Origin of the sequence: Pseudomonas sp. GV071, assembly GCF_003050835.1 — a bacterium.
In the GTDB taxonomy this organism is placed as follows: Bacteria; Pseudomonadota; Gammaproteobacteria; order Pseudomonadales; family Pseudomonadaceae; genus Aquipseudomonas.
Genome location: NZ_QAOJ01000002.1, coordinates 452,673 through 509,875, shown reverse-complemented (window position 1 = coordinate 509,875; position 57,203 = coordinate 452,673). Strand labels below are relative to the sequence as shown.

The window sequence follows — 57,203 nt, the reverse complement described above, 5'->3', positions numbered from 1 at the left end:
CGCGTAGGCCGGTCTGACGCCAGCTTGAGCGGTGAATCTCAGGACGCTTGCTCGGCCTCCAGTTCGGCCCACAGTTCTTCGGCCCAGCGCTTGATGGTCAGCGCCTCCTGCCAGCGGTCCGAGAGCTCCAGGCCATCGGCACCGGTAATAGCGTAGGGCGGTGGGCCGAGTTCGCAGAGAAACACACAGGTGGCATCCGCTGCATTGCGCGCCCGCCAGTTGGCCATGCCTTGTTTCCACCAGACTTTGAACTGCTCCACCCAGGCCTGGTGCTGGGGGAAACCGATCTGGATTTGCACCTGCTCGGCCGTGGCAATGCGCCCCTGCAAACAGTCGGTGCGCTCGTGAATACGCTGGATAAATGCCTGGTCGCGGGCGCTGATCGGCAGGGGAAATTCACGGTCGACGACGAAGTGCGAAAGGTCAGCGGTCAGCTGCAATTGGGGAATCGCATCGAGCACTTCGAGGGTGTAGTACAGGTCGTTGAGAATGCCGTTGCGGTGGGTTTCGAAGAGCAGCTCGAAGCCATTTTCGCGCGCCTGCTCAAGCCAGCGGTTGATCAACGGAATGGCGCCCGCGACGCTCACCGGCATCACCTGGGCGATGGTATTGACCTTCGCCGCATGCACCTCGCGGGCAAAATCCAGCAGCGGCTGCATCTCGTCCATACGCCGCGGGAACAGGTTGACCATGCTTTTCAGCCCGTACTTGGCAAACAGCGGCACGGTCTCGCGGTAATACGGCAACTCGTCGGTATTGGGGTCCAGGCAGATGCCGGCAAACCCGGCATCGGCGGCCATGGCGAAGTTCTCTTCGTGGCTGCGCTCGGGCTTGGTGGGGTGCTTGAGCTCCATGCCCCACAGCGATTGAAACACTTCCAGTTTTTGCATGGGGCCGCTACTCGATCAAAAGGACGTCAGGAACGAAGCGGCGTTGCCGCCACTGATATGCCCGCTTTGCAGCAGCGGCAAGTAGTCCGCCGACTCCGCCGACGGACCTTCCATCATCACCACCCGCGACACCCGGAAGCGGTGGAAGCTTTTCAGCTGCGCCAAGAACGGAATCAGCATCTGCCGCTGCTCGCCATACAGCTCGCGGTGCAGCGCCGGCAGGCGATACCAGGGCGTGGTCGGCTTGGCGTGGTGGGCATTGTGGAAACCGAAATTCAGCACCAGCACGTTCACCCACGGGTGCGTTACTGACAGCGGATTGCTGAAGGTATGCGCCTGCTCATAACCGCGGTCGCCTTTGTAGGGCGCCGGGGCCTTTTCGAACAGGGTCGGCGTGCCGCCGTAGTCATGCTGCGGCGCGTCCATAAAGCGCAGCACCGTCATCATCAACAGATAGGCCACCGCGTAGAGCAACGCCGCAAACGGGAAGAACCACAGCAAGGCGGCAAACAGACTACCGCGCAGCACAATGAAACTCAGGTTACGCAGGCGCTGACTGCGGCGCTGGGGAATGATGAAGGCACCGAACACCATCACCCCGTGCATCAACACGTCGTGGGCGGGGATATAGAACCATTCGAGCACCTGGATGGTTTTCAGCACCCACGGGTGGCGGGCGAACCATTTGTCGTACTCGAACCAGATGATGTCGGCGTTATCCACGTGGTGGCGAAAGTGCTTGAAGCGGATGTCTTCGTACGTGCCGTAGCAGCTGCCAGTCACCCAGGTCAGCAACTTGCCCAGGCGGGCATTGTGTTCGTTGCTTTTGAACACCGTGTTGTGCGCGCACTCGTGCAGCAGGTAGCCGCCAATGATCATGGCGTGGGCCAGCCAGAGCATGGCCAGCAGGTTGATTGCCAAGTGCGAGCTGAACAACCCGGCAATACCCAGGCCATAACCCGTCAGCGCATAAGCCAGGGCCAGACCGTGATAAAGCGCCCCGCGCGTTTCCTTGAACAGCTTTAACACCCCGTTATCCTCCTGATCGCGCCCGCTGGCGGGCATCTGCATACGGCTCAGAGTGGCAAAAAGCCCACGCCTGGGGATATCAAAAAAAGGGTATGCCTGGTATGACTAGCACGCATACCAGACATTGCGCCGAGCCACGCCATGACCCGCTTTCCGTCCCTCGATGCGTTGCGCACCTTTATGTTGGCGGCCACCTACCTCAACGTCAGCCGCACCGCCGAAGAACTGTGCCTTACCCAGTCGGCCGTCAGCCGCCAGATCAAGCAGCTGGAAGCGCAACTCGGCGTGCAGCTGTTCCACCGCACCAACCGCGGTTTGGCGCTCACCGACAGCGGGCAGAACTACCTGCTGCAGATCCACAAACCGCTGCAGCAGATCCAGCGCGCCACCGCCGAGTTGCTGCCGAGCGCCAGCACCCTGAGCCTGTTCGTCGACGGCGCCTTCGCCCATACCTGGCTGGTCAAACGCCTGCCGCAGTTTCGCGCGCAGTACCCGGATATCGAACTGGAGCTCAAGCTCGGCGCCTCGATGTTCACCCTCACCGGCAGCCAACTGGGCAATAGCAGCGACGTGCAGATCATCTTCGGCAGCCCGCCCTGGCCGGGCTTTCACGCGCAACCGTTGCTGCGCATGGAGGAGTTCCCGGTGTGCAGCCCGGCGCTGCTCAGCGGCAGCGTGGCCCTCAAGAGCCCGGCGGATCTGCTCAACCACACCCTGATCCATGAAGGCGACCGCAGCACCTGGCGACGTTGGCTGGCCAGCGCCAACGCCCTGGCTTACGAAAGCCCGCGCGCCACCACCGCCCACGACTCGCTCACCTGCCTGAGCATGGCCATCGACGGCCAGGGCATTGCCATCGGCGACCCACTGACCTGCGCCGATTACCTGGCTGCCGGTCTGCTGGTGCAACCCTGCGAGCACCAGGTGGTGTTAGCGGAAACGTTCTGCCTGGTGGTCGCCGACAACCAGCGCAGCAACCCCTCTGTGCAGGTGTTTTGCCAGTGGTTGCAGGGCCTGTTCGCGCCGCTGGGCTAGCTGCAGCCCGTCGCCGAGTTGCCCGACAGCAACGCAAAATCTCCAACTTTCTGCGCGCGCCGCGATCCACAGGCAACCAAGGGCCGCGCCGTTTGACACTCGCCTGCATCCGGTCGCAAACACGGCAAAAAAACTCGCTGACCGCAGTGGCCAGCCGCCGTTTTTAGGGCTTTAGTTTCAGGTGATCTCTGTATGTGGAGGCTCATGGAATGACTGCCGCGCAACTCGCTGACCTTATCGCGCTAAGGCCGCAAGGTATCTCGGATTCCAGCTACATCGACCGCGTGATCAAAGCCCTGCGCACGCACTTGGGGCTGGACGTGGCGTTTATCGCGCAGTTTCGCGTTGAAGACCGGGTGTTCACCCATGTCGACGCCGAGGGCCCCGCCCCCATCAACCCCGGTGACACCCTGCCGCCCGACGCTGGCTACTGCCAGCGCGTGGTCGATGGCCTGCTGCCGGAATTGATCGCCGACACCTCCCTGTGTCCGCTGGCCATGGAGCTGCCGGAGACCACCGCGCTGCCCATCGGCTCCCACCTGAGTGTGCCCATCTGGCTCGGCGATGGTCGCCTCTACGGCACCCTTTGCTGCTTCGGCTACACCGCCGATCCCAGCCTCAGTGAGCGCGATATCAGCGTGATGCGCGTGTTCGCCGAGCTGATCGCCGACCAACTCGACAGCGAACTCAAGCGCGTGCGCGACCGCGTGCAAAAACACCGGCGCATCTCCGAGGTACTGGCCAGCGACCAGCCAACCATCGTCTACCAACCGATTCTGGCCGCGCAGAGCCTGGAGCTGTGCGGCTGGGAATGCCTGGCGCGGTTCAGCACCCAACCGCAGCGCAGCCCTGACCAATGGTTTCTCGAAGCCGCCGAAGCCGGCCTGGGCGTAGACCTGGAACTGCGCGCCATCCAGCTGGCCGTCAAAGCCCTGCGCGAACTGCCGGGCCACACCTACCTGGCGCTCAACTGCTCGCCGCAATTGGTTTACAGCGGCCGCCTGACTGCGTTTTTGCAAGACCTGCCGCCGCGCCGCCTGGTGCTGGAAATCACCGAACACGCCGCCGTCGCCGACTACGTGCGCCTCGAGCAGGCCCTGGCACCGCTGCGCCAACGCGGGGTGCGGCTGTCCATCGACGACACCGGCGCCGGCTACGCCAGCATGCGCCACATCCTCGAACTGAGCCCCGACATCATCAAGCTCGACATGAGCATCACCCAAGGCATCGACCACGACTTCAAACGCCGGGCATTGGCGTCTTCATTGATCGCCTTTGCCCGGGAAACCGGCAGCAGCGTAGTGGCCGAAGGGGTGGAAACCCAGCAGGAACTCGAAGCGCTGCGGGCGTTGGGCGTGCACAAGATTCAAGGCTACTTGCTGGGGCGGCCGCAGCCGTTGGCTGAGGCGCTGGGGGCGATGCGCTCGAAAGTCGGCTAGGCCCGCTCGCCCACCGCGGGAAAAAGTTTCTCGCCCCTGCATCCATTCGCGCCGGCCCGGTGTAGTACCTCCAGCAGCCAATCACGCTGCACGCTGATTTCCTACTGGAGAGAACCGCATGAACAGCAAAACACTGCTTGGCCTCACCTGTACGTCACTGCTTGCCGGCAGCCTGCTGGCGCCGCTGGCCCAGGCCGCGACGGACCTGCCCGCTAGCGTGCAGGTGCCCGACGGCCACAAGGTGGCCCTGGAGACGGTGGGCAAGGGTGAAATCACCTACGAATGCCGTGACAAGGCCGACACCGCCGGCCAGACCGAATGGTTTTTTGTCGGCCCCAAAGCCGTGCTGACCGACCGCAGCGGCAAACAGGTGGGTACCTATTTTGGCCCGCCTGCCACCTGGCAGGCCCAGGACGGCTCCAAAGTCACCGGCGCACAGGTGGCCGTGGCGCCATCCGGTGCCGGCAACCTGCCGTACCAGTTGGTCAAGGCCAACCCGGTTGAAGGCAAAGGCGCCATGAGCGGTGTGACCTACATCCAGCGCGTGGCACTCAAAGGCGGGGTGGCCCCCAGCGCCGCGTGCACGGCCGCCAACAAGGGTAAACAGGAAGTGGTGAGTTACCAGGCCGATTACATTTTCTGGGCCGCCAAATAACTGGAAACGTTCGTGCCACGTGGGCCTGTGCAAAGTCGTCTAGGCTGCTTTGCGCATGCCCATTCACTCCCTGCGACGGCTCCGCTCTTGCCCGAACTCACCTTTGATTACGATGCCACCCTGCTCGCCTGCGCACGCGGCGAGCGCCAGGCACTGCAGCGTTTATATGAGCAGGAAGGCGCTCGTTTGCTGGGTGTCGCCCGGCAGTTGGTGCGTGACACCGGCCTGGCCGAAGACATTGTGCATGACGCCTTTATCAAGATCTGGACCGGCGCCGGCAGCTTCGATCCGCACAGAGGCTCGGCACGTGGCTGGATGTTCAGTGTTACCCGCCACCTCGCCTTGAACTACCTGCGCAGCCAGGGGCGTGAAGTGCAGGTAGAAGATAGCCAGGCTCTCGACGCCCTGGCCGCCCTCGGCAGCACACACGAAGACGCCGATGGCTGGGAGGGCGTGATGCACGCGGAGCGCATTCACCTGTGCCTTGAGCAACTCGAGCCGGAACGCCGCCGCTGCGTCATTCACGCCTACGTCGACGGTTATTCCCATGCTGAAATCTCACAGAAACTGGCGACGCCGCTGGGCACCGTCAAAGCCTGGATCAAACGCAGCCTGGTGGCCTTGCGGGGGTGCATGGGATGACCACACGCCAAGCGGACGATAACCCCGACGCGCTGATCGAGCTGGCCGGCGAATACGTGCTGGGCACCCTGCCCGCCGAGCAGCGTGCCACGGTGCAACAACGCCTGCCCTTCGAGCCGGCGTTACGCGCTGCCGTGGACGACTGGGAACAACGCCTGCACCCTCTGACCGCCCTGGCCAAACCGCAGGCTCCGTCCTCCCTGCTGTGGACGCGGATCGAGCGCAGCCTGAACGCGAACCGCCGTACACCGCCCTCACCAACGCCCTGGTGGAACGTGCTGGCGCTATGGCGAGGACTCAGCGCCATTGGCCTCGCAGCCTCGCTGGTATTGGCCGTGCTGTTGGTGACCCGCGCCGTTCCAATAGGCTCACCCACCTATCTGGTGGTGCTGGTGGCGCCACAAAGCAATGCCCCTGGTTGGGTCGTCCAAGCCAGCGACCCGCGCGAAATTCAACTGATTCCCTTGGGCATGGCCGAAGTGCCGGCAGACAAGGCGCTGGAGTTCTGGACCAAGGCCGATGGCTGGCAAGGACCCGTGTCGTTGGGCCTGGTCAAACCGGGGGAAACCCTGCACGTACCGCTGGATAAACTGCCGCCGCTGCAAAATAACCAGCTGTTCGAACTGACCCTGGAACAGAAAACCGGCTCGCCGATCGGCAAGCCGACCGGGCCGGTGCAGTTTATCGGGCGAGCGGTGAAAGTGATTTAAGCAGACGGTTTGGCTGGGATCGCGGCGAAGCTGCTGGTGCAAGTTGCTGCGTTAACGTCTGACGGCCCGAGGAGCAGTGTTTTTCTTAACGGCTTTGACCGACGTTCCCCCATCCTGCTCCCGCGGCGGTTCAACGGTGTAGCGGACGCGCCCCTCCCCTACCTCCCCCTGCCCCTGAATCACCTCCCATCCCTTGCACGCCAGGGCGATGTGATAGGGGATGGGATTGGGCCCGGTGCTGTAGGCGGTAATGGTGCGACGCGTCAGGTGCAACGCTTCGGCGGCACCGGTCAGAGACAAACCATGGCGTTGCATCCACTCCTTGAATGCCCCCTTGGGCATGGCTTCACCCGCTTGTTCCATGGCCAACCGATAAAGCGTGGTGGCGGCCAGCTCGATGTCACCCGGCCAGACCAAATCTAAACCCCACTCACCCACCTGCACCTGCTTGAACAGTGCAGCGTCCTGCAACGGCGCCAGCACACGAAAACTGTGCACCAGCTCGGCCAGATTTACATGGAGTGTGCGGCTATCACTCCAAGTGATGTGCAAGCCCTGCCGGGAAGCCGGCTCGACGGCGGTGATGCGTAGTTTGCTGTTCATGGTGCTGTCCTGCTGTTCTGTTCGTGCCACGCGCGAATAAGGGTGGCGTGGTTGTGCCTGGCCCCAACCTGTGCGTCTTTGAGCGCCCGCTTGTTTGCCCCACTCCGGGTTTCCTGCAAGGTGGCGATGACCACCAGCGATTCACCGTCAGCCGTCTGCACATGAAAGTGAGGCGGCCCATGGTCGTCTGGATATATTTTGATCTTCCACGTGCCGGTGCTTTTCAGAGTAGCCATTACGTCCCTACTAGGGAAATTTTTTCCCTATTAGAGAGGCATAATTGCCATGCATCAATCCACGGTGAGCCAGCACACTGCGAAGCCGATGGGAAAAATTGCTGTGGGAAATAGGGTGCTGGCCGAACCACGCGTTGCATTGGGATTGGCGGCTCCCTGTCGGCTCCCGGCCTCCGCATGAGCGGCTTCAGCCGCGATGCTGTTGATCTACCGCTTTTGATCTTGATCCACCCGCCCCGTTAGCGCAGGCCGAGTGGAGTCGTTGTGGAGGGGGTTGAGCGGCAGGGAGCCGCGAAAGGCGTGAAGGGCCATGGATGGCCCGTCTCGCCGGCCCCCGGAACAACGACGGTGCGAGGGGACCTGGAGCGCAGCGCAAGGCCAAGGTTGGGGCAAGCGCTTTTGGTTACTTTTGTCGCGACTGACAAAAGTGACTCGCGCGTAAGGCGCGAAACCAAACGTGAAGTTGATGCGCTAAAACAGAAATACATTGAGCAGATTTTGTATGGGTGCTGTTCTTCTTTACCGCGTTGGCTGGGCATTTTGTTTCGCGCCTTACGCGCGAGTTTCTTTTGGCAGTCGCCCCAAAAGAAACCAAAAAGTCTTGCCCCAACCTTGGGTCTCCGCTGCGCTGCGACTTCCCTCGCTCCGTCGTTGCTCCAGGGGCCGGCGAGACGGGCCATCCATGGCCCTTCACGCCTCTCGCGGCTCCCGGCCGCTCGACCCCTTACGCAACGACTCCACTCGGCCTGCGCCCATGGGGCGGGCAGATCACAAGCCAGATCAAGATCAAGAGCCGAACCGCGTCTAGCTGAAAAACAGCGCCGGCTTTGAGAATAAATACTGTGGGAAAAGTTGCACGCAGCTACCCTTGGGTTGCTAGCGTTCCGAGGGCAACCCATATTCCTAACGTCACTGCACATCAGTGATCGGGAGTGGAATCCCGAACGTTAGGCGCACAAGCGCCACCAAACCAAGCAGGCGCTTTTTTATGCCTGTTGCGTTATGGCGGCTGTGCGCGGGGATACCTTCGGGTATGCCGGGTCCTAACGTCCGGTCTTCCACACCCGCGTACAGTCGCCACCCATCATGTGGAAGTGATCTGGCGATTCCTTACTCGTTAGGAGATCCATCATGACTACAACCGAAAGCACTAAACCCGTCACCATCGCAGTCTCGTTCTGCAAGAACGATGGCAAGGCCCTGTTCGGCGTCAAAGCGGGGATGCCAGTGGGCTATGCCCTCGAGCAAGCATCCATTCTCATGAAGTGCGTGGAATGGCTAATGCTCAACGGCACCGGCAAAAGCGTCGAAACCGATACCGCGCAGTACCTCAACGACATGGCCCGCGCCTTGGTAGATGCCTGCCATCCCGCGGTGTAAACGAGGGGTAAATAAAAAACGGGGCCTTTGAGGCCCCGTTTTTTATTGGCAAAAGTGGCGCCTAGGCGCTGTGAATCTGCTTCGGGTCGTTCTCTACCAACCAGGTGCTGAGCGCCAGGTTGATGCGCTGTTGCCAGTCCCCGCCCGCGGCGCGGAACGCTCTGAGCACTTCCGGGTCGAGTTGCAGTTGCACGTCTTCATGGCGTCGCGCAGGCTGCGTAAGCCGCGCCCGCGCTGCTGCCGCAGCGGCCTTAGGGTCACCAAACAGCTCTTCGAGCAGCTCATCGGTGCTTTGTAATTCAGTCATGCGTTGCCCTCTGCGGACCGCCGTGCCCGGCCGGGTCGCTTCAATTCGTCTATCCACACGCTTGTATCCAGAAATACACACACCAGGCTGGGACTCTCATCCCGCGCCAGGAGTTCAGGCGATTCGACCAATTGCAGGGCAAAAATGTGACGTAGGTAGGCCCTCGGCGGCCTAAGCGAGCACCAGCTTGAGCATGTCCATCAAAGCCTGCGGCCCATAAGGTTTGCTCAGCAGATGGATATCGGGGGTGAGTTGGTGGTTGCGCGAAATGATGTCGCGGGTGTGGCCGGAGGTGAACAACACCGGGATGGTTGGCTTCTGCAGCTTCGCCCAGGCGGCTAGGTCGGCACTTTTGACGGTGCCGGGCATGACCACGTCGGTGAAGATCAGGTCGATGGACGCGCCGTTTTGCAGGATCTCCATCGCCGCATCGCCATTGGCGGCCAGCAGCACGTTATAGCCGAGCTGTTGCAGCAGCTCGTCGACCGTGCAGCGCACGTCAGCGTTGTCTTCAACCACCAGAATGGTCTCCCCGCCGGCAGGGCTCTCTTCGCTGAGCACGGCCGCTGGCTGAAGGTTTTCCGCCAGCAGGCTGCGCGGGAAATACAGGTGCACGGTGGTGCCCTGGCCGACCTGGCTGACCATGTCGATATGGCCGCCACTCTGTTTGACGAAACCGAACACCATGCTCAACCCCAGCCCGGTGCCATGGCCATTGGGTTTGGTGGTGAAGAAGGGCTCGAAGGCATGCCCGAGCACCTCGGCATTCATACCACTGCCGCTGTCGGCGATGGATAGGTGCACGTAGTCGCCGGCAGCAATTTCTTTGCCTTCGCAGAAGGCGGCGTCGAGCACCAAATTGTCGGCATGGATGCGGATAGTGCCCTCGCCGTGCATGGCGTCGCGGGCGTTGAGCGCCAGGTTGAGCAGGGCATTTTCCAACTGGTTGCGGTCGAGGTGCACGCTCCAGGGGTCGGCGGTCAGTTGCAGGTCGACGTGGATCATCTCCCCCAACGCCCGCTGCAATACTTCACCCAGACCGTCGTACAGGCTGCGCAGGCTGTACACCGCCGGCGACAGCGGTTGCTGGCGGGCAAAGGCGAGCAATTGCGAGGACAGCTTGGCGCCCTTCTCCACCGCGGCCAGGGCCGAGCCCAGGCGGCGCTGCACGTTGGCATTATCTGGTTCCTGACGGGCCAGCAGGTGCAGGTTGGAGGCGATCACCTGTAACAGGTTATTGAAGTCGTGGGCCACACCACCGGTAAGGCCGCCGATGGCTTCCAGCTTCTGTGCCTGGCGCAGGCGTGCTTCAGCATCGGAACGCGCCTGCACTTCGGCCTCGACCCGCTGCTCAAGGGTGCGGGTCAGTTGCAGCAGCGATTCTTCGGCCACCTTGCGTTCGTGAATATCGAAAATAAGGCCAGGAAAGCGCAGCGGTTTGCCATTGCCATCGAACTCGCACCGGCCACTCGCCTGCACCCACAGGTACTCGCCGCTGGGACGGCGAACGCGGTACTCGGCGTTGTACGGGCCGCCCTTTTCGAGGGTGTATTGCACCAGGCGGTCGACGCGAGGGAAGTCATCAGGGTGGATCACCGCGTTGGCACCAGCGATGGGCAGGTTGTCCAGCGGCTGGTCCAGCGGGTAGGAAAAGGTGCGGGCAAAACGCTCATCGCCCGACAGCTGATCCTTGGCCACGTCCCACACGAACGAGCCCAACAATGCACCCGCGTTCAGCGCCAGTTGCAGGCGTTCGTCGGCCGCTCGGAATGCTTTTTCGGCTTCGCTGCGCTGACGCTCGGAAACCACTCGCGCGGTGGTTTCGACCACTATCGCGATGACTCCCGCCGGAGCGCCCTGATCGTCACTGACCGGGCTGTAATGCAGGTCCAACCACACATCTTCAGGCTGGCCGTTGCGCAGCAGCACCAACTCCTTGTTGGCGTAGGACAGGGTGCCGCCAGCCAGGCAGACGTCGACGATATTGCGGTTGAAGTCTGCCACTTCCGGCCACCCCAACTCGACCGGGGTGCCGAGCAGATAGGGGTGACGGCCGCCGGCGAACTCGGCGTAGGCATCGTTGTAGATCATGTAGCCGGGACGGTCCCAGAGCATCACCAGTGGCACAGGCGAGGCCAGGAGCATCTGCACATTGGTGCGCAGACTGTTGGACCAGGTGTCGATGGCGCCGAGATCCGTCCTCGACCAGTCGAACGCTCGAATGCGCTCGGCCATCTCACCACCCCACCCCGCGCATGCGTGGCTGTCCATCAGAAAAGACATCGTCCCACCCCACCCCGAAAACCTGCGACCGCGCCCACGAGTCACTGCGGGTTTGGAGCGCTACTACTGAGGAAAATTCATTGAATTTTTAGGCCCCCATCACCTGCGGTCCAATCTACCTATATGCGGCAAAAGAGGCGACTGTTCGCAGCAAATTCCACCCTGTGGAGATCCCGAATTATGGACATAGGGCAGCGGGAGAGCGTGGAGGACTGACTCACGAACCACCTGATCTGTTTTTCAGCGGTGGTGGTGCGATAGGCGCTTTGGGACGGACTGTATTCGCCGGAGCCCGGCGCCTACTTCCCAGCCCGCTGCAAACACCGCCGATAACGCTCATCGACCCGCTTGGCAAACCAGGCAGTGGTGAGTTTGCGGGTGATTTTCGGGCTCTGCAGGGTGATGCCGGGGAGAATGGCGCGCGGCACCGGTTGGCCGGCGCGCTGGTCGGCGAGCGTGTATAGATCGGCATACAGGTCGGTGTCTTCGAACTCCAGCGTCTCGCCTTTCTCAAGGGCGCGACGGATCGCGGTGTCGCTGGCGCCCAGGCGTTTGCCGAGGGTGCGCAGGGCGTTTTCAGTGGAGCTGGGCAGCAGTGAGCCGGGCACCAGCAGGTCGCCATCCAGCGCCAGTTCGATGCCGCTCAACTGGCTGACCGCGCGCTGAAAGGCGGCGTTGCGGCTCGCGTACCAGCCGGCGTTGAAGTCGGCAAAGCGGTACAGGGGTTCGGGGTAGTCGGCGGGGTAACCGAGCAAGTGCAGCGTGCCGAAGTACAGGCCACCGCGACGGCTGAACACTTCCTGGCGAAGGGTGCCGTTGTAGGAATAGGGGTAATTGCGTGCGTGCTGTTCGGCAAAGGCGATGCTCACCTGCATCGGCCCACCGGTGTGCACTGGGTTGAAGGTGCCGAACAGTTGTCCGCCCAGGGGCACCATGCCGATGAAGTCATCAAAGATTGCGCTTAGCTGCTTTTCGCTACGCACGGCGGCCAAACGCTCGTTGTAGGTCTTGCCGGTGGGCGATTGCAGTTGCAGCGCGGCGCTCACCAGAAAGCCCGGAATATGCAGACGGCTGGCGCGGCGGTCGATTTCCTGCCGGGCGATCTTGCCCAGTCCGGGTACCGGCGGGTCGGCCTGGTACGTGGACTCCTGTTCGGTGACGGCGAGCACAGCGCAGAGGTTTTCGCGGCTGGCATCGAGTTTCTGGGCGGTGAAGGCCACCTGAATATCAGTGGCCCAGCCGGTCCGGTCACTGAGCGTACCTGGCAGCAGTTTCACCACTTTGCTTTGAATCTCGGCCGGGCTGGGTTGTGGCGGTTGCGCGGTGCGCGACCCACAACCAGCCAGCGCCAGGGCGGCGAAAACCAGTAGCCATTCACTGCGGATCAATGTCGACGGCATGAGACCTTCCAATGGGGGGCGCGCAAAGAAGACAAGCGTAACCGCCAGCGGTTCGCTTCGAGTGGATGGCTACGTTCGTCGAATTTCTCCTCGGGAATTCGGGTTGCACCTTTTCCCTGAACGGGGCTAAAACGATCCATTTTGTAGCAGTCAAAACCCCGTCAACGCCCGTGCGCACCGCATCAGTGCAGAAAGGTAACGCACCGCTAAACCGCGTCAATCATGGCCTACACCGCTTTCGGAAAAATTGGTTGCGCCTAGTTGCACCTTTGACTTCCAGCGGGTTTAATCCACGCTGAATTTGCACCGCACAGGCGGTGTGAAAAACGCTGCCCCATTGCGCGCAGCCGTTTTCCCACCGCCGGGCACGACCCCTCAGGAAAAACCAATGGCCACTACCACCCTTGGCGTAAAACTTGATGACGCCACCCGCGAGCGTCTCAAGCTGGCAGCACAGTCGATCGACCGCACGCCGCACTGGCTGATCAAGCAAGCGATCTTCAATTACCTGGAGCAGGTGGAAGGCGGTCTGACTCCGCCGGAGCTCTCCGGTATCGCTGCCGCCCTGGGTGAAGAACCACTGGAAGCCCTGAGCGAACAAGGCCTGCAATGCTTCCTGGATTTCGCTGAAAGCATCCTGCCGCAATCGGTGCTGCGCGCCGCCATCACCTCGGCTTACCGTCGCCCGGAGCCGGAAGCGCTGGCCATGCTGCTGGAGCAGGCACGCTTGCCGAAAGACCAGGCCGAAGCGACCAACAAGCTGGCCATGGGCATCGCCGAAAAACTGCGTAACCAGAAGAGCGCCGGTGGCCGTCAGGGCCTGGTGCAGGGGTTGCTGCAGGAGTTTTCGCTGTCCTCGCAGGAAGGTGTGGCGCTGATGTGCCTGGCCGAAGCGCTGCTGCGCATTCCGGACAAAGCCACCCGTGACGCCCTGATCCGCGACAAGATCAGCAACGGCAACTGGAGCCAGCACCTGGGCAACAGCCCGTCGATGTTCGTCAACGCCGCCTCCTGGGGGCTGTTGATCACCGGCAAGTTGGTGGCGACCCACAACGAAGCGGGCCTGGCCACTTCGCTCAACCGCCTGATCGGCAAAGGCGGCGAGCCGCTGATTCGCAAGGGCGTGGACATGTCCATGCGCCTGATGGGCGAGCAGTTCGTCACCGGTGAAACCATCGCCGAAGCGCTGGCCAACGCCACCAGCATGGAGAGCAAAGGCTTCCGTTATTCCTACGACATGCTCGGTGAAGCCGCGCTCACCGACGCCGACGCCAAGCGCTACCTGGCGTCCTACGAGCAGGCGATTCACGCCATCGGCAAGGCCTCCCACGGCCGCGGCATCTACGAAGGCCCAGGCATTTCCATCAAACTTTCGGCACTGCACCCACGCTACAGCCGTGCGCAGTACGAGCGGGTGATGGATGAGCTGTACCCGATCCTGCTCAGCCTCACGCAATTGGCCAAGCAGTACGACATCGGCCTCAACATCGACGCCGAGGAAGCCGACCGCCTGGAGCTGTCCCTCGACCTGCTCGAGCGCCTGTGCTTCGACCCGTCGCTGGCCGGCTGGAACGGTATCGGCTTTGTCATTCAGGCCTACCAGAAACGCTGCCCGTATGTGATCGATTATGTGATCGACCTGGCCAAACGCAGCCGCCATCGCCTGATGATCCGTCTGGTAAAAGGCGCCTACTGGGACAGTGAAATCAAACGTGCCCAGGTCGACGGCCTGGAAGGCTATCCGGTGTATACGCGCAAGCCGTACACCGACGTTTCCTACATCGCCTGCGCGCGCAAACTGCTCGCCGTGCCGGAAGCCATCTACCCGCAGTTCGCCACCCACAACGCCCATTCGCTGTCGGCCATCTACCAGCTCGCCGGGCAGAACTATTACCCCGGTCAGTACGAGTTCCAGTGCCTGCACGGCATGGGCGAACCGTTGTACGAGCAAGTGGTGGGCAAGGTCGCCGATGGCAAGCTGAACCGACCGTGCCGCATCTACGCGCCGGTGGGCAGCCACGAAACCTTGCTGGCGTACCTGGTGCGTCGTCTGCTGGAAAACGGCGCGAACACCTCGTTCGTCAACCGCATTGCCGACCACAGCATTTCCATCAAAGAGCTGGTGCTCGACCCGGTTGTGCAGATCGAGCAGATGGCCGCCGCCGAAGGTGGCCTGGGCCTGCCACACCCACGCATCGCCCTGCCGCGTGCGCTGTACGGCGACGCCCGACTGAACTCCGAGGGCATCGACCTGGCCAACGAACACCGCCTGGGTTCGCTGTCCTCGGCCCTGCTGAGCAGCACCAACAACCGCTACGTGGCCCTGCCGATGCTCGGTTGCGACACCCCGGCGCCGAGCGCGGCCGAGGCGGTGAAAAACCCGGCCGATCAACGCGACACCGTCGGCCATGTCAGTGAAGCCAGCGAAGCCGATATCAAAAGCGCCGTGCTCTGCGCGGTGTCCAGCGGCCAGATCTGGCAAGCCACCACCGCCGGTGAGCGCGCCGCCGTACTGGAACGCGCCGCCGACCAGATGGAAGCGGAAATGCAGCAGCTGATGGGCCTGCTGGTCCGTGAAGCCGGCAAGAGCTTCGCCAACGCCATCGCCGAGGTGCGTGAAGCGGTGGACTTCCTGCGTTACTACGCCGCCCAGGCCCGCGACTTCTTCAGCAACGACAGCCACCGCCCGCTGGGCCCGGTGGTGTGCATCAGCCCGTGGAACTTCCCGCTGGCGATTTTCTCCGGCCAAGTGGCCGCCGCGCTGGCAGCCGGTAATACCGTGCTGGCCAAACCGGCCGAGCAAACCCCGCTGATCGCCGCGCAGGCCGTGCGCATTCTGCTGGAAGCCGGCGTACCGGGCGGCGCCGTGCAATTGCTGCCGGGCCGTGGCGAAACCGTCGGCGCACGGCTGATTGCCGATGAACGTGTGCGCGGCGTGATGTTCACCGGCTCCACGGAAGTCGCCGGCATCATTCAGCGCAACATCGCCGGGCGCCTCGACGCCCAGGGCCGCACCATTCCACTGATCGCCGAAACCGGCGGTTTGAACACCATGATCGTCGACTCCTCGGCCCTCACCGAACAGGTGGTGATGGACGTGCTGTCGTCGGCCTTCGACAGTGCGGGCCAACGCTGTTCGGCGCTGCGCGTGCTGTGTGTGCAGGAAGACGTGGCCGAGCGCGTGATCGAAATGCTCAAGGGCGCCATGGCCGAATACAGCCTCGGCAACCCGGAGCGCCTGAGCACCGATATCGGGCCGGTCATCGACGCCGAGGCCAAAGCCGGCATCGAAGCCCACATCGCCGCCATGCGCGAAAAAGGCCGCAGCGTATTCCAGGCCGCCCGCGCCAAAGCCGACGAAATCAAACGCGGCACTTTCGTGATGCCGACTCTGATCGAGCTGGAGAGCTTCAGCGAGTTGCAACGGGAGATCTTCGGCCCGGTGCTGCACGTGGTCCGCTACCAGCGCGCCAACCTCGCCAGCCTGCTGGAGCAGATCAATGCCAGCGGCTACGGCCTGACCCTCGGCGTGCACACCCGCATCGACGAGACCATCGCCCAGGTGGTGAACAGCGCCAAGGTCGGCAACCTGTACGTCAACCGCAATATCGTTGGCGCCGTGGTCGGCGTGCAGCCCTTCGGTGGTGAAGGCCTGTCCGGCACCGGCCCGAAAGCCGGCGGCCCGTTGTACATGTACCGCCTGCTGTCCACCCGCCCGCAGGATGCGGTGGCCAAACAGCTGCGCGGCACCAGCAAGCTGCCCGTCGAACAGAGCCAAGCCCTGCAAGCCTTCGACGATTGGTCCGCCCAGCAGGAACCCGACCTCGCCGCCCTCAGCGCCCAGTTCAACGAACTGGCGCAAAGCGGCAGCGTGCATGTGCTGCCCGGCCCGACCGGCGAGCGCAACACCTACAGCCTGCTGCCACGCGAACAGGTGCTGTGCCTGGCCGAGGAGCGCAGCGATCTGCTGGTGCAACTGGCGGCGGCGCTGGCCGTTGGCAGCCAGGTGATCTGGCAGGATCTACCGCTGACCCAAGAGCTGTTCACCGGTCTGCCGAAAGAGGTGCAAAAGCGCATCCAACTGGTCAGCGACTGGAGCACCAGCGACTTGAGCTTCGACGCCATCCTGCACCACGGCGACTCCGACCAACTGCGTGCCGTGTGCGAACTGGCGGCGCAACGCAAAGGCGCCATTATCGGCGTGCATGGCTTGAACAAAGGCGAGACGGATATTCCGTTGGAGCGCTTGCTGATTGAGCACGCGCTGAGCATCAACACCGCTGCGGCGGGGGGTAATGCGTCGTTGATGACGATTGGCTAAGCCAACCCACTGTCGTCCCAGCGAAGGCTGGGACCCAGAGTTTCGGATTGAACCAAATCCTTCAAGATTCTGGGTCCCAGCCTGCGCTGGGACGACGGATGTTTTGAGATGGAATTTTGAATTGAACCCCGCGGCCTTCGGGCCGCACCCAGGCGCTTGCTCCAAGCGCCTGACCCCGGCTGACGCTGCACTCACCCGAGTTGCCGCCAACGCCACGCGCATCGCATCCATTGCGAGGGCTACCCGCCCAGCGACGCGCGCCTTCCCTAGAGCACTTCGGTGCCCTGCGCCGGCTTACCCAGCCGGTGCGGGATTTTAGGGTTATCCACAAACAAAAAAGTGCAGGCGGGAATTTCCAGCCTGCACGTCAACGATCAACGATTGGCGGTGGGCTGCACCTGCGCCAGTTCGCCTTTGCTTTCAGCTTCGTTGTTGAGCTTGGCCAGACGCGCGGTGAGCTCGGCCAGCTGGCTGTCTTTGAGCACGATCAGGCGTTGCAGTTTATCCAGCTGCGATTGCAGGTCGGCAACGCGGCTGGACAGCTCTTCACCTTCGCGACGGGCCTGGGCAAGTTCTTCCTGGGTGATTGCCAGGCGGTTGTCGGCTTCCTGCTTGGCGGCAGCCTTGCTGCCTTTGGCGCCGTCTTTGTGTTCGGCACGACCGCTGCCCTGCTCGCCAACCAGGCTGAGTTTGTCGCTGGCCGCCGGGGTGGCGGGGGCGCTGCCGGCTTCGCTGCGTTTGCGCGCATCGAGTTGGGCCAACGCTTCAGTGCGACCCGTAGCGTGCAGTTGTTCGCGGTTGGGCAGTTGCAGGTTTTGCGCCGTCTTCATCCGGTTGATATCGCCGTTGTTGAAGGCGTCCGGGTTCATACGCTGAATCGCCAGCATGGCCTGGTGCGGTGAGGCGTCACCGCGGATGGCCTGGGCGATATCCCACAGGCGGTCGTTGTTACGGGTGCGGTACTGGCCACCGGCGACAGGACCGTCTGCCGTCGAACTGGCCGACGGGGTGGCAGCCGCCACTGGCGCAGCGGAGGTCGCAGAAGCTGCAGCAACGGCCGGGGCCGCAACTGGCGCCTTGGTTTTCACCGCTGGGGCGACACTGGCCACCGGCGCGCTGACCGGGGCCGGCGCCGCAAAGGCGTAGTTCGGCGGGTCGATCAGCAGGCTGTATTCACGCAGCTGCAGGCCGTCAGGGGAAACCACTTCGACGAGGAAATTCAGGTAGGGCTCGGTGATCGGGCGCGAGGAGGTCACGCGGATCATGCTCTGCCCTTTGGCGTTGAGCTTGGTTTCGAACTGCAGCGCCAGCACGGCGCCGTCGCGCTCGATACCGGCCTTTTTGAACGCTTCTGGCGAGGCCAGGCGTACTTTCAATTCTTCGGGGCCAAGGTCACGCACGCCTTGCAGGTCGATCTGCGCACGCAGCGGTTGGCTCAGGCTGGACAACACTTGGGCTTCGCCCACGCTCAAGGCCAGAGCAGCGTTGGGCAACAGGCTGGCCGAGGCCAAAGCCAGAGCCGTCAGCAGGCGGGGGTACTTCTTGAGCATGTCGGCTCTCCTCATCGTTGGAACCACGCAGGGCGCGTGCGGCCGCGCATGATGGCGAGGTTGGCGCTGAGGAATTGCGCGCTCGGGCACAGGCTGACAAAGGCAGGGCGAGGGATGCGTGAAACTGTGCAGCAGGTACGGAAAAAACCACGAAGGCTTCGCAGTTGCTGAACTCACCACCGTCGTCCCAGCGCAGGCTGGGACCCAGAATGGCTCAGGAAACGCCGTCCTTTCCGGCAGTCTGGATTCCAGCCTGCGCTGGAATGACGGTGATTGATGGGTTGGCGCCCATCAGGACGCGATACTGCTCTGCTCCAGCAGCAATTTGACGAAATGCTCTGCGGCCAACGGCCGGCTGATCAAAAAGCCCTGAATCTCGTCGCACTGCTGGGCCTTGAGGAAGTTCATCTGTGCCTGGGTTTCCACCCCTTCGGCAACCACTTTCAACTCCAGGCTGTGGGCCATGGCGATGATCGCACGGGTGATGGCGGCGTCTTCGCCGTTGGCCGACAGGTCGCGGATAAACGACTGGTCGATCTTCACGTAGTCCACCGGGAAACGCTTCAGGTAGCTCAGTGAGGAGTAACCGGTGCCGAAGTCGTCGATCGCCAGCTTGACCCCCATCTGCCGCAGCTGGTGGAAGGTGCTGATGACGTTCTCGACGTTATCCAGCAGCTGGCTTTCGGTCAGCTCAAGTTCGAGGAAGTGCGGCGCCAGGCCGGTTTCGTCGAGCACCTGGCGTACCAGGCTGGTGAGGTTGCCCTGGCGCAGCTGGTGCACCGAGAGGTTCACCGACACACGAATATCGGCCAGCCCCAGCACCTGCCATTCGCGCGCCTGGCGGCAGGCCTGGCGCAGCACGAACTCGCCAATCGGCGCGATCAGCCCGGTTTCTTCGGCCAGGCCGATAAAGTCGCCCGGCGGCACCAGGCCCAGTTCCGGGTGGCGCCAACGCACCAGCGCCTCGGCCGAGGCCAGGGTATCGGTGGCCAGGCACAGTTTCGGTTGGTAGAAGACTTCCAGCTGGCCCAGCTCGATGCCTTTGCGCAGCTGGTTTTCCAGTTGCAGGCGTTCCAGGGTGCAGGCCTGCAAGTTGTCGGTGAAGAACTGGAAGGTGTTACCACCCAGGTGTTTGGCGTGCTGCATGGCCATGTTCGCCTGGCTGATCAGGGCGCTCATTTCCCGCGCGTTGTCGGGCAGCAGGCTGATGCCAATCGAAGCGCTGACCACCAGTTCCTGGCCGCCGACGGTCATCGGCATGCGCAGTTTGGTCAGCAAACGGCTGGCCAGGCGCGCGAGGTTGGACAGGCTGCCGTAGCTGTCGAGGATCACCGCGAATTCATCGCCAGACAGCCGCGCCAGGGTGTCGGCCTCGGGCATCGACTGGGTCAGGCGCCGGCTCATCTGCCGCAGCAGCTGGTCGGCGACTTCATGGCCGAGGCTGTCGTTGAGCATCTTGAAGCGGTCGAGGTCGATGTGCAGCAGGGCCAGGGTGCGCTCACCCTGACGGGCACGCTGGCTGGCTTCGTGCAGCCGCGCCTTGAACAAGGCACGGTTGGCCAGACCGGTGAGTTCGTCGTAGTGCGACAGGTAGCGCAGGCGCTCTTCGGCTTCGCGACGCGAAGTGAGGTCGGCGAAGAAGCCGACGATGTGGCTGACCCGCCCACGGGCATCGCGCACCACATTGAGTTGCAGCCACTGCGGGTACAGCTCGCCGTTCTTGCGGGTTTCCACCAGCTCGCCCTGCCACTTGCCGCTGTGCTCCAGCTCCTGGCGGATCACTTCGTACTGGCGACGGGTGTCGCGGCTGCCGATCATCCGCGCCACGCTCTGGCCATGCACTTCCTCGGCGCTGTAGCCGGTGACGTCGCTGTAGGCCTGGTTGACGGCCAGTACCTTGTAGTCCGGGTCGAGGATGATGATGCCCTCGCTCGCCGCCTCGAACACGATGCCGGCCAGGCGTTGTTCTTCTTCGCGGCCTTTCCAGGCGGTGATGTCACGGCGGGTGCCGAGCATGCGCGTGACCCGGCCGCTGGCATCGCGCTCGACGGCGCGGCCGCGGTCTTCGATCCACAGCCATTGGTTGTTGGCGTGGCGCACGCGGTATTCGATCTGGTAGCCGTCGGACAGCCCCTTCATGTGCTCCACCAACGTGCGGCGCAACAGCGGCAAGTCTTCGGGGTGCAGGCGCGGCTTGAGGTCGCGCAGCATCACGGTGACCGCTTCGGGGTCGAGGCCGAAGATTTCCTTCAGGCGCGAGTGGTGCACCTCGTCGGTGATCAGGTTCCAGTCCCACATCCCCAGCTCGCTGGCTTCCAGGGCAAGGGCCAAGCGCGCTTCGCTCTTGCTCAGGGCATGGCTGGCGGCGTCCAGCTCGAGGGTGCGCTGAGCGACGCGCATTTCCAGGTCGTTGTGGGCGTCACGCAGTTCGCGCTCGGCGCGGCGGCGCTGTTCGATCTCGCGCGCCAGCTCGCCGTTGAGGCCCTCGGCCTGGGCTTTAGCGTGCTCCAGACGGCTGATCAGCGCCTGGTTGTGGAAGCGTTGCACCAAGCTGCGCTGCACCAGGCGATTGATCTGCCAGGCCACCACCAGCAAAGCGCCGAACAGGATCAGGCCCAGCACGCCCCAGCCTTTTTGCATCGGCTCACCGGCCAGCAGCAGATAACTGACGGCCGGCACCAGGCATGGCAGAGCAAAGGTCAAAAAGGCGGTAAGGCTGACGGCGTAGGCGACACTGGCGGAAAGAATCGCCGCGCTGATCAGGCCGAACATCAGCACCTGCTGGAAAAACGCATCCGGCGGCACCAGGCCGATGGCACCCACCGCCAGGGCTACACCCGAGGCGAAGGCGCCGAGCAGAAACATCTGCCGCCACATGGGTTTGGCCTGGCGTGAGGGCAACGCGGCGTTGAACGCCGCCACCTGAATCAGCCGCAGTACCGCCAGGCTCACCACTGCCACCAGCCAGCCGGCCAGCAGCAAGCCACCGCGCGGCTCCCACAACAGGTAGGCGCAGGCCAGGCCGCAGAGCAGCATGAACAGGGTGGGAATGCGTGAACCCTCGTACAACAGACGAGTGCGTTCTACGGCGATGTCGGTGGCAAACAGCTGGCGAATGTCCCGATCGGTCTCTGCCAACGGCAGCTCGAGAGGTAGCCTGGAATTAGCGGTCATAGGCCCTTTTCTTGTAATGGTTGTGCCTAGTCGTGGCCGGAGCATACACAAGCCGCGCCCGTCTCCCAAGGCTCAATGTCGGCATTTTCACCGTGAATACCCCTTACTTTCGATAGGCCGCCAATACGCCTCGGGCTGACCGGCCGGTCGTCGGTGCGCGCATTGGTCTTGCCGCGTTTGCCCTGACCACCCCGGCCCCCTAGAATGCCGCGATGCGCGACGATCTCTCCTTTCTGCTGAATTCCCTCAACGATGCTCAACGCCAGGCCGTAGCGGCCCCGTTGGGGCGTCAGTTGGTCCTGGCCGGCGCTGGTTCCGGCAAAACCCGTGTGTTGGTGCACCGTATCGCCTGGTTGATCCAGGTGGAAAACGCCTCGCCGCACTCGATTCTGTCGGTGACCTTCACCAACAAAGCCGCTGCCGAGATGCGCCACCGCATCGAGCAGTTGCTCGGCCTGAACCCGGCCGGCATGTGGGTGGGCACCTTCCACGGCCTGGCGCACCGCCTGTTGCGAGCGCACTGGCAGGAAGCCGGGCTGAGCCAGAGCTTCCAGATTCTCGACAGCGACGACCAGCAACGCCTGGTCAAGCGGGTGATCCGCGAGCTGGGCCTGGACGAACAGCGCTGGCCCGCCCGGCAGGCCCAGTGGTTTATCAACGGCCAGAAAGACGAAGGCTTGCGGCCCAAACATATCCAGCCCAGCGGCGACATGTTCCTGGCCACCATGCGCAGCATTTACGAGGCCTACGAAGCAGCCTGCCAGCGCGCTGGGGTTATCGACTTCTCCGAACTGCTGCTGCGCGCCCTCGACCTGTGGCGCGACCACCCCGGTTTGCTCGAGCACTACCAACGCCGCTTCCGACACATTCTGGTGGACGAGTTCCAGGACACCAACGCCGTGCAATACGCCTGGCTGCGCCTGCTCGGCAAAGGCGGCGACAGCCTGATGGTGGTGGGCGATGACGACCAGTCGATCTACGGCTGGCGCGGCGCCAAGATCGAGAACATTCATCAGTATTCCAGCGACTTCCCGGATGCGCAGACCATTCGCCTGGAGCAGAACTACCGCTCCACGGCGAGCATCCTCAAGGCGGCCAACGCGCTGATCGTCAACAACAGCGGGCGCCTGGGCAAAGAGCTGTGGACCGATGGCGGCGAAGGCGACGCCATCAGCCTGTACGCCGCGTTCAACGAGCACGACGAAGCCCGTTACGTGGTGGAAACCATCGAAGACAACCTGCGCAAAAACGGACTGCTGCGCAGCGAAATCGCCATCCTGTACCGCTCCAACGCCCAGTCGCGGGTACTCGAAGAGGCCTTGCTGCGGGAGAAAATCCCCTACCGCATCTACGGCGGCCAGCGCTTTTTTGAACGTGCCGAAATCAAGAACGCCATGGCCTATCTGCGCCTGCTCGAAGGCCGTGGCAACGACGCCGCGCTGGAACGGGTGATCAACGTACCGGCACGTGGCATTGGCGAGAAAACCGTCGAGGCGATCCGCGACCACGCGCGCCACAGTGACCTGTCGATGTGGGAAGCCCTGCGCCAGCTGGTGGCCAACAAGGGCGTCACCGGCCGTGCGGCCAGCGCCCTGGGCGGCTTTATCGAGCTGATCGAAAACCTCGCCGCCAAGGTCATGGACATGCCCCTGCACCTGATGACCCAGACGGTCATCGAGCAGTCCGGGCTGATCACCTACCACAAGGAAGAAAAAGGCGAAAAAGGCCAGGCCCGGGTGGAAAACCTTGAGGAACTGGTGAGCGCCGCGCGCAACTTCGAGAACAACGAAGAGGACGATCTCACCCCGCTGGCCGCCTTCCTCGGTCACGCCTCGCTGGAAGCCGGCGACACCCAGGCCGACGAACACGAAGACAGCGTGCAGCTGATGACCTTGCACAGCGCCAAGGGCCTGGAATTCCCGCTGGTGTTCCTGGTGGGCATGGAAGAAGGCCTGTTCCCGCACAAGATGAGCCTGGAAGAACCCGGCCGCCTGGAAGAGGAACGCCGCCTGGCTTACGTGGGCATCACCCGCGCCATGCAGAACCTGGTGCTGACCTACGCCGAAACCCGCCGCCTGTATGGCAGCGAGACCTACAACAAGGTCTCGCGTTTCGTCCGCGAAGTGCCGCCGGCGCTGATCCAGGAAGTGCGCCTGTCCAACAGCGTCAGCCGTCCGTACGGCAGCAGTAATAAAGGCGCCAACACCAGCAGCATGTTTGCCAACGCCGAAGTGCCGGACACCGAATTCCGTCTGGGCCAGGCGGTGAAACATGCGCTGTTTGGCGAGGGCGTGATCCTCAACTTCGAAGGTGCCGGCGCGCAGGCGCGGGTGCAGGTGAACTTTGCGGCTGAGGGCAGCAAGTGGTTGATGATGGGATACGCCAAGCTCGAGCCGCTCTGAGCCCTGCCTTTTCTGTTAGAACCAATCGCGGCTAGAGCCGCTCCTACGGGTTACGCGTACCCGTAGGAGCGGCTCTAGCCGCGATGCTCTTTCCGCCTCCACTTTATTCCGGTCGAAAGGATTCTCGCCGTGCGTTTCACTCCTGTATTGGCTTTGCTCACTTCCTTTGTGCTTCCCCATAGCGCCTGGGCCGCCTGGTTTGGTAAAGACGGCCCGGCGCTCTCGGTCGAGCGCAACGCCAGTCAGAAGCGCGACTGGAACACCGGCATGCTGCGCGAAGAGGTGAGCTACACCCTGCGCATGAACGGCCGGACCTTGAGCGATGAAAAACTCGGCAAGGCCCTGGGTGCCAGCGACGAGAATGCCCGGCTGACCACGGTGTTCGATGCCGTCAGCGCCGGGCCGAACGACGCCTTGGTGGTGTACCGCACCAGCGGCAACTATGAGCTGGCCAATCTGCATGTGGAAAATGGCCACCTGGGCGGCCAGGTGCTGCTGCGTGACCTGAGCCAGAACTGGTTCACCGATGCGCGGATGCCCGGCTGGCTGTCGGTGCAGCAGGAAGACCGCCTGCATTTGGTACAGATCAGCCCGCTGCGGATAGTGGATGTCGGCGCCGGTGTGCTGCTGGACGTGCGCGGCGATATCGCCTTGCTGGTCGAAGACGGCTACCACGGCCCAACTTCCTTTATCCGCGCCATCAGCATCAGCCAGGGCAAACCGGTGGCCGAGCTGCCGCTGAGCAAGGCCTGTTATGTATTGCCGCGGTTCGAGTTCACCCACCCACCGGTGTACGCACAGATAGAGAGCTCCAGTTTGGAGAGCTTGCGCTTCCAGGACGGTCCGGGCTGGTTCGATGCCAACGTCGAGTTGCTCACCAACCCCACTCCGCAGCTGCGCCTGAAAGCCAGCCAGCAACTGCCGCGCCCGGCGTTGCAGCGTTGGTATGTCGGCCTGCGCGAGCCGGACCTTGGCCGCCAGCCGCGTACCCCGGAAGCGATCGGCTACGCCGAAAGCCCCAGTTTCGACGACAGCGGCGAGACCATCGACCCGCAACCGGAGGCCTGCGCAGCCAACCCCAACCCGCGCCTGAACGCCGGCAAAGACCCCTACCCGATGCAAACGCTGATGGCCGAGGACCTCTGCCTGAACGATGACCAACCCGGCATCAGCGCCGCCCTGCGCCAACAACGCTGCGTACTGCCGGCCACCACCCAGGTCATCACCCGTGGCCAGCAGTGGCAATTGGAAGAAGTGCGCTTTGCCTACCGCCCGCAAAAAGGTGGCGCGCCCATCGAGCAGCGGGTGTACCAGATTCGTGAAGGCGACAAGGTGCACCGCGCCATCGCCGGGCAGTACGGCGAGGACCTGCGCCTGCTCGAAGTACTGCCGATTTCGGGCGGCCAGGCGTTGATCAAGGCGCGCGGCGAAGGGGCCTACGAGCTGTTCCGGCTGTATTCGGATGCCGCAGGCAAACGACGCCTGGAGTACCTGGAAACCGTGGCCTACCCGGCCACCCCGTTTGATGCGAGCAAACCCGGCTGGGTGTACCTGCGCAGCGCCGGTTATTTGATGAAGGAACAGCCGTTCGGCTTCCAGCGTGTCGGCAAGGGCCTGCTGGATGTACGCGGCAACGAGCTGCTGCTCCAGTACCAGAACGACGACACCGAGGACCTGGTGCTGATCAGTCTGCCGTTCCGGCCAGAGCCACAGACAGACCGTGTGGCCGATGACGCACCGCGTTACCAGCTAAGCGCCAAATGCCGCCTGGACGATGACCCCTACTGGGAATTCGCCGTGCCGCCGATCAACGCCACCCTGGCCGAGTCTGCCGCCTGGTTCAGCCGCCACTTCGATTACACGAACGGCAAGCCGGACAGCATTGTCCTACGTAAAGATCATCAGTTGCGCGTGAAGCCCGGCTGCAGTCCTGACAGCAAATAACGCCGAGGACATAAATCCGGAAACATTCTGCCGCTGGTCATCATCAGGCGCCCTGTGCAACATGGCGCGCGTTGATCCTTATTGAGAGAGTTGCGAACCATGAAGCGTTTCATCAGCCTGGCCATGATGCTTTGCGTCGCGTTGACGCTCAGCCTCGACGCCAATGCAAAACGCATGGGCGGCGGTAAATCCTTCGGCTCCGCGCCTACCCACCAGACCCGTCAGGTCGCTCCAGCGACCACCCCGGCTGCCGCACCTGGCAAAGCCGCGGCGACGCCAGCCGCTGCTGGCGGTATGTCCCGCTGGATGGGCCCACTGGCCGGTCTGGCCGCTGGTGGCCTGCTGGCCTCGATGTTCATGGGCGGCGGCTTCCAGGGCATGCAGATCTTTGACTTCCTGATCATCGGCCTGATCGCCTTTGTGATCTTCCGCTTCATCGCTGCCCGTCGCCGTCAGCAGAACGCCGGCCAACCGGCTGGTGTTGGTGGTTATGCACCAATGCAACGCGACCTGCCGGCCGATCAGCCGGTGATCCCGGCGGCCAAATCGATCTTCGGTGGCAGCAGCGCCGCAAGCGCCGCACCGGTGATCAATGCGCCGAGCTGGTTCAATGAGCAGCGTTTTGTCGAAGCCGGCAAAGAGCACTTCATGGCCCTGCAGCAGCACTGGGACGCGTCGGAGATGGACAAGATCGCCGAGTTCGTCACCCCGCAGATGCTCAGTTTCCTCAAGACCGAACGCGAAGAGCTGGGCGACGGTTTCCAGTCCACCTACGTCGAAGAGCTGCAGGCGCAACTCGACGGTATCGACGAGCTGGCCGACAAGACCGTGGCCACCCTGACCTTCAGCGGCATCGTCAAAACCTCGCGTTTCGACCAGGGTGAAGCCTTCAGCGAAAGCTGGCGCATGGAGCGCGCCAATGGCGACAACGCGCCGTGGCTGGTGGCGGGTATCCGTCAGAACAGCTAACCGCGCTGAACGCACCAACAGAAACCCGGGCTTGCCCGGGTTTTTTGCATGTGCAGATTTAAAAACATCGCGGCTGAAGCCGCTCCTACGAGATTGCACAATTTGTAGGAGCGGCTTCAGCCGCGATGCTTTTGTTCGTCTGGCATTTATAAGCTTGTCGTAACCGAATGTTTCCCCCGATACTCGCCACGGGCAGCGCCAATGTGCCCGCCTTCAAGGACGTTCATAACTAGAGAAAGGAGTCAGTCATGGCCAAGCGCCGTAGCCCTGGGCAAAAACGTAAGTTGCTGATCCGCGTCAGCATGATCGTGCTGGCCGTCGTCGGCCTCGCCGCCGCCTACTACATCAAAGGCCCGGAACAAGTCGCGGCCATCCAACTGGTCAAACAGCACAACAGCGCACAAGCCACCGTCGCCTCGCTGGAAGAAACCGAAGAGGAGTACCGCAACCTCAAAGGCCGCAAGAAAACCCGCACGGTCTATTCGCTGAGCTACACCTACGACGTCAACGGCACCCGCTACGAGCACGACCAGTCGATTGGCTACGGCGAGTACAACGCCCTGGAAGGCCACGAGACCCTGGAAGTCTGGTACGCCGAGGGCAAGCCGGACAGCGCCAAACCGCAACTGATCATCGAGAACCTGGCCCGCGAGGACGGCCTTGAGCGCGCCCTGTTTGATGTCGCGCCCAAGCTGATCCCGGCCCTGCTGGTACTCAATTTCATCCTCTCCCTGCTGTTTGGCCGTGAACCCAAGGGCAAATTGCCGGAAGGCTTCTACACCGAGAACAGCTGGCTGGACGTCGAAGACGACCGCCTGATCGTGCTCGATGGCAGCCATGTGCTGTCGCTGAGCTTCGACAAAAAACAGCGCAGCAAGGTGCAAGAGATCTATCAGCGTGGTGGCCTCAACGGCAATTTCCTCGAAGAAATCCTCGCCAAGGTAGAGACCAAGCGCACCCTGGTCGACCTCAACACTGTCAGCAAAGTCACCAGTGAGCACTACGACGACGTCATCCGCCTGACCTACAACGACGGAGGCAAAGACCAGACCCTGAGCCTGGAATTCCTCAGCGCCACGGTCAAAGCCCACGCCCTGCAACGCATCGCCCGCGCCCTGCCGGCGACCCTCAACATGAACGTGGAAAAGCTCACCCGCCTGCAAGCGGCGCGCGTGGCGCTGGTGGTGGCTGTGGTCAGTGCCGGGGTGGCGTACTACTTCCTCGACCATATCTGGGTGGTCGGGCTGTTGGGCCTGCTGAGCCTGTATGCGCTTAAGGTGGGGGTGGCGCGGTTGATCGACCCGACTATCACCACCACCTTCTCGGGTGACGCGGTGGCGAGCAAGTTGGTGGTTAACGGCTAACGTTTTCTTCACCGCTGAATGTACCAATCGCGGCTAAAGCCGCTCCTACAGGTTGTGCAATCCGTAGGAGCGGCTTTAGCCGCGATGCTTTTACCGCCAGCAGATAGTTTTTTTCTTCGGCCCAGCTACTGTATAAATCCACCCCCCATTGCCCGAGGAGAGCCAGCCATGGAAGAAGTCATCGACGAGCTGCGTGAACTCAACGAGAAAGTCCCGGTGCCGCTGGAGCTGCCGGATGAAGAATTGCTGGTGGAGATTGAAGAGCAGCTGCTGATCAGCATCCCTTTCGAGTTCCGTGAGTTCCTGCTCAAAGTCAGTGACGTGGTGTACGGCCGCCTGGAGCCGGTCACCGTGACCGACCCGCAATCGCACACCTACCTGCCAGAAGTAGCCTCAGTGGCCTGGTCGCTCGGCGTACCGCGCGAGCTGATTCCGCTGTGTGAAGACAACGGCAACTACTACTGCGTCGAACTCGACGGCACCGTGCTGCTGTGGGACGGCGACGAAGAAGACCTCACCGACGAAAGCTGGGACTCGGTGTGGAAGTGGGCGCGCGAGGTATGGCTGGAAAGCTGATTTCCCGGCCATGCACGAAACTGTAGGAGCGGCTTCAGCCGCGATGCGTTTCAAGATCAAGCGCATCGCGGCTGAAGCCGCTCCTACGGAGTCTCAATGCGGATCGCGCTGTTCCAACGTCTCCAGCAGCGCAATCTGCATCCGCGTATGCACGCGGATCAGCCAGCGCCACAGCAGCGCGCTGATGCCTGCCGCCAACAGGGCGATCAGCACCAGCAATTCCAGGGTCGGCAGAATGCTCGCCGACAGCGCCATTAACAGCAGCAGAATCACCACCAGCGACAACGCCGGAATCAGTTCGGCCACCACCTTGCGCACCCGCGCCGTGTGGCGCCCAGCCATTTCCGCTTTCACCCCCATCTCCGCCAACAGCATCGACAGCGCCTTGAGCTTGCGGTAGGCGGCGATCAGGAACGGCAGCGAAAGCAACAGCGCCGCGCCCCAGATCAGGCCCTTCTGCGCGTTATCGGCTTGCACCCAGTCCACCAGGTGCAGCGCCAGGCGATCGGCAAAAAACGCGCTGACAAAAAAGATCGCCACCACCAGCGCCAGATTCACCCCCACCTGCAACAGAATCCGCCGGATCATCGCCGCCAACACCGCGCCCTCGCCTTGCGGCTGGATGCTGCGCAACCACTCACCGTACATACCGAACACCCGCGCCACCGGCTGCGGTACCACGGCGGCGAGCTTGTTCGACAGCGGGTCAGCCACGCGAATCAGGTAAGGCGTGGATAAGGTGGTCAGTACCGAGACGGCCACCGCTACCGGGTAAAGGAAGTCGCTGGTCACCTGCAGGCTGATGCCCAGCGCGGCGATGATGAAGGAGAACTCGCCGATCTGGGACAGGCCCATGCCGACGCGCAGCGAGGTGCGCCCGTCGTTGCCGGCAATCACGCTGCCGATGCTGCACGACACCACTTTGCCGACCACCACAGCCACGGTGATGACCACAATCGGCCAGGCGTACTCCACCAGCACAGCGGGGTCGATCATCAGGCCGATGGCGACGAAGAAGATCGCGCTGAACAGGTCGCGCACCGGTTCCACCAGCCGCTCGATCTGCGCCAACTGGCGCGACTCGGCCATGATCGCGCCGATCAGGAACGCGCCGAGCACCATGCTGTATTCCAGCTTGACCACCAGCAGGCAGAAGCCAAAACACAGGCCCAGCACAGTGACCAAGAGCATCTCGTTGCTTTCGAACTTGGCCACGTAGGCGAGCAGTCGCGGCACCAGCAGAATGCCGATGACCAACGCCACCACCATAAACAGGCTGAGCTTGCCGACCGTGGCGAACACCTCGCCGGCCTCGACGCTACCGCTCAGGGCGATGCCCGAGAGCAAGGCGATGATGCCGATGCCGAGGATGTCTTCAACGATCAGCACGCCAAAAATCAGCTGGGCGAAGCGCTCGTTTTTCATCTTCAGGTCGCCCAGGGCCTTGACGATGATGGTGGTCGAGGAGATGGCCAGGATGGCGCCGAGGAACAGCGAGTCCATGGTGCTCCAGCCGAAGTAGCGGCCGATCTCGAAGCCGAGCCAGATCATCAGCACGATTTCCAGGAACGCCGCGATAAACGCCGTGGCACCGACCTTGAACAGCTTGCGCAGGCTGAATTCAAGACCCAGGCAAAACATCAGAAAGATCACCCCCAGCTCGGCCAGGGTCTTGATCGTTTGTTCGTCGTGGATCAGGCCGAAGGGCGGTGTGTGCGGACCGATAATGAAACCGGCGACGATATAGCCGAGCACCACCGGCTGCTTGAAGCGATGGAAGAGGATGGTGACGATACCGGCGACCAGCATGATGACGGCCAAGTCTTGAATGAAGCTGATGGCATGCATGGCGTCGGACTCCTGTTGCAACGCCCCCCTCGGGGGATTGTAAGAAAAGTCCGACCATACCATCGCCGCCCAGGCGCTCTGGGCGGGAGCAATAGAATGAAACAGTTATGCCGGGACTGTTTGCCACCGGCATCTCCGGGCATCCGCCTACACACGCAGATTCTGGGTCCCAGCCTTCGCTGGGACGACGGTATTTTTGACAAAGACATCCGTCATCCCAGCGCAGGCTGGGATCCAGGCAATTGAAGGTAACGGCAGCTCTAGCCCCGTGCCTGACCCTGCACGCCTTCCAGGTCCAGCAGGTTGAGCAGGAAATTGCCGAAGTAGGTCAGGTCCTGCTCCATGGCCAGGCGCGCGGCCTTGCCATCACCGGCCCGCAACGCGCTCAGGGTGTCGTCGTGGAAGTCATTGAGGCGCAGCGACAGGTCCGCTTCGGTGAACAGCCGGTTGAAGAACGGCCCCACCTGTAGCCACAGGTTCTCGATCTGGCGCAGCAATATCGGGTTGCCGCAGGCGCTGTAGAGGGTCAGGTGGAACTGGCTGTTGTCGTTCAGGTAGCCCTGCACGTCGCGGCGCTCCAGGGCGCTTTCCATGCGTTCGACGCAGCCTTCAAGCACTGCCATGTCGGCCGTCGTCAGCTGACTGGCCGCGCTTTCCACGGCTAGCCCTTCGAGCGCCAGGCGCACCTGGAAAATATGCAGAAAACGTTCACGGGTCATCGCCGGTACGCGCAGGGAACGCTGCGGCTCACCTTCCAGTGCGCCTTCGGCCACCAGGCGCTGCAAGGCGGCGCGCACCGGCATCGGGCTGGTGCCCAGGGCACTGGCAAGGTCACGAATTTTCAGGCGTTCGCCCGGTTTGAAATGTCCGGCTAGCAGGCCGGCGCGCAGTTGCTGGTAAAGCTGGTCTTGAAGGTTCTCGGCCATAAGGGGTTCACCGGGCCGAGACCGGCGGGGCCGGCAGTTGATTGAGGGTCAGGCTGCATTCGTGGGTCATGGTGGTTTCCAGGGGCGAGGATATGGGGAGGCTTGTTGTGATCACAAACTGTAGAAAATCTACCAAAAAGGCGCAATATTTGTCTCGCTTGACATGCCTGTGATCACAAATCAGCATGTATGAAAAATCGAACGAGATGTTCTCCATGACCGCCAGTGGCATCAGTGACCGCGTAATCGGCGAATTCGCCGCCCAGGAACGGGCGCGTTTTCTCGCCAACAACCCCAACTCCATCGCCCTCGCCGAGCGTGCCCGTGGCTCGTTGTTCGGTGGCGTGCCGATGCACTGGATGAGCGATTGGTCGACGCCCTCGCCGCTGTTTGTCAGCCGCGCCCAGGGCGCGCGTTTTTATGATGTGGACGGCCATGAGTACGTCGACTTCTGCCTCGGCGACACCGGCAGCATGTTCGGCCATTCCCCCGCTCCGATTGCCCGCGCCCTGGCCGAACAAGGCGCCAACGGCCTGACCACCATGTTGCCCGGCGAAGATGCGGTGGTGGTTGGCGAGCTACTGGCCGAGCGCTTCGGCCTGCCCTATTGGCAAGTGGCAACCACCGCCACCGACGCCAACCGCTTCGTGGTGCGTTGGGCGCGCGCCATTACCCAGCGCAATACCCTGCTGGTGTTCGATGGCTGCTACCACGGCACCGTCGATGATGTGATGGTGCGCTGCCAGGACGGCCGAACCGTGCACCGCCCAGGCTTGCTGGGCCAAGCCTATGACCTCACCGAACACAGTCGCAGCGTGCCGTTCAACGACCTCGCCGCCCTGGAAGCGGCGCTGCAAACAGAAGACGTCGCCGCCGTGCTGTGCGAGCCGGCGATGACCAATATCGGCATGGTCCTGCCCGCCCCGGGCTACCTGGCCAAGCTGCGCGAACTGACCCGCCGCTACGGCGCCCTGCTGATCATCGACGAAACCCACACCATCTCCACCGGCCCCGGCGGCTGCACCCGCGAATGGGCGCTGGAACCGGACTTCATCACCCTCGGCAAACCCATCGCCGGCGGCGTGCCCTGTTCGGTGTATGGCTGCACGGCGGCCATGGCCCAGGCCATGCTCGAAGCGCGCAGCCGTGCCAGCAGCCATGGCCAGGCCCACGGCCACAGCGGCATGGGCACCACCTTGTCGGCCAACGCCCTGGCCATGCACTGCATGCGCGTCAACCTCGAAGAGGTGATGACCACGGCGGCCTACGCGCATATGTTGCCGCTGGCCGAGCGCCTGGCGCAGGGTTTTGCCGCCTTGATCGGTAAACACCAGTTGGCCTGGTCCGTGACGCAACTGGGCGCGCGCTGCGAGTTCCAGTTCTGCACGCGTCTGCCGGCCACCGGTGCCGAAGCCGAGGCGGCGTTCCATGACGAGCTGCAGATGGCTTTGCACCTGTACCTGATCAACCGCGGCATTCTCATCACCCCGTTCCACAACATGACCCTGTGCTGCCCGGACACCACGGCAGCCGACGTCGACCGCTTGCTGAGCACCCTCGACCAGGCTCTGACCGAACTGCTGGCACGTCCCGGCGCCCGTGAAACCACTGAGTAACCCCACCATGGCCTTCGCCGACATTCAGGAAGCCCGCGACTTTCTCGCCGCCAACCCGCAAGTGCGCAGCATCGAGCTGTTTATCATCGACAGCAACGGCGTGCCGCGCGGCAAACTGCTGCACCGTGACGAGCTGCTGGCGATCTACGCCAATGGCCGACCGCTGCCGAGCACCATCCTCGGCCTGACCATCAATGGCGATGACGTTGAAGACACCGGCCTGGTCTGGGAAGTTGGCGATGCCGACTGTTGGACCTATCCGCTGCCCGGCAGCCTGACCCTGCAACCGTGGCGCGAACGGCCCACCGGCCAGGTGCAAGTGAGCATGCACCCGCAACACGGCTTGCCGGCCACCGTCGCCGACCCCCGGCATGTGTTGGTGCGGGTGATCGATAGCCTGAAAGCCGAGGGTTATCACCCGGTGATGGCGGTGGAGCTGGAGTTCTACCTGCTCGACCGTGAGCGCGGTGACAACGGGCGGCCGCTGCCAGCGCGTCAGGCCAACGGCGCCCGCCCCCACGCCACCCAGGTGTACGGGGTGTACGAGCTGGAACAGCTGCAGCCGTTTCTCAACGACTTGTATGACGCCTGCGAAGCCCAGGGTTTACCGGCACGCACGGCGATTTCCGAATACGCCCCGGGGCAGGTGGAGATCACCCTCGAACACCGCTTCGACGCCCTGCAAGCCATCGATGAGGGCGTGCGCTACAAGCGCCTGGTCAAAGGCGTGGCCAACAAGCACGGGCTGCAGGCCTGCTTCATGGCCAAGCCGTTTGGTGACCTGGCCGGCACCGGCATGCACATGCACGTGAGCCTGGCCGACGCCGAGGGCAACAATCTTTACGCCAGCGAAGACCCGGCTGGCACCCCGCTGCTACGCCACTCCATCGGCGGCATGATGAGCACCCTGCTGGATTCGTTGGCGCTGTTCTGTCCCAACGCCAACTCGTTCCGCCGTTTCCAGGCCAACAGCTACGCACCGCTCGCGCTGACCTGGGGCATCAACAACCGCACCGTGTCGTTGCGCGTACCGGGCGGCTCGGCCATTAGCCGGCACATCGAACACCGCATCTGCGGCGCCGATGCCAACCCGTACCTGGCCGCCGCCGCGATTCTCGCCGGCATCCAGCACGGCATCCGCCAACAGCTCGATCCCGGTGCACCGATCACCGGCAATGGTTATGCCCAGGCGACCGAGTTCCTGCCCACCGATTGGCTGACGGCGTTGAAGGCGCTGGAACAGTCGGAGTGGGCGAAAGAAGCGTTTGGTGAGGCGTACCTTCAGGTCTATCTGGCGATCAAGAACACTGAATACCGGGAGTTCATGGGTGAAGTCGGCGAGCAAGACTGGCGCTGGTACCTGGTGCACGCCTGACGGCTTCCTGGGCGTCGGCCATGCGGCCTTGAGTACAGGCCGAAACATGCTCACGTACTGCAGTACGCTGCGCTTTTCGGCCTGTACTCGCCTTGCCTGGCTCTAGCCCAGAAACCCTCGACTTTTAAATCAGCTGCTACGTTTGATGAACCAGTTTTCGGAGTGGATGTATGCGGGTTTTGTGGGTGCTGACAGCGCTGTTGATGTTCGGCCAGGTGCAGGCCGAAACGCTGCGCGTCGGGATTGAGAGCCACGACTATATGCCGTACTTCCGCGCGCAGCCTGGCAAGCCGGTGGAAGGCTATGCGGTGGAGCTGCTGCAGCGTTTTGCCGCCGAGCAGAACCTGCAGCTCGAACTGTTGCCGCGCCCGCTCAATCGCCTGCACCACGACCTGCTCAATAGCGAAAACCTCGACATGATCTTCCCCGACAACCCGCAATGGTCGCGCGACCTCAAGGGCGACCGCCGCCTGCATTACAGCCATGCCGCGATCAACGTGGTGGACGCCAGCCTGGTGCTGCATGAGCGCCTGGGTTTGGGGCTGGCGGCGGTGAAACGGCTCGGCACCGTGCGCGGCTTTACCCCGCAGGCCTGGGACGCCGAGCTCGCCAGCGGCCAGGTGCAACTGCTGGAAGCCAATGACATTGCCGGGCTGATTCGCATGGCCCTGCGCGGACGCATCGACGCGGTGTACGCCAATGCCGAAGTGGTGCGCCTGCAATTGCAGAAAATGGGCGAGGCCAACGACCGCCTGCTGGCCGACCCGGCGTTGCCGCTGGCGCGCACCAGCTACCACTTGAGCACGGTCAATCACCCGCAGTTGCTGGAGCGCTTCAACCGCTTTCTTGAGCAGCATGCCGGCGAGCTGGCGGCGCTGCGTCAGCGCTATGGGCTGGCTTGCAGCGCCAGCGATTTAAGCGAAGAGCAGCCGGCCTGCCGCGCCCAGAGTATGGCCGGCACCCGCTGAGCGGCCCGGCTTTTGCCTATTTTTTGCTGCCCCATGGCGCGCCGGGGCGTGACGAGCTATTCCTTTCCATCGTTCCAATAGCCAATGGCAAACAGCGCCAGGCGGCGCCGCTCGCTAGGGTTGGCGGCCTTTCTCTCCTCAAGCCATACGAGTCGACCATGGAACCCGGAAACTCCCAGCTGACAATGACCGTCCTGATGACCCCCGACATGGCCAACTTTTCCGGCAATGTGCACGGAGGGACGCTGCTCAAATACCTCGATGAAGTGGCTTTCGCCTGCGCCAGCCGTTATGCCGGCACCTACGTAGTGACCTTGTCGGTGGACCAGGTGATTTTCCGCGAGCCGGTGCATGTCGGCGAGCTGGTGACCTTTCTCGCCTCGGTGAACTTCACCGGCCGCACCTCAATGGAAATCGGCGTGAAGGTGGTGACCGAGAACATCCGCGAACGCTCCGTGCGCCACACCAACAGCTGCTTTTTCACCATGGTGGCGGTGGGCGATGACGGCAAACCTACGGTTGTGCAGCCACTGGAACCGGAGAGCGTCGAAGGCAAACGCCGCTTCAAACAGGCCCAACAGCGGCGTGAGCTGCGCCAGGAGCTGGAGCAGCGTTATCAACAGATTCGTGACGATGGCGATCACGCGTAAGGTCCCAAAAGCTCGCGGCTAAATCGGATGGCCGCCCCCCTCCCACAGGTATCGTTGATTCATGTGGGAGGGGCTTTAGCCGCGATGCTTTTGATCTGCACAGCCAACCTGTAAACATCCTGTTTAAAAATGCCCACCACGCAACGCCCGGTTTGGCACGTTCGCTGCGATAGACTGTGGCCCGCATCGCGCCGCCGACCAACGGTAAACCTCAGCTGCCTCCCCTCCAGCCCAGGTACCGGCAGCGCGTTGCTTCAGACTGGCCCACACTGAATTGCACCGCGGCCAGCCCTTCGCGCGGTAAACGGGAGATTCCATGGTTCATCACACCCCCCTGATTGCAGCACTGGCCACCGGCTTCGTGCTGGCCTTCGTGCTCGGCACTCTGGCCAACCGCCTGCGTTTGTCGCCCCTGGTCGGCTACCTGCTAGCCGGCGTCCTGGTCGGCCCGTTTACCCCCGGCTTCGTCGCCGACAAAGACCTGTCCAATGAACTCTCGGAAATCGGCGTAATCCTGCTGATGTTCGGCGTCGGGCTGCACTTTTCCCTGAAAGACCTGATGTCGGTGAAAAACATCGCCATCCCCGGCGCCCTGGTGCAGATCGGTGCCGCCACGCTGATGGGCATGGGCCTGGCCTGGCTGCTGGATTGGCCTTGGGGCGCCGGCCTGATCTTCGGCCTGGCGCTGTCGGTGGCCAGTACGGTGGTGTTGCTACGGGCGCTGGAGTCACGGCAGTTGATCGACAGCCGGCGCGGCAAAATCGCGGTGGGTTGGCTGATTGTCGAGGACCTGGTGATGGTCGTGGCGCTGGTCTTGATTCCCGCGCTGGCCGGCGTGCTCGGCGGCCAGGACGCAGCGCCCGACGAGGGCATCTGGCTACAACTGGGCATTACCCTGGCCAAGGTGGCGGCCTTTGTCGCCCTGATGATCGTGGTCGGCGGCAAAATCATTCCCTGGCTGCTGGAAAAAAGCGCAGGCACCGGTTCGCGTGAGTTGTTCACCCTCGCCGTGCTGGCCATTGCCATGGGCGTGGCCTATGGCTCGGCGGTGCTGTTCGGCGTGTCGTTCGCCCTCGGCGCGTTCTTCGCCGGGATGATCCTCAACGAGTCGGAGTACAGCCATAAGGCGGCCGAAGATTCATTGCCACTGCGCGATGCCTTCGCCGTGCTGTTCTTCGTCTCGGTGGGCATGCTGTTCAACCCCATGGTGCTGATCAACGAGCCGCTGCTGGTACTGGCCACCCTGGCGATCATCGTGCTCGGCAAATCACTGGCGGCCCTGTTGATTGTGCTGGCCTTCGGCAAACCGCTGAGCACCGCGCTGACCATCTCGGCCAGCCTGGCCCAGATCGGTGAGTTCTCGTTCATTTTGATCGGCCTGGGCGTGGGCCTGGACCTGGTGCCGGAAGCTGCCCGCGACTTCGTTCTGGCCGGGGCGATTCTGTCCATCGTCATCAACCCCATGCTGTTCACCCTGATCGATCGCATCCAGCCGTGGCTCGATGCGCGGGAAAACACCGCACCGGTCGGCACCGTCGAAGAAGAGGCAGCCGAGGAGTTCCAGCCGATCACCGAAACCGGTCACGCCATCCTCATCGGCCACGGCCGGGTCGGCAGCCGCATCAGTGCGCGCCTGCGTGAAGAAGGCATCCCGCTGGTGATCATTGAAGACAACCGCACCCAGGCTCAGGAGCTGCGCGAAGTTGGCCACAGCGTGGTACATGGCAACGCCGCCAGCAGCCGGGTACTGGAGTTGGCCAACGTAGCCCAGGCGCGCTGGCTGCTGATCGCCATCCCCAACGGCTTGGAGGCCGGGCAGATCGCCATTCACGCCAGGGCGGCCAACCCTGAGCTGGACATCATTGCCCGCGCCCATTTCGACGACGAGGTGGACTACCTGCAGCAACAGGGCGCCGATCTGGTGGTGATGGGCGAGCGCGAAATCGCCCGCATCATGTTCGACCGCCTGGGCCTGCACACCCCGGCGGCCAGCTGAAGCCGCCGCCTGGCTGACGCATAAAAGTGACACTGGAGTTGGCCGGCTGGAGGCGAGTAAGCTTGGCCCTCTCGTTGGAGTGCAACCACCATGCTGACCCTGGGCAATATGTTCGTGCTGATGTTGCTGGCCGCTGGCGCCGCCTGGTTATGGCACGCCCATGGCTTGCGTGAGCGCGCCCTGGAACGGGTGAAACAGCACTGCCAACGCATGGAAGTGATTCTGCTCGACGACAACGTGGCGCTGCGCAAAGTGGCGCTGCTGCCGGACGCCCGCGGTCGGCGACGGCTGGCGCGGGTGTATGGCTTCGAGTTCACCGTCACCAGTGAACAGCGGCATGCCGGCACCATCACCATGTTTGGTCAGCACGTTGGCAACATCGAGCTGGCGCCGCATCCCTTTGTCGAGAAACCCGGCCAGCCACTTGAGCAGCACAATGTGGTCGGCGACAGCGTGGTCATTGATGCCGTGGCAACGCCACGCGCAGCCCCCGAAGCCGTCATCGACGTGGTGCCCGAGCGGGTCAGCGCCCAGGTGGTGCAACTCAGCGACTGGCGCCGCAAGCACGACAAACTGCAGCACTGATTCCCGCAGGCTTTAACCCGGCAACAGAAAACTACCCACACGCTCGGCGCTGTCTTGCGGGGTCTGCTGCATAAAGCAGTGCCCACCCGCCACCACCTGCGCACGCACGTGGCTGTTGAGCGCGGTGACCCGCGCTACGGCCTTGGCCACAAACGGATAGCTGTGCTGGCCGTGCAGAATCTCGGTGGGGGTGACGATCTTGTTCAGCGAACTCCACAGCCGTCGCGGGTAGGAGCTGAAGATTTCTGCCTCGCGGCTAGGCCGGCATTTCAGCTCGACACCGTCCTCGACCTCTTTCAACGCATGTTCCACATAGGCCCATAGCGCGGCGTCTTCCCAGCCTTTGAAGGTGCCCCGACCATACAGCCCGGCATAGGCCGCCGCGCGGTCGGTCCAGTGCTTGCGCCGCGCCGCCGACTTGCGTGCCATGGTGTGGCGCCGGTGCAGGCCGAGCACTTCGGACACCGCCATGACACCAATCAGCGCCGGCGGAAACAGCACCGGGTCGAGCAATACCGCGCGCCGAAACAGCTCGGGGTGCTTGGCCAGAATCAGACTGCTGAGCACGCCACCAAAGCTGTGGCCCAGGGCAAAACGCGGCACGTCGCCGAACTGCCCACGGCCGACGTCGAACGCCTCCACCGCCAGCTCGGAGCTGCGGTTCCAGCCATGGAAACGGCCACCATGGTCGCTTTCGCCATGGCCCTGGATGTCACACAGCCACAGATCGAAATCAGCCGCCAGGTGCTTGAGCATCGGCTCGTAAGTACGCCCGCAAAAACCATTGCCATGGAGGAAATGCAGCAACGGCTTGCCACTCGGCTCGCTGTGCCAGCCACGCAGGGTGAAATGGGCGGAGCTGGCGTGGGACCAAGGGTGGAGGGTGAAGGCGGTCATCGGTGCGGACTTCTGAAAAAACCAGCCGGGAGTTTACCGGTTAAAAGCATCGCGGCTAAAGCCGCTCCTACGGATTGTGCCGGCTCGTAGGAGCGGCGTTAGCCGCGATTTCCGTCCAACAGACAGCGCGTAAATCCGCCACCCAACGCCTGCTCATCCTGCGGCTCGCTAAAGATCAGCTCTAACCGCGAATCCTTGCGCCATTCACTGCTCTGCCAATGCAACGCGTCGCCGTTCAGGGCGTTGGCTGACAGCCAACCGGCGTTGGTATGCAGCACCAGCTTGGCACGGCGCCAGGGCAAGGTGGCCAGCCACATTTGTACCCGCATCAGCTCGAACTGCTGGCTCGGGTGCCAGCGCCAACCGATGCTCCAGCCTTCAGCCTGGCCGCCGCTCTGGCAGATCGGCTGGCTGGGGTCGAGCCACACGCTGGCCAGGCTGGCGGCGCTGCTGGGCAGCTTGTCGGCGTCGGTGGCGCTGCCGGGACGAGCGCTCAAACCTGGCAGCTCGGCCAGCGGCAACGCGCCCTGAGTGGTCCAGAACAGCGGCCGTGCTGGCAGGCGGCTGGCGAGTTTTTCCCGCGTCTCGGCATCCAGATTTTCCGCTTTGTTCAGTACCAGCAAACCGGCGTCGGCGAGCGCCGCCTGCTGGCTATCCGACAACGGGTGCCCGGCGGCCAGCGCTTCGGCATCCAGCACCAGCACGCTCGGTTGCACGGCCAGCACCCCTTCCCATGGCGGCTCGCGCAATTGCTGCAACAACTCAGCCGGATGACCCAGGCCCGACGGCTCGATAAACAGCCGATGCGGTTTGGCTTTGCGCAGCAAACGCGCCAGGCCGATCTGGAACGGCGCGCCATTGACGCAGCACAGGCAGCCGCCAGCCACTTCGCTCAGGGCAATGCCGTCGTCGTCCGTGGTCAGCAACGCGGCATCCAGACCAATCTGGCCAAACTCGTTGATCAGCACCGCCCAGCGCTCGTCGGCCGGGCGCTGCGCCAACAGTTGGCGGATCAGGCTGGTCTTGCCGGCGCCCAGAGGGCCGGCGATCAGGTGCGTGGGAATGTCGCTGAGCACGGTACTTTTCTCGGTGATTTGTGCGGTGGCTAACCATCGGTGAAAAGCCGCACGGGCACAAGCGCGGGCCTGGGCATGCTAGAGTCGCCGGCAAATTTTCCGGCGCTGGAGACCCTCGATGCGCGTACTGCTGTTGCCGTTGCTGCTTCTGCTGTCTGGCCAGGTGCTGGCCGAAGCCTGTGTGGTACACAGCCAGGCTGAACGCCTGGATGTGAAAGTCTGCCAACAGAACCGCAGCATCCCGCCCAACCTGTTCCACACCGGTTTCTGCCAGCCGACGCTGAAGGGGCAGAAAGTCTCGGTGGACTACGTCGAGCAATGCCCGCAGGGCTCGTTCGGTGTGTGCCGCTCGGCCAAGGTGCCGGGCACGCCGTACCAGCAGGATATCCACTACTACGGCGTGGCCAGCGACGCGGCCTACCTCAAGCCGGCCTGCGAGAAGCAGAACCGCGGCGTGTGGATGGATCGCTAACGTGCGTTACGCCGCGTCGTGCCAGGGGCCGAACGGGTCTGCGTAATGCGCCCAGCCTTCGGCACCCGAGGCCATTTCCGTATCGCTTAACAGGCAGTCATCCAGCTCGGCAGTGAGCTGGGTGAAGTCGATGTTCTGGCCGATAAATACCAGCTCCTGGCGGCAGTCACCGACCTCCGCACTCCAGTGCCGCATCACCGTCGCCACGCCCTCGTCATCTTGCGGCCATTGGTCTTTGGGCACATGCCGCCACCAGCGCCCGGCAAAGCCATAACGCATCAAACCGCCGGCCTGCGACCAACTCCCGGCGTCCTGGTGTTTGCTCGCCAGCCAGAAAAAACCCTTGGAGCGCAGCAGCCGGCCATTGCTCCATTCGCGGTTGATGAAGCCATAGAAGCGCTGTGGATGGAACGGCCGGCGCGCACGGTAGGCAAACGAGGCGATGCCGTATTCCTCGCTTTCCGGCACGTGCTCGCCGCGCAGTTCTTTGAGCCAGCCCGGCGCCTGGGCAGCGCGCTCGAAGTCGAAGCGGCCAGTGTCGAGAATCTTGCCCAGCGCCACCTCGCCCATCACCATCGGCAGAATTTCCGCGTGGGTGTTGAGGCTGGCGAGAATGCCCATCAGCTCGGCGCGCTGCTCGCGGGAGATCAGGTCGATCTTGCTGATCAGAATGACGTCGGCGAACTCCACCTGGTCGATCAGCAGGTCGGTGATCGAGCGCTCATCTTCCTCACCCAGTACTTCGCCGCGACTGGCCAGGCTCTCGGCCTCCTGATAATCGCGGAGAAAATTCAGGCCATCAACCACGGTGACCATGGTGTCCAGGCGCGCGATGTCGTTGAGGCTCTGGCCATCTTCCCCGCGAAAGGTGAAGGTTTCCGCAACCGGCAGCGGTTCGGCAATGCCGGTGGACTCGATCAGCAGGTAGTCGAAGCGGCCGTCGCGAGCCAGGCGGCTGACCTCTTCCAACAGGTCTTCGCGCAGGGTGCAGCAAATGCAGCCGTTGCTCATCTCCACCAGTTTTTCTTCGCCGCGGTTGAGGCTGACGTCGCGCTGCACCTCGCTGCCGTCGATGTTGATTTCACTCATGTCGTTGACGATCACCGCCACCCGCAAGTTGTCGCGGTTGCGCAGGATGTGATTGAGCAGGGTGCTTTTGCCGGCGCCGAGAAAGCCGGAGAGCACGGTGACGGGTAGGCGGGGGTCATGCATGGGGAAGTCCTCATCCGGCTGCTGGGCGCAGCGCTGGGGCTGTCGATTTAGACGTTATACTATAACAATTAAACCGATCTTTTCCGCAAGCATTCAGTTTTCAAACGCCAATAAAAAACCCCTGCACCGCGCTGTGAGCCAGCAGGGCCAGGGGTTTCACGTGGAACTGGCGTTTTAATTGCGCCTTGCCAGCGGGCTCAAGGTTGACGCGTTGGCAAGCTTGAACAGTCTGCCGCCAACCAACGGCCCTGGGATTCCGAGCGCCCTTGCTGGTTCTGCCCGCCCATCAAAAACGTACCGTTGATGGTGGTGGAAAATTCCCGCGCACTGAGAAAGGTGGTCTGCCCCTGCCCTTTACCCTGCGGGCAACTGACGTTGAATTTCATCATTTGCGGCGTGCGTTCGGTGATCTGTTGGCTGCAACCGGCCTGGGTGCCCTGGGTGGGGAAACTGTCGGTCTGGGCCTGCTGCGGAGTGATGCACATGCGCACGCCATTGCCAGCCATGGCCACGCCCTGTTTGGCCATCGCCTGCTCGGCCATTTTCCGTTGCTCGGGCGGCAGGCTGCCCATCAGCAGTTGCAGGTCTGGCAGTTGCTGGCCATTGACCTGCAGGGCCGTCGATTTGATTTCCCACAACCCCGGTTGCAGCTGCTGCGCCTGCGCCAGTGGCGCTAAGCCGAGCGCAGCGGTACAGGCGAGAACAAGGCGAATCTTCATATGGCAGGGTCCTTCTGGCAGGTAGGTAGCGGCGCGAACACGAATGTGACCGCAATCTGAGCAGTCCGTTTTAAACGTAGCTACGTCGAGCGCAGTAGTTTTAAGACGGGCTGCAAGGGTGACAGTTGCAGCCGCACACGGCACATTGCATGTCAGCACATTGCGCAAGCGACCCTGGCATGGACCTGATCATTCCACCGCTGTTCGGTTACCTGATAGCCCTGACCCACATTCTCGGGGTGTGCGCGGCGACCCACGCGATCCTCACCGTGCGCACCGCCCAAGGTTCGATTGCCTGGGCGCTGTCGCTGCTGTTCATCCCCTACCTGACCCTGATTCCCTACCTGGTGTTCGGCCGCAGCACCTTCGATGCCTATGTGCGTGCGCGCCGCCATGCCGACCGGGAAATGCGCACCGCCATGGGCACCCTGAACTGGCGCCCGTGGGCCGAAGAAGCCCTGGCCGCGCAAGACACCGATGCCTACCGCACCCTGCGCGGCCTGCCGGCGCTCGGCCATATGCCCTGCCTGGCGAATAACCAGGTGCGCCTGCTGATCAATGGCAACGCCACCTTCGAGGCGATTTTTGCCGCCATCGCCCAGGCCCGGCAGGTGGTGCTGGTGCAGTTTTTCATCATCCACGACGACGACCTCGGCCGCCGCTTGCAGGCCTTGCTGCTGGAACGGGCAGCGGCCGGTGTGGCGGTGTATGTGCTGTACGACAGCATCGGCAGCCATGCGCTGCCCAAGCGTTACGCACAAACCTTGCGCAATGGCGGTGTCGACGTGCGCGCCTTCAGCACCCACCGCGGCATCCTCAATCGCTTCCAGCTGAATTTCCGCAACCACCGCAAGATCGTGGTGGTGGATGGCGAGTTCGGCTTTCTCGGCGGGCTAAATGTCGGCGACGAATACCTCGGCCTGAAAGCGCCACTGGCACCGTGGCGCGACACCCACCTGGAACTGCGCGGGCCAGCCGTGGCCTGCCTGCAGGAATCGTTTGCCGAAGACTGGTTCTGGGCCACCCGCCAGTTGCCGCCATTGATCCTGCCGGATGCCTACGGCGGCGAAGGCAAACTCTGCCAGGTGCTCACCAGCGGCCCGGCCGACGCCCAGGAAACCTGCTCACTGTTTTTTGTCGAAGCGATCAACTGCGCCCGCGAGCGCCTGTGGATAACCAGCCCGTACTTTATCCCCGATGAGTCGGTGTCCGCCGCCCTGCGCCTGGCGGTGCTGCGTGGCGTCGATGTGCGCATTCTGCTGCCCTCGCGCCCGGACCACCGCACGGTGTACGCCGCCTCCAGCCTGTACGCCTTCAACGCCCTGCACACCGGGGTGCGGGTGTTCCGTTACCAGCCGGGGTTTCTGCACCAGAAGGTGGTGCTGATCGACCAGAAGCTGGCCGCCATCGGCAGCGCCAACCTGGACAACCGCTCGTTCCGCCTGAACTTCGAAATCATGCTGATCACTGTCGACGAGAGCTTCGCCCTGGAGGTGCAGCACATGCTCGAACAGGACTTCGCCCAGGCCATCGAACTAGCGGCCGGCGATGACCAGAACATCCATCGCCTGCGGCAGTTGGGGATGCGCATCGCGCGGCTGATTTCGCCGATTTTGTGACCGCCCTATTCGGCGTCCACTTCTTCCTTGTAAACCTGCAACCCACGCGCCTGGTAATTCCCCAACGCACTTGGGTGATCGAGCGTGCAGGTATGCACCCACACCCGTTTGGTGCCCGGCCAGGCCCAGGCGGTTTGCAGCGCGTGAGTCAGCAGCGGGCCGCCAAAGCCTTTGCCGAAAAACTCCTGCACCAGGCCGAAGTAGAGAATCTCGACATCGCCTTCGTCACTGCGCTGCAGCTCGTAGTAACCGGCGATGGCGCCCTGCTCATAGGCGACGAAGGTGCGGTGGTTGTCTTGCTCCACCAGGTCGCGCCATTGCTGGTCGGTCCACACCAGTTTGTCGGTCCACTCCCAGGGGCCGCCGACCAGTTGGTAAAGAAATCGGTTGAGCGGGAATTGCTTGATGGCGCATTCAACGATGCTCAGCGCTGCCGGCAGCGGCTTGCCGCGGATGGCGTCGCTGCTATGCATTTCCAGGTAGTACGTGATGTTTTCAACGGCTGCCATGACCGGCCCCTGCATGGAATTCGGCGCCGAGGTTAATCCACCGGCGCCGGCAGGTGCACATCCAGCTGACGGTTTTTTTATCCGTACAGATCATTCGGCGCGTTGCAGCAGCCCTTCACTGAGCCATTGCTTGAGCCAGCCGGCGGCCAGGGCGGCGGGGTTTTCGGCGCGTTCCGCGAGGCTCAGGCACAGCTCGGCAAAGCTCCAGCCTTGCTCGACCATACCGTGCAAGGCGACGGCTTCGTCAGGCCCCAGGGTGCGGAACTGGCCTTGCAGATCGGCGCGCCAGACCAGGCACGTCTGCGCCTCTGCCAACGGCGCACTCGCCAATAGCGGCTGGTCATTTTTGACCGCGCGCCAAATCGCCAGGCTGTTGTAGTGCAGCTCCAGCCACTGCACCGAGGGCAAACAACGCACCCGCAGTTCCGGCCATTCGGCGGGCGCCAGGCTGGCCATTTGTGTAAGAGTCAACGGGCTTCCCGGCGGAGCATCGAAGGCCAGGGTGAAGGCCCATTCCAGCCGCGCCAATTCCGCCCACGCCGGTTCGGCGAGAAACCCGGCAAACCGCGCGCCCAGCCAGCGCAGGCTGAAGTGCTCAGACGGGTTGGCCTGAAGATAATCGCCAGCCAGCTGGGCAAAAACCTCGTCGCCCAGCAGCGCCAGCAACGCGGGAAAATCCCCGCGCAACGCTTCCTGCAGCCGCGCGCGGTAAGCGTTGTGGTAGATCGCCAAACCTGTTTCCGCGCTCAGCGTGGCACTGCCCTGCAACGAGCTGAGCAATGCCGGGGCGGGCTGCCCCTGGGCATCGAGCAGGTAGGCTTCCAGGCTCAGTTGCCAGTCCTTCAGGCGCATACTGGCTCCCGCAACAACGCAGCGGTGCCCAGTTCGCGCGCCCGCTCCAGCTCGGCCAGCAACTCGCTCAAGGGCGGAAAATGATCATCGCGCTCCAACAAGGTCGCCACCGGGCCAAGGCGTTGCAGCGTGCGTTGGTACAGTCGCCACACCGGGTCGCTAACCGGCTGATCATGGGTGTCGATCACGTAGTTGCCGTAGTCGCTGTGGCCAGCCAGATGCAACTGCCGTATCCGAGCCGGCGGCAACGCGCAGATGAATTCCCACGGGTCAAAACCGTGGTTACGCGAACTGACGTAGACATTGTTGATATCCAGCAACAGCTCGCAGCCGCTGAGCTCGCTCAAGGCCGCGAGAAACTGCCACTCGGTGAACTCATCGCTGCTGGTGCGCACGTAGCTGGAGACGTTCTCCAGCACCAGCGGCCGGCCCAGCACGTCTTGCACCTGGCGCACCCGTTCGGCCACGTGCTCCAGGCTTTCCTCGGTGTAGGGCAGTGGCAGCAGATCGTGCAATTGATGAGCGCTGCCTCGGCTCCAGCACAGGTGATCGGAAATCCACGCCGGACGGATGCGTTCGGCCAGCTGCCGCACCTGGTGCAGGTAGGCCATGTCCAGCGCATGCGGACCGCCAATGGACAGCGACACGCCATGCATCACCAGGGGGTAACGCTCGGCGATGGCGTCGAGGTAGTACAGCGCCTTGCCGCCCTCGACCAGGTAATTCTCGGTGAGCACTTCGAACCAATCCACCGACGGATTGGCCTGCAGAATTTCGTCGTAATAGGCCGTGCGCAACCCCAGGCCATAGCCCAGGAAGGCCGTACCACTTGCCGGTGTAGATGCAGACATAACGTACTCCGCAACAGCGGGGCGGCCGCTCTGGCCGCCCCGGATGCACTCAGCTACCGACCTTGCCACCGGCTTCGGTACAGGCCGCTTCGGTCATCGCCTTGAAGCCCTGACCTTTGCAGGAACCTTGGCCTTTGCAGGCGTTGCTGGCGGTTTTGCAGTCGTTCTGGCCTTTGCAGCCATTGATGCCGTAGCAATGCACTTTGGCGTCTTCAGCGAACACCTGGGTCGACATGCTGGCGAACAGGCCAGCGGCGGCCAGCGCCAGGGCGGCACCAGCAGCAGCGGTTTTCATGGTCATGTTGTTATACCTCTGAAAAGGGGATGTGCCGGCCGTAATAGGCTTATTCAGTCCCGGCATAGAGGTAGAGTTAAGTCCCATAACGGCGTTACAGGTGCCGGCAAAAAAAACGTTGAAAAAGGTTGCCGACTAACGGCGCCCACCTTTATTCGCTGGCCGGGCGATAGAGGTGCGCATGGCCGGCGCGATACAGGTTGGAGTCGGCAAAGGCATCGGCTGCCAGCACCCGGCCGACCACAATCAGCGCCGTGCGTTGAAAACCTTTGGCCGCCACGCCCGCCTCGATATCCGCCAGGGTGCCCAGCACCCAATCCTGGTCCGGCCAGCTGGCGCGGTGCACGACGGCTATCGGGCAATCCGCGCCGTAGTGCGGCAGCAACTCCGCAACGATCTTGCCCAGGTGCTGCACCCCCAGGTGAATGGCCATGGTGGTGCCATGCCGGGCGAGATCACCCAGTTCCTCGCCGGCAGGCATTTTCGAGCGGCTGCCGTAGCGGGTAAGGATCACTGTCTGGGCAATGTCCGGCAGGGTCAGCTCACTTTCCAGCAACGCGGCGCAGGCGGCAGTCGCGGTAACGCCCGGGATGATCTCGAAGGGAATATTCAGGCGCCGCAAATGGCGGATCTGCTCGCCAATGGCGCCATACAGCGAGGGGTCGCCGGAGTGCACCCGGGCCACGTCCTGGCCGCGCTGGTGGGCGCTGTCGATCAGGGCGATGATCTCGTCCAGATGCAGTTCGGCGGTGTTCACCAGCGTCTCGGCCTGATGCCCTTCCAGCACCGCTTCCGGCACCAGCGAGCCGGCGTACAGCAGCACCGGGCAGCTGCGAATCAGGCGCTGGCCTTTGACCGTGATCAGCTCTGGATCACCGGGCCCGGCGCCAATGAAATAGACCGTCATGCCTGCTCCTCAACCCCAGCCACGGCAACGGTGGCCTGGGCGCTGCTGTGTTTTTCGATACGCAAAGCTGCGTGGCGGCCGCTCAACATTTCGACCTGGAGCAGCGCACTGGCTTCGGCAACGCTGGCGGCCCCGACGCTGCGCAGTGCGGCAGCAGAGACGGCAGAAATACGCGCGCTCATCCCCTGCAATTTCTCAGCGGTGAAGCCGGCCAGCGGTAGTTCCAGGCTGAGCGCCAAGGCGCATAACCCTGGCTCCTGGCATTTGTGCTCAAGGCTCGCCAGGCCAGCGAGGTCCGCCAGGGCCAGGCCGTTGGCGGACAACGTCTGCTCCAGCAACTGGCGCAACTCGGCCTCGCTGCAGCCCGCGCGACAACCGATTCCAGCGATATAGGGGGCAACATTGGGCACAAAAAAAGCCTGTTATGGATAAGAAAAAACCCGCTGAGGGCGTGCCCACCAGCGGGTTTGTGCGCAGCAACGGTGAATTAAACCGCGTTGCTGCCCGCGAAGCGACGGTACAGCCAGGCGCTCAGCAGGCCCAGGGCCGACCAGAACAGCGCGTTGGTGATCAACGACGCCCAGATAAACTGATGTTCCAGCGCTTCAGGCGCCAGGCTGGAATGCACCTCAGGCTGCGGCGCGCCAATCACATGGGGCACCACCAGCAGCGCGGCACCGACAACTTTCACCGCCCAGTGGCGGGCAAATACCAGCAAGGCAAGGCCGACGGCGGTAGCGGTTGCGGTGCCAATCCACCAGTACTGGCGCAATTGCAGATCCGCCGCAGCGGTACCCGGCAATTCCGGCGGCAAGCCCAACGACGGTGCCAGGCAGAAGGTGGCGAAACCGGCCAGGCCCCAGAACAGGCCATCACGGGTACGGCCCGGCGCACGCAGGGTGAACAGGCCCGCCAGCATCAAGGCGAAGCCAACCGCGACCACCAGATTGCCACCGGTGGTGGACAGCACGCGCTGCCAGCCATCTTCCGGCGACCAGGCTTCGCTACTGTGTTCATGGGAGTGCGCTGCGGCGCCGGCTTCATGGCTGTGCTCAGCCACTACTTGTTCAACGGCGGGCTCGGCGTTCTCGAAGGTCTCGCCCTGAAGAATCAGCGGTGCCACCCAGAAGCTTTGCAGCAGGGTGAGAAACAGGGCGCCCAACAGGCCGGCAAAACCTGCGGTTTGCGCAATACGCTTAATCATTGCAACGACCCCTTAGTGGCACGGAAACGCGGCACTGTGACGGGTATCGTGGGCGGCGTTGTGCACCGCCTCGATATGCGAAAAGCCGGCGAAGTACACCAGCAAGGCACCGAGCAGGCCGGCGCCAATCGCCAGAACCAGGCGTTGCGATAGCGAGGTACTGGCCTCGGCAGAATGTGTAAGGGTGCTACTGGACATGACCGTTCCCTCTGAACTGGAAATGAAAACGTAGCAGAAGGGAACGCACGAGGAGCCGAATACGAGCGTATTCAGACTTCCGGCTTGCGCCCGCCCACCGCGGGTTTTGCCTACTGGTATGAATTCAGGCCGGTCTCCGGGCTCGCGCGGTTGATCACTCTCAACCAGCGCCTACCGTTGCGGGGGCAGCGTCGGACTAGCTGCCCAGGAATTAACCAGAGCGCGCACCGACTTCCCGTTTCACCTTGCGCACGACGACGCAAGACACCTGAAACAGCGCGCTAGGACACCATTTTCGTTGGCAAAGGTCAACGTTGGGTGTTGTAGATCCATTGAGGCTTGAGCCTCGAGTTTTTGATCTACTGGTGCATCCCTCAATTTGACCCATCCCCCGCCACTGCGTAGCCTTGCTCCCTTCGAGGTTCTCTGCGCGTCTGCGCCAGAGCTAAGAGGGAACGCGGTCCGCTCCACCAAGAGCCAAGCCGCGGCTGCCCCCGCAACTGTGAACGACCTGCTTTTTTCCATTGCCACTGCACCTGCGGGAAGGCGAAAAAAGCGGCCCGCCTGACGGGCCAGGTCGTGAGCCAGGAGACCTGCCTCGCAAAGCTTCCACGAACCGGGCGGGGTGATCCGGTGGCGAACCTGCTGCGAGCTGCCTGCTCGTCGCCGTCCTCGCAGCTGCCCGCCGATCCGATTTCGCTCGCATCACACAGGGCAACAACCGATGAAAAGCTTGGCCAAACTTCCCGTCACCATCGTTACCGGCTTCCTCGGCGCCGGCAAAACCACCCTGCTGCGCCATATGCTCGATAACGCCGAAGGCCGCCGCATTGCGGTGATCGTCAACGAGTTCGGCGAGCTTGGTATCGACGGCGAAATCCTCAAGCAATGCTCCATCGGCTGCACCGAAGAAGAAGCCAATGGCCGTGTCTATGAGCTGGCCAACGGTTGCCTGTGCTGCACCGTGCAGGAGGAGTTTTTCCCGGTGATGCGCGAGCTGGTGGCGCGCCGTGGCGACCTCGACCAGATCCTCATCGAAACCTCCGGCCTGGCCCTGCCCAAGCCACTGGTACAGGCCTTCAACTGGCCGGAAATCCGCAATGCCTGCACTGTCGATGCGGTGATCACCGTGGTCGACAGCCCGGCCGTGGCTGCCGGCACCTTCGCCGCCTTCCCCGACCAGGTGGATGCCCAGCGCCGCGAAGACCCCAACCTCGACCACGAGTCGCCACTGCACGAGCTGTTCGCCGACCAACTGGCCAGCGCCGACCTGGTGATTCTCAACAAGGCCGACCTGCTCAGCCCTGAAGCCCTGGCCGCGGTGCGCGCCGAAGTGGCCGAAGAACTGCCGCCGGCGGTGAAAGTGATCGAAGCGCGCAGCGGCGTGCTGCCGCTCTCCGTGCTGCTGGGCCTGAACTCGGAAACCGAGCTGCACATCGACAGCCGCAAAACCCACCACGACCTGGAAGACCACGAGGAGCACGACCACGACGAGTTCGACTCCTTCTCCGTCGAGCTGCCGGAAGTCGAAGAAGCGTCATTGCTCGCCGCCCTCAATGGCCTGGTGGAGCGCCATGGCGTGCTGCGCATCAAGGGCTTTGCCGCCATCCCCAACAAGCCGATGCGCTTGCTGATCCAAGGCGTGGGCAAACGCTTCGACAAACACTTTGACCGCGCCTGGCGCAGCGATGAAGCGCGTGCCAGCCATTTGGTGATCATTGGCCAGGAGTTGGATCAGGCGGTGATCGAAAACGAACTGCGTACGGCATTGGCGTGACCACGTTCGCTGCGCTTTGGCACCCTCTCCCGCTTGAGGGAGAGGGTTGGGGTGAGGGCCGCTTTTTTGCGTTGGCCCCGACCCTCTCCCTCGGTCCCTCTCCCGCAAGCGGGCGAGGGATGCAAAGCGCGGCGGGCTATTAACCATGCATCTCCTGCGCACCCAACCCGGTGGTTTTGTCCCCGCTGATGGCATCGCTCATCTGGCGCAAACCCCTGCGGATGTGGTGATTCTGTGCACCGGCGACTCGCACCTGTCGCTGCTTGCCGCCGCTGCCCAGGACCTGCCTGAGCACTACCCCACTCTGCGTTTGGCCAGCCCGGCGCAGTTGCAGAACCACGCCTCGGTGGACCTGTACGTCGAGGAAGTGCTGCAACACGCCAAGGTGATTCTGGTTTCGGTCCACGGTGGCCTCAGCTATTGGCGCTACGGCATCGAGCGCCTGGTGGAGCTGGCTGAACGCGGCGCGCAGCTGATTCTGGTGCCGGGCGATGACAGCCCGGACCCGGAACTGACTGCGCTGGGCAGCGTCAGCGCCAAACAGGCCGAGCGCCTGTGGCAGTACCTGCGCCAGGGCGGCGTGGATAACGCCCGGCAGCTATTCCATTACCTGGCCAACACCTGGCTCGGCGGCGACTACGCCTGGGTGGAACCGCAAGCGCTGCCACGGGTTGGCGTGTATCACCCGACCGTTGCCAACGCCGGACTGGCGGACTGGCAAGCCAGCTGGCAGCAAGGTCAGCCGGTGGTCGGCCTGTTGTTCTACCGCACCCATGTGCAGTCCGCGAACACCGCATTTATCCACAGCTTCTGCGAGCGCTTGAGCGCCCAGGGCCTGAACCCGCTACCCATTGCCGTCGCCAGCCTGAAAGAAGCGGCGTGCCTGGCGGTGGTGGAAGATTTGCTGGATCAGAGCGCCGCCAGCCTGATCATCAACACCACCGGCTTTGCCCAGTCCAACCCCGAGCAACCCAACCTGCGCCCCTTCCGCCGCGACGTGCCGGTGCTGCAGGCCATCTGTGCGCTAGACAACCAGCCGCTGTGGCAAGCCAACCCCCAGGGCCTGGGCTCGCGTGACCTGGCCATGCACATCGCGCTGCCGGAACTGGATGGGCGCATCATCACCCGGCCGATCAGCTTCAAGGGCCTGGCCTGGCGCAGCGAGCGCAGCCAGAGCGATGTGGTGTGTTACGAGGCCGACCTGGAGCGGATGGATTTTGTCGCCGAACTGGCGCGCCGCTGGGTCGAGCTGGCGGAGCGCGACAACGCCGAAAAACGCATCGCCCTGGTACTGGCCAACTACCCCACCCGCGACGGCCGCATCGGCAACGGTGTAGGCCTGGACACCCCGGCGGCGGCGCTGAATATCCTCCGAGCGCTACAAGCCGAGGGTTACCCGGTGGCGGGTTTGCCGGACACCGGCACGGCCTTGATCCACCAACTGCTCGGCGGCGTCACCAACGACCTCGACAATCTTGACCTGCGCCCGTGCGCGCAAAGCCTGGCGCTCGACGACTACCACCGTCTTTTCGCCCGCCTGCCTGAAGCCAACCAGCAAGCCGTGCGTGAGCGCTGGGGCGAGCCCGAGCAAGACCCGATGTTCCGCCAAGGCCGCATGATGATCGCCGGCCTGCGCTACGGCCTGACCTTTGTCGGCATCCAGCCGGCGCGCGGCTACCAGCTCGACGCCAGCGCCGTGTACCACGACCCCGACCTGGTACCACCGCACGGCTACCTGGCGTTCTATTTCTGGCTGCGCGAAACCTTTGCCATGAGCGCCGTGGTGCACGTCGGCAAACACGGCAACCTGGAATGGCTGCCGGGCAAAAGCGTCGGGCTGTCGGCCACCTGTTGGCCCGACGCCATTCTCGGCGCCACGCCCAACGTCTACCCCTTTATCGTCAACGACCCCGGCGAAGGCGCGCAGGCCAAACGGCGCACCCAGGCGGTAATCATCGACCACCTGATGCCGCCGCTGACCCGTGCCGAAAGTTATGGCCCGCTGCGCGATATCGAGCGCCTGGCCGACGAGTACTACGACGCCTCGCTGCTGGATGAACGTCGCGCCAGCGAACTGCGCGGCGAAATTCTCACCCTGGTGCGCGCTACTCAGCTCGACCGCGAGCTGCAACTGCAGATCAATGACGACCCCAACTCCTGGCTGCCGCAGCTGGACGCTTACTTGTGCGACTTGAAGGAGTCGCAGATTCGCGATGGCCTGCACGTGTTCGGCGAATCGCCGGCCGGGCGGCTGCGTCTGGATACTCTGCTGGCCTTGCTGCGAATTCCCCGTGGCGACGGCAAGGGTCGCAACGCCAGCCTGTTACAGGCGTTGGCCAAGGATCTGCAGCTGGGCTTCAATCCGCTCAACTGCGAAATGGCAGCCGTGTGGGAAGGTCCACGTCCGGACGTATTGGCCGGCGTCAGCGACGACAGCTGGCGCAGCCATGGCGATACCCGTGAGCGCCTTGAGCTGTATGGCGTGCAGTTGATCGACGCCACCCTCAGCGGCCAGCCGCCTGCCGTGGGCGTCCACACTCAGGCGGTGCTGGAAGCGTTAAGCGAGCACGTCGCACCCATTCTGGATGCCTGCGGCCCGGCCGAAATGCATGGCCTGCTCGCCGCCCTGCGCGGTGCCTTTGTGCCAGCCGGACCGAGCGGTGCGCCGAGCCGCGGGCGTCTGGACGTGCTGCCCACCGGGCGCAATTTCTACTCGGTGGATGTGCGTAACCTGCCCACCCCCACCGCCTGGCGCATCGGCTTTCAGTCCGCCAGCCTGCTGCTCGAACGCCACCTGCAAGACCACGGCGACCACCTGCGCCAACTCGGCCTGTCCGTATGGGGCACCGCCACCATGCGCACCGGCGGCGATGACATGGCCCAGGCCATGGCGCTGATGGGCGTACGCCCGGTGTGGCAGGCCGGCAGCCAGCGGGTGGAAGATTTCGAGATTCTGCCGCTGTCCCTGCTAGACCGCCCACGGGTAGACGTGACCTTGCGCGTGTCGGGTTTTTTTCGCGATGCGTTCAGCAATCTGATCCGCCTGTTCGATGCTGCTGTGCAAGCGGTGGCCGACCTCGACGAGCCGAACGATATGAACCCCCTGGCAGCGCGAGTTCGTGAGGATCGTCAGCGCCTGGAACAGCAAGGCATGGCCACCGAGCAAGCGCGCCGTGAAGCCGGATGGCGAGTGTTCGGCAGCAAGCCGGGAGCCTATGGCGCCGGCATTCAGAACGCTATCGAAGAGCGCCTGTGGCAAACCCGCGCCGATCTGGCCGAGGTCTACCTGAACTGGGGCAGCTACGCCTATGGCGCAGGCGATGCCGGTACCCCGGCACGCGAGCAGTTCGTGCAGAAGCTCGAACGCCTGCAAGCGGTGCTGCACAACCAGGACAACCGCGAGCACGACATTCTCGACTCCAACGATTACTACCAATTCCAGGGCGGCATGTTGGCGGCAGTAGAAACCTTGCGTGGCGCGCCGGTGGCCAGCTACCACGGTGACCACAGTCAAGCCGACAACCCACGCATTCGCACCTTGAAAGAAGAACTCAACCGGGTGGTGCGCGCCCGTGCGGCCAACCCCAAGTGGATTGCCGGGATGAAACGCCACGGCTACAAAGGCGCCTTCGAACTGGCCGCCACAGTGGACTACCTGTGCGCCTTCGACGCCACCAGCGAGCTGATCGACGACCACCAATACCAGTTGCTCACCGATGCCTATTTACTCGACCCAGACACCCGCGACTTTATTCAGCAACACAACCCCGGCGCCCTGCGCGATATCACCGAGCGGTTGCTGGAAGCGCAGCAGCGTGGACTGTGGCAGGAGCCCGGCGAGTACCGTGAGGCGTTGGAAAACCTGTTGATCGACAGTGAAGAAGCCTGACACCGAGCCCTCTGTAGGAGCGGCTTCAGCCGCGATGCTCTTAAAATCAAAAAGCATCGCGGCTAAAGTCGCTCCTACAATGACCACCATCTTTTCAGCGAGCCCCTCCATGCCCCTTCAATTCCCCCTCGCCGCTGTCGTTGCCGCTGACTCGCTGAAGCTGGCGCTGTGCCTGGCCGCCATAGACCCGGCGATTGGCGGGGTGTTGATCGAGGGTCCGCGCGGCATGGCCAAGTCGACCCTCGCCCGCGGTGTGGCGCAGCTGTTGCCGGGTGGCCATTTCGTCACCCTGCCGCTGGGTGCCAGCGAGGAGCGCATCGTTGGCACCATCGATCTGGATGCCGCCTTGGGCGAGGGCCGTGCGCAGTTTTCACCCGGCCTGCTGGCCAAGGCCGATGGCGGCGTGCTGTATGTGGATGAAGTGAACCTGTTGCCCGACCACCTGGTGGATCTGCTGCTGGATGTGGCGGCAAGCGGCATCAACCATGTCGAGCGCGATGGCATTTCGCACAACCACAGCGCGCGATTCGTGCTGATCGGCACCATGAACCCGGAAGAGGGCCAGCTGCGCCCGCAGTTGCTGGATCGCTTTGGCCTCAAGGTGACTCTCGATTCCCAACCGCAGCCCGCCGAACGCGCCGAAATCGTCCGCCGCCGGTTGGCCTTCGATGCCGACCCAGCGAGCTTTGTGCAGCAGTGGGCGGCGCCACAACAGGCGCTGCGCGACCGTTGCCTGGCGGCTCGTGACCTGCTCGCGCAAATTGCTCTGGACGATGCCAGCGTCAATGAAATTGCCGAGCGCTGTTATGCCGCAGGCGTGGATGGATTGCGCGCCGACCTGGTCTGGCTGCGTGCGGCTCGCGCCCATGCAGCCTGGCGCGGTGCCGGTCAAATTGCCGCTGAAGATATCGATGCGGTAGAGGCGTTTGCCCTGGAACACCGTCGCCGCCAAACCCCACCGGCCGCTCCTCAGCCGCAGCAATCGACTGCACAATCGCCAGCCAATTCGAACACTGCCAGCGCCGAAGGCCAATGGGGTGAACTGCCAGCTCAGGCGATGCCCTCCGGCGCCGCACGCGAACTGCCGCGTTGGCCAAAAAAGCCCTGAGCATCCGCCCGCGACAGGTCACTGGCGCGGATGCACTGCCCAGACCCGGCCGCCTCAGCGGTGGCCGCCAAGGCGCCAGCCGCGCCGGCCAGACCGGCGTTGTCGACTGGCTTGCCACACTGCTGCGCGGCCGACCGAAACGGGCCAGCGATCTCCTGCGCAAACCCCGCAGCCACCGACCGACGGAGCTGTGGGTGCTGGTGGTGGATGCCTCCGCCTCCACCCGCCGGCATGGAGCCCTCAGCCACGCCAAAGGCCTGCTCGGCACCGTGCTGCAACAGGCCTATCAACAGCGTGCGCGGGTAGCAGTTGTGCATGCCAACGGGGTGCAGGCGCAGTGGCCGTTCCAGGGGCAGAAAAGCTCGGCGGCGATGTTGGCCTGGGTAAACGAATTAGGCGCGGGCGGCGGTACGCCCTTGATTGAGGGATTGCTGCAAGCCAGCGAGTGGCTGCTGGAGCGCCAACGCAGCAAGCCGGGCGAACAGCAGCGCGTGTTGGTGATTACCGATGGGCGTTTGCGCGAATGGCCGGCCTTGGTGCCGCTGGCCTGCCCGAGCGTATTGGTGGACATCGAAAGCGGGCCGATTCGGCTTGGGCGTGCGCGGGTGTTGGCGGAGCAACTGGGCGCTGAGTACCAACATATCGATCAACTGCACGCTATCGCGATCTCGTAGGAGTGGCTTCAGCCGCGATGTCCTTGAGCTTCAAAAAGCATCGCGGCTAAAGCCGCTCCTACGAAGAGCAC

47 protein-coding genes and 2 riboswitches are annotated in these 57,203 nt (G+C 63.2%); of the genes, 24 read left to right on the top strand and 23 right to left on the bottom strand.

The genetic code is table 11. The features are described 5' to 3' along the window. Positions 1 to 38: 38 nt before the first annotated feature. Both C8K61_RS06295 and C8K61_RS06290 read right to left on the bottom strand, forming a co-directional pair. Positions 39 to 890: a sugar phosphate isomerase/epimerase gene (locus C8K61_RS06295; protein ID WP_108095344.1), complete on the bottom strand. Its 852-nt coding sequence runs from the start codon at positions 888 to 890 to the stop codon at positions 39 to 41. Between the two features lie 15 nt (positions 891 to 905). Further along, complete coding sequence (locus C8K61_RS06290; protein WP_158272502.1) at positions 906 to 1,919, bottom strand: fatty acid desaturase; 1,014 nt, start codon at positions 1,917 to 1,919, stop codon at positions 906 to 908. 141 nt (positions 1,920 to 2,060) lie between these two features. On the opposite strand from C8K61_RS06290, the gene C8K61_RS06285 reads away from it, so the two are divergent. The 5 genes from C8K61_RS06285 to C8K61_RS06265 all read left to right on the top strand — a co-directional run bounded on the left by C8K61_RS06285 (position 2,061) and on the right by C8K61_RS06265 (position 6,400). After that, positions 2,061 to 2,954: a LysR substrate-binding domain-containing protein gene (locus tag C8K61_RS06285; protein WP_108095342.1), complete on the top strand. Its 894-nt coding sequence runs from the start codon at positions 2,061 to 2,063 to the stop codon at positions 2,952 to 2,954. Between the two features lie 209 nt (positions 2,955 to 3,163). Continuing rightward, positions 3,164 to 4,393, top strand: coding sequence for an EAL domain-containing protein (locus C8K61_RS06280; protein WP_108095341.1), 1,230 nt, complete (start codon positions 3,164 to 3,166; stop codon positions 4,391 to 4,393). Between the two features lie 118 nt (positions 4,394 to 4,511). Further along, on the top strand, positions 4,512 to 5,048 hold the full coding sequence (locus C8K61_RS06275; RefSeq protein ID WP_108095340.1) for a DUF3455 domain-containing protein: 537 nt from the start codon (positions 4,512 to 4,514) through the stop codon (positions 5,046 to 5,048). Between the two features lie 87 nt (positions 5,049 to 5,135). Then, positions 5,136 to 5,690, top strand: coding sequence for a sigma-70 family RNA polymerase sigma factor (locus C8K61_RS06270; RefSeq protein WP_108095339.1), 555 nt, complete (start codon positions 5,136 to 5,138; stop codon positions 5,688 to 5,690). Next, positions 5,687 to 6,400: an anti-sigma factor domain-containing protein gene (locus C8K61_RS06265; protein WP_108095338.1), complete on the top strand. Its 714-nt coding sequence runs from the start codon at positions 5,687 to 5,689 to the stop codon at positions 6,398 to 6,400. The genes C8K61_RS06270 and C8K61_RS06265 overlap by 4 nt, the downstream gene beginning before the upstream one ends. Positions 6,401 to 6,451: 51 nt before the next feature. Here the strand turns inward: C8K61_RS06265 and C8K61_RS06260 are convergent, their stop codons facing one another. Together C8K61_RS06260 and C8K61_RS27175 are read right to left on the bottom strand one after the other, a co-directional pair. After that, positions 6,452 to 7,003: a DUF2442 domain-containing protein gene (locus tag C8K61_RS06260; protein WP_108095337.1), complete on the bottom strand. Its 552-nt coding sequence runs from the start codon at positions 7,001 to 7,003 to the stop codon at positions 6,452 to 6,454. Continuing rightward, on the bottom strand, positions 7,000 to 7,239 hold the full coding sequence (locus C8K61_RS27175) for a DUF4160 domain-containing protein (protein WP_108095336.1): 240 nt from the start codon (positions 7,237 to 7,239) through the stop codon (positions 7,000 to 7,002). Before C8K61_RS27175 ends, C8K61_RS06260 begins: the two co-directional genes overlap by 4 nt. Before the next feature lie 1,131 nt (positions 7,240 to 8,370). Here C8K61_RS27175 and C8K61_RS06250 point away from each other — a divergent pair. Then, positions 8,371 to 8,619, top strand: coding sequence for a DUF3077 domain-containing protein (locus C8K61_RS06250; RefSeq protein WP_108095335.1), 249 nt, complete (start codon positions 8,371 to 8,373; stop codon positions 8,617 to 8,619). A 61-nt stretch (positions 8,620 to 8,680) separates the two neighbouring features. Here the strand turns inward: C8K61_RS06250 and C8K61_RS06245 are convergent, their stop codons facing one another. The 3 genes from C8K61_RS06245 to C8K61_RS06235 form a co-directional block, all read right to left on the bottom strand. Next, positions 8,681 to 8,926, bottom strand: coding sequence for a BrnA antitoxin family protein (locus C8K61_RS06245; RefSeq protein ID WP_108095334.1), 246 nt, complete (start codon positions 8,924 to 8,926; stop codon positions 8,681 to 8,683). A gap of 171 nt (positions 8,927 to 9,097) precedes the next feature. Continuing rightward, positions 9,098 to 11,209, bottom strand: coding sequence for a PAS domain-containing hybrid sensor histidine kinase/response regulator (locus C8K61_RS06240; RefSeq protein WP_108095333.1), 2,112 nt, complete (start codon positions 11,207 to 11,209; stop codon positions 9,098 to 9,100). Positions 11,210 to 11,508: 299 nt separating this feature from the next. After that, positions 11,509 to 12,609 carry a DUF1615 domain-containing protein gene (locus C8K61_RS06235; RefSeq protein ID WP_108095332.1) on the bottom strand — a complete coding sequence of 367 codons (1,101 nt, stop codon included), beginning with the start codon at positions 12,607 to 12,609 and terminating at the stop codon, positions 11,509 to 11,511. 388 nt (positions 12,610 to 12,997) lie between these two features. Here C8K61_RS06235 and putA point away from each other — a divergent pair, with 388 nt between their 5' ends. Beyond that, positions 12,998 to 16,930 carry a trifunctional transcriptional regulator/proline dehydrogenase/L-glutamate gamma-semialdehyde dehydrogenase gene (gene putA / locus C8K61_RS06230; protein WP_108095331.1) on the top strand — a complete coding sequence of 1,311 codons (3,933 nt, stop codon included), beginning with the start codon at positions 12,998 to 13,000 and terminating at the stop codon, positions 16,928 to 16,930. Positions 16,931 to 17,304: 374 nt separating this feature from the next. Here putA and C8K61_RS06225 read toward each other — a convergent pair whose 3' ends face one another. Continuing rightward, complete coding sequence (locus C8K61_RS06225) at positions 17,305 to 18,480, bottom strand: FimV family protein (protein ID WP_108095330.1); 1,176 nt, start codon at positions 18,478 to 18,480, stop codon at positions 17,305 to 17,307. Positions 18,481 to 18,771: 291 nt separating this feature from the next. After that, positions 18,772 to 21,654, bottom strand: a complete 2,883-nt coding sequence (locus C8K61_RS06220; RefSeq protein ID WP_108095329.1) for an EAL domain-containing protein — start codon at positions 21,652 to 21,654, stop codon at positions 18,772 to 18,774. A 212-nt stretch (positions 21,655 to 21,866) separates the two neighbouring features. Here C8K61_RS06220 and uvrD point away from each other — a divergent pair, with 212 nt between their 5' ends. The 5 genes from uvrD (at position 21,867) to C8K61_RS06195 (ending at position 28,909) form a co-directional block, all read left to right on the top strand. Next, the gene (gene uvrD / locus C8K61_RS06215; RefSeq protein ID WP_108095328.1) at positions 21,867 to 24,056 is read left to right on the top strand and encodes a DNA helicase II; all 2,190 of its coding nucleotides are present in this window, start codon (positions 21,867 to 21,869) and stop codon (positions 24,054 to 24,056) included. A 129-nt stretch (positions 24,057 to 24,185) separates the two neighbouring features. Then, positions 24,186 to 26,000 carry a hypothetical protein gene (locus C8K61_RS06210; protein WP_108095327.1) on the top strand — a complete coding sequence of 605 codons (1,815 nt, stop codon included), beginning with the start codon at positions 24,186 to 24,188 and terminating at the stop codon, positions 25,998 to 26,000. A 99-nt stretch (positions 26,001 to 26,099) separates the two neighbouring features. After that, the gene (locus tag C8K61_RS06205) at positions 26,100 to 26,969 is read left to right on the top strand and encodes a Tim44 domain-containing protein (protein WP_108095326.1); all 870 of its coding nucleotides are present in this window, start codon (positions 26,100 to 26,102) and stop codon (positions 26,967 to 26,969) included. Between the two features lie 248 nt (positions 26,970 to 27,217). Beyond that, complete coding sequence (locus tag C8K61_RS06200; RefSeq protein ID WP_108095325.1) at positions 27,218 to 28,333, top strand: DUF3592 domain-containing protein; 1,116 nt, start codon at positions 27,218 to 27,220, stop codon at positions 28,331 to 28,333. Between the two features lie 168 nt (positions 28,334 to 28,501). After that, on the top strand, positions 28,502 to 28,909 hold the full coding sequence (locus C8K61_RS06195; protein ID WP_108095324.1) for an SMI1/KNR4 family protein: 408 nt from the start codon (positions 28,502 to 28,504) through the stop codon (positions 28,907 to 28,909). Positions 28,910 to 29,002: 93 nt separating this feature from the next. Here the strand turns inward: C8K61_RS06195 and C8K61_RS06190 are convergent, their stop codons facing one another. Continuing rightward, complete coding sequence (locus tag C8K61_RS06190; protein ID WP_108095323.1) at positions 29,003 to 30,757, bottom strand: cation:proton antiporter; 1,755 nt, start codon at positions 30,755 to 30,757, stop codon at positions 29,003 to 29,005. Between the two features lie 260 nt (positions 30,758 to 31,017). Next, positions 31,018 to 31,683: a GntR family transcriptional regulator gene (locus C8K61_RS06185; protein WP_108095322.1), complete on the bottom strand. Its 666-nt coding sequence runs from the start codon at positions 31,681 to 31,683 to the stop codon at positions 31,018 to 31,020. 215 nt (positions 31,684 to 31,898) lie between these two features. On the opposite strand from C8K61_RS06185, the gene C8K61_RS06175 reads away from it, so the two are divergent. The 6 genes from C8K61_RS06175 to C8K61_RS27170 all read left to right on the top strand — a co-directional run bounded on the left by C8K61_RS06175 (position 31,899) and on the right by C8K61_RS27170 (position 38,873). Then, on the top strand, positions 31,899 to 33,299 hold the full coding sequence (locus C8K61_RS06175; protein ID WP_108095320.1) for an aspartate aminotransferase family protein: 1,401 nt from the start codon (positions 31,899 to 31,901) through the stop codon (positions 33,297 to 33,299). A gap of 7 nt (positions 33,300 to 33,306) precedes the next feature. Next, the gene (locus tag C8K61_RS06170; RefSeq protein ID WP_108095319.1) at positions 33,307 to 34,674 is read left to right on the top strand and encodes a glutamine synthetase family protein; all 1,368 of its coding nucleotides are present in this window, start codon (positions 33,307 to 33,309) and stop codon (positions 34,672 to 34,674) included. A 170-nt stretch (positions 34,675 to 34,844) separates the two neighbouring features. Then, positions 34,845 to 35,642 (top strand): ABC transporter substrate-binding protein, encoded by a 798-nt coding sequence (locus C8K61_RS06165; RefSeq protein ID WP_108095318.1) that lies wholly within the window; start codon positions 34,845 to 34,847, stop codon positions 35,640 to 35,642. Between the two features lie 158 nt (positions 35,643 to 35,800). Then, positions 35,801 to 36,292 (top strand): acyl-CoA thioesterase, encoded by a 492-nt coding sequence (locus tag C8K61_RS06160; protein WP_108095317.1) that lies wholly within the window; start codon positions 35,801 to 35,803, stop codon positions 36,290 to 36,292. Positions 36,293 to 36,608: 316 nt separating this feature from the next. Further along, positions 36,609 to 38,288: a YbaL family putative K(+) efflux transporter gene (gene ybaL, locus C8K61_RS06155; protein WP_108095316.1), complete on the top strand. Its 1,680-nt coding sequence runs from the start codon at positions 36,609 to 36,611 to the stop codon at positions 38,286 to 38,288. A gap of 90 nt (positions 38,289 to 38,378) precedes the next feature. After that, positions 38,379 to 38,873: a DUF3301 domain-containing protein gene (locus C8K61_RS27170; RefSeq protein WP_108095315.1), complete on the top strand. Its 495-nt coding sequence runs from the start codon at positions 38,379 to 38,381 to the stop codon at positions 38,871 to 38,873. Between the two features lie 12 nt (positions 38,874 to 38,885). On the opposite strand, the gene C8K61_RS06145 is transcribed toward C8K61_RS27170, so the two are convergent. Both C8K61_RS06145 and C8K61_RS06140 read right to left on the bottom strand, forming a co-directional pair. Next, complete coding sequence (locus C8K61_RS06145; RefSeq protein ID WP_108095314.1) at positions 38,886 to 39,770, bottom strand: alpha/beta fold hydrolase; 885 nt, start codon at positions 39,768 to 39,770, stop codon at positions 38,886 to 38,888. A gap of 98 nt (positions 39,771 to 39,868) precedes the next feature. Continuing rightward, on the bottom strand, positions 39,869 to 40,846 hold the full coding sequence (locus C8K61_RS06140; protein WP_108095313.1) for a GTP-binding protein: 978 nt from the start codon (positions 40,844 to 40,846) through the stop codon (positions 39,869 to 39,871). 118 nt (positions 40,847 to 40,964) lie between these two features. Between C8K61_RS06140 and C8K61_RS06135 the strand changes: the two genes are divergently transcribed. Beyond that, on the top strand, positions 40,965 to 41,318 hold the full coding sequence (locus C8K61_RS06135; RefSeq protein WP_108095312.1) for an NADH:ubiquinone oxidoreductase: 354 nt from the start codon (positions 40,965 to 40,967) through the stop codon (positions 41,316 to 41,318). Positions 41,319 to 41,324: 6 nt separating this feature from the next. Here the strand turns inward: C8K61_RS06135 and zigA are convergent, their stop codons facing one another. Both zigA and C8K61_RS06125 read right to left on the bottom strand, forming a co-directional pair. Beyond that, positions 41,325 to 42,530 (bottom strand): zinc metallochaperone GTPase ZigA, encoded by a 1,206-nt coding sequence (gene zigA / locus C8K61_RS06130; RefSeq protein WP_108095311.1) that lies wholly within the window; start codon positions 42,528 to 42,530, stop codon positions 41,325 to 41,327. A gap of 197 nt (positions 42,531 to 42,727) precedes the next feature. Then, the gene (locus C8K61_RS06125) at positions 42,728 to 43,249 is read right to left on the bottom strand and encodes a DUF3617 domain-containing protein (RefSeq protein ID WP_108095310.1); all 522 of its coding nucleotides are present in this window, start codon (positions 43,247 to 43,249) and stop codon (positions 42,728 to 42,730) included. A 179-nt stretch (positions 43,250 to 43,428) separates the two neighbouring features. On the opposite strand from C8K61_RS06125, the gene cls reads away from it, so the two are divergent. Further along, positions 43,429 to 44,868, top strand: a complete 1,440-nt coding sequence (gene cls, locus C8K61_RS06120; RefSeq protein ID WP_108095309.1) for a cardiolipin synthase — start codon at positions 43,429 to 43,431, stop codon at positions 44,866 to 44,868. Positions 44,869 to 44,873: 5 nt separating this feature from the next. Here the strand turns inward: cls and C8K61_RS06115 are convergent, their stop codons facing one another. The 8 genes from C8K61_RS06115 to C8K61_RS06080 form a co-directional block, all read right to left on the bottom strand. Continuing rightward, positions 44,874 to 45,377 (bottom strand): GNAT family N-acetyltransferase, encoded by a 504-nt coding sequence (locus C8K61_RS06115; RefSeq protein ID WP_108095308.1) that lies wholly within the window; start codon positions 45,375 to 45,377, stop codon positions 44,874 to 44,876. Between the two features lie 90 nt (positions 45,378 to 45,467). Further along, positions 45,468 to 46,229, bottom strand: coding sequence for a DUF2063 domain-containing protein (locus tag C8K61_RS06110; RefSeq protein ID WP_108095307.1), 762 nt, complete (start codon positions 46,227 to 46,229; stop codon positions 45,468 to 45,470). Continuing rightward, positions 46,220 to 47,080 carry a DUF692 domain-containing protein gene (locus C8K61_RS06105; protein ID WP_108095306.1) on the bottom strand — a complete coding sequence of 287 codons (861 nt, stop codon included), beginning with the start codon at positions 47,078 to 47,080 and terminating at the stop codon, positions 46,220 to 46,222. Before C8K61_RS06105 ends, C8K61_RS06110 begins: the two co-directional genes overlap by 10 nt. Positions 47,081 to 47,129: 49 nt before the next feature. Then, complete coding sequence (locus C8K61_RS06100; RefSeq protein WP_108095305.1) at positions 47,130 to 47,381, bottom strand: hypothetical protein; 252 nt, start codon at positions 47,379 to 47,381, stop codon at positions 47,130 to 47,132. Positions 47,382 to 47,526: 145 nt separating this feature from the next. Continuing rightward, entirely contained in the window at positions 47,527 to 48,282 is a 756-nt protein-coding gene (gene cobM, locus C8K61_RS06095; protein WP_108095304.1) for a precorrin-4 C(11)-methyltransferase, read from the bottom strand. After that, positions 48,279 to 48,692: a cobalamin biosynthesis protein gene (locus C8K61_RS06090; protein ID WP_108095303.1), complete on the bottom strand. Its 414-nt coding sequence runs from the start codon at positions 48,690 to 48,692 to the stop codon at positions 48,279 to 48,281. Before C8K61_RS06090 ends, cobM begins: the two co-directional genes overlap by 4 nt. 77 nt (positions 48,693 to 48,769) lie before the next feature. After that, positions 48,770 to 49,486, bottom strand: coding sequence for a CbtA family protein (locus tag C8K61_RS06085; protein WP_108095302.1), 717 nt, complete (start codon positions 49,484 to 49,486; stop codon positions 48,770 to 48,772). A 12-nt stretch (positions 49,487 to 49,498) separates the two neighbouring features. Continuing rightward, entirely contained in the window at positions 49,499 to 49,684 is a 186-nt protein-coding gene (locus C8K61_RS06080) for a CbtB domain-containing protein (RefSeq protein WP_108095301.1), read from the bottom strand. Positions 49,685 to 49,793: 109 nt separating this feature from the next. Next, a riboswitch (cobalamin riboswitch) is annotated at positions 49,794 to 49,971 on the bottom strand. A gap of 115 nt (positions 49,972 to 50,086) precedes the next feature. Beyond that, positions 50,087 to 50,300: riboswitch (cobalamin riboswitch) on the top strand. Between the two features lie 108 nt (positions 50,301 to 50,408). Between C8K61_RS06080 and cobW the strand changes: the two genes are divergently transcribed. From cobW to C8K61_RS06060, 4 genes are all read left to right on the top strand, one after another. Further along, entirely contained in the window at positions 50,409 to 51,461 is a 1,053-nt protein-coding gene (gene cobW, locus C8K61_RS06075) for a cobalamin biosynthesis protein CobW (protein ID WP_108095300.1), read from the top strand. Between the two features lie 145 nt (positions 51,462 to 51,606). Next, positions 51,607 to 55,350 (top strand): cobaltochelatase subunit CobN, encoded by a 3,744-nt coding sequence (gene cobN, locus C8K61_RS06070; protein WP_108095299.1) that lies wholly within the window; start codon positions 51,607 to 51,609, stop codon positions 55,348 to 55,350. 109 nt (positions 55,351 to 55,459) lie between these two features. Further along, the gene (locus C8K61_RS06065) at positions 55,460 to 56,458 is read left to right on the top strand and encodes an ATP-binding protein (RefSeq protein ID WP_108095298.1); all 999 of its coding nucleotides are present in this window, start codon (positions 55,460 to 55,462) and stop codon (positions 56,456 to 56,458) included. Next, complete coding sequence (locus C8K61_RS06060) at positions 56,440 to 57,132, top strand: VWA domain-containing protein (protein ID WP_108095297.1); 693 nt, start codon at positions 56,440 to 56,442, stop codon at positions 57,130 to 57,132. Before C8K61_RS06065 ends, C8K61_RS06060 begins: the two co-directional genes overlap by 19 nt. Positions 57,133 to 57,203: the final 71 nt, after the last annotated feature.

What these genes read in the sequence shown, in the direction of transcription:
- C8K61_RS06065 (WP_108095298.1), top strand. Translation starts at nt 55,460, where the DNA reads ATGCCCCTTCAATTCCCCCTCGCCGCTGTCGTTGCCGCTGACTCGCTG.
- C8K61_RS06275 (WP_108095340.1), top strand. Translation starts at nt 4,512, where the DNA reads ATGAACAGCAAAACACTGCTTGGCCTCACCTGTACGTCACTGCTTGCC.
- C8K61_RS06185 (WP_108095322.1), bottom strand. Translation starts at nt 31,683, where the DNA reads ATGGCCGAGAACCTTCAAGACCAGCTTTACCAGCAACTGCGCGCCGGC.
- C8K61_RS06295 (WP_108095344.1), bottom strand. Translation starts at nt 890, where the DNA reads ATGCAAAAACTGGAAGTGTTTCAATCGCTGTGGGGCATGGAGCTCAAG.
- C8K61_RS06085 (WP_108095302.1), bottom strand. Translation starts at nt 49,486, where the DNA reads ATGATTAAGCGTATTGCGCAAACCGCAGGTTTTGCCGGCCTGTTGGGC.
- C8K61_RS06135 (WP_108095312.1), top strand. Translation starts at nt 40,965, where the DNA reads ATGCGCGTACTGCTGTTGCCGTTGCTGCTTCTGCTGTCTGGCCAGGTG.
- C8K61_RS06195 (WP_108095324.1), top strand. Translation starts at nt 28,502, where the DNA reads ATGGAAGAAGTCATCGACGAGCTGCGTGAACTCAACGAGAAAGTCCCG.
- C8K61_RS06105 (WP_108095306.1), bottom strand. Translation starts at nt 47,080, where the DNA reads ATGTCTGCATCTACACCGGCAAGTGGTACGGCCTTCCTGGGCTATGGC.
- C8K61_RS27170 (WP_108095315.1), top strand. Translation starts at nt 38,379, where the DNA reads ATGCTGACCCTGGGCAATATGTTCGTGCTGATGTTGCTGGCCGCTGGC.
- putA (WP_108095331.1), top strand. Translation starts at nt 12,998, where the DNA reads ATGGCCACTACCACCCTTGGCGTAAAACTTGATGACGCCACCCGCGAG.
- C8K61_RS06110 (WP_108095307.1), bottom strand. Translation starts at nt 46,229, where the DNA reads ATGCGCCTGAAGGACTGGCAACTGAGCCTGGAAGCCTACCTGCTCGAT.
- C8K61_RS06190 (WP_108095323.1), bottom strand. Translation starts at nt 30,757, where the DNA reads ATGCATGCCATCAGCTTCATTCAAGACTTGGCCGTCATCATGCTGGTC.
- cobW (WP_108095300.1), top strand. Translation starts at nt 50,409, where the DNA reads ATGAAAAGCTTGGCCAAACTTCCCGTCACCATCGTTACCGGCTTCCTC.
- C8K61_RS06160 (WP_108095317.1), top strand. Translation starts at nt 35,801, where the DNA reads ATGGAACCCGGAAACTCCCAGCTGACAATGACCGTCCTGATGACCCCC.
- C8K61_RS06115 (WP_108095308.1), bottom strand. Translation starts at nt 45,377, where the DNA reads ATGGCAGCCGTTGAAAACATCACGTACTACCTGGAAATGCATAGCAGC.
- C8K61_RS06165 (WP_108095318.1), top strand. Translation starts at nt 34,845, where the DNA reads ATGCGGGTTTTGTGGGTGCTGACAGCGCTGTTGATGTTCGGCCAGGTG.
- C8K61_RS06245 (WP_108095334.1), bottom strand. Translation starts at nt 8,926, where the DNA reads ATGACTGAATTACAAAGCACCGATGAGCTGCTCGAAGAGCTGTTTGGT.
- C8K61_RS06080 (WP_108095301.1), bottom strand. Translation starts at nt 49,684, where the DNA reads ATGTCCAGTAGCACCCTTACACATTCTGCCGAGGCCAGTACCTCGCTA.
- C8K61_RS06265 (WP_108095338.1), top strand. Translation starts at nt 5,687, where the DNA reads ATGACCACACGCCAAGCGGACGATAACCCCGACGCGCTGATCGAGCTG.
- C8K61_RS06240 (WP_108095333.1), bottom strand. Translation starts at nt 11,209, where the DNA reads ATGTCTTTTCTGATGGACAGCCACGCATGCGCGGGGTGGGGTGGTGAG.
- C8K61_RS06225 (WP_108095330.1), bottom strand. Translation starts at nt 18,480, where the DNA reads ATGCTCAAGAAGTACCCCCGCCTGCTGACGGCTCTGGCTTTGGCCTCG.
- ybaL (WP_108095316.1), top strand. Translation starts at nt 36,609, where the DNA reads ATGGTTCATCACACCCCCCTGATTGCAGCACTGGCCACCGGCTTCGTG.
- C8K61_RS06220 (WP_108095329.1), bottom strand. Translation starts at nt 21,654, where the DNA reads ATGACCGCTAATTCCAGGCTACCTCTCGAGCTGCCGTTGGCAGAGACC.
- C8K61_RS06145 (WP_108095314.1), bottom strand. Translation starts at nt 39,770, where the DNA reads ATGACCGCCTTCACCCTCCACCCTTGGTCCCACGCCAGCTCCGCCCAT.
- C8K61_RS06250 (WP_108095335.1), top strand. Translation starts at nt 8,371, where the DNA reads ATGACTACAACCGAAAGCACTAAACCCGTCACCATCGCAGTCTCGTTC.
- C8K61_RS06200 (WP_108095325.1), top strand. Translation starts at nt 27,218, where the DNA reads ATGGCCAAGCGCCGTAGCCCTGGGCAAAAACGTAAGTTGCTGATCCGC.
- zigA (WP_108095311.1), bottom strand. Translation starts at nt 42,530, where the DNA reads ATGCATGACCCCCGCCTACCCGTCACCGTGCTCTCCGGCTTTCTCGGC.
- C8K61_RS06235 (WP_108095332.1), bottom strand. Translation starts at nt 12,609, where the DNA reads ATGCCGTCGACATTGATCCGCAGTGAATGGCTACTGGTTTTCGCCGCC.
- uvrD (WP_108095328.1), top strand. Translation starts at nt 21,867, where the DNA reads ATGCGCGACGATCTCTCCTTTCTGCTGAATTCCCTCAACGATGCTCAA.
- C8K61_RS06175 (WP_108095320.1), top strand. Translation starts at nt 31,899, where the DNA reads ATGACCGCCAGTGGCATCAGTGACCGCGTAATCGGCGAATTCGCCGCC.
- C8K61_RS06170 (WP_108095319.1), top strand. Translation starts at nt 33,307, where the DNA reads ATGGCCTTCGCCGACATTCAGGAAGCCCGCGACTTTCTCGCCGCCAAC.
- C8K61_RS06100 (WP_108095305.1), bottom strand. Translation starts at nt 47,381, where the DNA reads ATGACCATGAAAACCGCTGCTGCTGGTGCCGCCCTGGCGCTGGCCGCC.
- C8K61_RS06260 (WP_108095337.1), bottom strand. Translation starts at nt 7,003, where the DNA reads ATGAACAGCAAACTACGCATCACCGCCGTCGAGCCGGCTTCCCGGCAG.
- C8K61_RS06280 (WP_108095341.1), top strand. Translation starts at nt 3,164, where the DNA reads ATGACTGCCGCGCAACTCGCTGACCTTATCGCGCTAAGGCCGCAAGGT.
- cobN (WP_108095299.1), top strand. Translation starts at nt 51,607, where the DNA reads ATGCATCTCCTGCGCACCCAACCCGGTGGTTTTGTCCCCGCTGATGGC.
- cls (WP_108095309.1), top strand. Translation starts at nt 43,429, where the DNA reads ATGGACCTGATCATTCCACCGCTGTTCGGTTACCTGATAGCCCTGACC.
- C8K61_RS06205 (WP_108095326.1), top strand. Translation starts at nt 26,100, where the DNA reads ATGAAGCGTTTCATCAGCCTGGCCATGATGCTTTGCGTCGCGTTGACG.
- cobM (WP_108095304.1), bottom strand. Translation starts at nt 48,282, where the DNA reads ATGACGGTCTATTTCATTGGCGCCGGGCCCGGTGATCCAGAGCTGATC.
- C8K61_RS27175 (WP_108095336.1), bottom strand. Translation starts at nt 7,239, where the DNA reads ATGGCTACTCTGAAAAGCACCGGCACGTGGAAGATCAAAATATATCCA.
- C8K61_RS06285 (WP_108095342.1), top strand. Translation starts at nt 2,061, where the DNA reads ATGACCCGCTTTCCGTCCCTCGATGCGTTGCGCACCTTTATGTTGGCG.
- C8K61_RS06125 (WP_108095310.1), bottom strand. Translation starts at nt 43,249, where the DNA reads ATGAAGATTCGCCTTGTTCTCGCCTGTACCGCTGCGCTCGGCTTAGCG.